We start from the raw sequence: 55,815 nt of genomic DNA, 5'->3' as shown, positions 1-55,815 counted from the left end.
AACCAGACCTCGTTTAAGGCGACCCGCGCCAAGAACGACGCCCACCAGATCGAAGAGGTCGGCGCCAAGCTCCGCGGCATGATGCCGTGGATCCAGGCCAAGGCGATGGTCGACAAGACCAAGAACTGAGGCGACGACCCTCAGGACTCACGGAAGGGGCGGCTCCGGCCGCCCCTTTGCGTTTCACGCGCAATCTGTTGATCGCATTCGGTCTGCGCGCCGTTGAAAGGGCGCGCCGAAGACGGGACAAGCGGTCGGCCGCTCAAGCTTCCGTCCTCGCGGCTCTCCGGGGCCTTCATGACCTTCGACAGCGTGATCCAGCCGATCCTCAACTTCGTGCGCGACCATCAGGCCTGGGCGCCGGTCATCGTCTTCGTCATGGCCTTTCTGGAATCGATCGTCGGGCTGTCGCTCGCCATCCCATCGACGCCTCTGTTCGTCGGCGTTGGCGCGTTGATCGGGGCGAGCAATATCGCGTTCTGGCCGATCTTCGCGGGTGTTGCGCTGGGCGGGTTCATCGGCGACTGGGTCTCATACTGGCTCGGCCTGCGCTTCAAGGACACGGTGATATCCTGGGAGGCGGTGAAGAAGCGACCGCAAGTCATCGATCGCGCGCATCGCTTCCTGGAACGATACGGGGTGCTGGCTGTCTTCATCGGACGCTTCATCAGTCCGATCCGCTCCTTCGTGCCGTTCGCGGCGGGCATGTTCCGCATGCCGTGGGTCCCCTTCCAGGCGGCGAACGCCGCGTCCGCGGGGGTCTGGGCCTACGTTCTGCTCGCGCCGGGGGCGGCGCTGCTCAGGAGCTACGTCTGAGCGGCCGCAAGGACGGCATTCCTGAAAGCCGCTCGACGGCTTAGGCGGCAGGGGACTAGAACGCTGGCGAGACCATCGGCGCTCTGACCCGCGGCGGCCCCATGAACATCCTCTCGATCCAGAGCCACGTCGCCTACGGCCATGTCGGCAACGCGTCCGCCGTTTTCCCGATGCAGCGCCTCGGCCATGAGGTCTGGGCCGTCAACACCGTCCAGTTCTCCAACCACACCGGCTATGGCGCGTGGCGCGGGCCGGTGTTCCCAGCGGACGCGATCTGCGACGTCGTGACAGGCGTCGAGGAACGGGGCGTCCTGGCATCCTGCGACGGCGTTCTTTCCGGTTACATGGGTGATGCTCAGACTGGAGAGGCGATCCTCGACGCCGTGGGGCGCGTGAAGGCGGCGAACCCGCAAGCGCTTTACTGCTGCGACCCCGTAATCGGCGACGTCGGCCGCGGAATCTTCGTGCGCCCGGGCATCCCGGAGTTCATGCGCGACCGCGCCGTTCCGGCGTCGGACATCGCGACGCCGAACCAGTTTGAGCTCGAGTGGATGACCGGCGTCGAGATCGAGGGTTTCGGCGCCGCTAAAGCGGCCGTCGCCGCCCTGCAGGCGCTCGGGCCCCGCGTCGTGATGGTGACGAGCCTCAGGACGCCGGAGACGCCGCAGGATTCGATCGACATGCTGGCTGCGGACGGGGAGGGCGCCTGGGTTCTTCGCACGCCGCTGCTGCCCGTCTCCGTCAACGGCGCAGGCGACGCGATCGCGGCGCTGTTCTTCGTGCATCTGCTGGAGAGCGGCTCAGCGGCGGAGGCGCTGTCGAAGGCCGCATCTTCGGTCTACGGCCTGCTGAAGCGGACGTCGGAGGCCGGCTCGCGAGAGATCCTGACGGTCGCCGCGCAGAACGAGTTCGTGACGCCCAACCGCGTGTTCTCCGCGGAGCGGGTCTGACGCCGCCGACACTGGCGTCAAACCGGACGAATGTGATATTGCCAGACGATGCGCGCGAGCGGCGATTTCTTCGCTGACCTGACCCGGACCCCTGCGGCCGGTTTCCGCGCGCGTTCTCTCCGCCTTCGGCTGCTTCTCCTTAGCCGCCCCTGAGGGCCGGCCGGGCTTGTCGCCTGGGCGCTCAGGGGTGTGAGGAGCAAACAAATTTCCGAAGACATCCGCTCGATGGCTGCGCGAACTGCGCCCGGCGGACACGACCGAAGGACCAGAACCCAATGACCGCTTCCAACGACCGCGTGGTCATCTTCGACACGACTTTGCGCGACGGCGAACAGTGCCCCGGCGCGACCATGACCTTCGACGAGAAGCTCGAAGTCGCTGGTCTGCTCGACAAGATGGGCGTCGACGTCATCGAGGCCGGCTTCCCGATCGCCTCGAACGGCGACTTCGAGGCGGTGGCCGAGATCGCGCGCCGCTCTGAAAACGCGATCATCGCCGGCCTCGCCCGCGCGATTCCCGCCGACATCGCTCGCTGCGGCGAGGCCGTGCGCAACGCGCGCCGGCCACGCATCCACACCTTCGTCTCCACGTCGCCAATCCATCTCGCGCATCAGATGCGCAAGACGGAAGAGCAGGTGCTGGAGATTATCGCCGCCACCGTGGCTCAGGCGCGGAACCTCGTCGACGACGTCGAGTGGTCGGCGATGGACGCGACGCGCACGGGGCACGAATACCTCGCCCGCGCGGTCGAGGCCGCGATCAAGGCGGGCGCGACCACGATCAACCTGCCGGACACGGTCGGCTACGCCACGCCCGACGAGTATCGCGCGATGTTCGTCGCCATGCGCGAGCGCGTGCCCGGCGCGGACAAGGTGATCTTCTCGACCCATTGCCATGACGACCTGGGCCTGGCGGTCGCGAACTCGCTGGCCGGCCTCGCCGGCGGCGCGCGGCAGATCGAGTGCACCATCAACGGAATCGGCGAGCGGGCAGGCAATGCGGCGCTCGAGGAGGTCGTGATGGCGCTGCGGACGCGCCGCGATGTGATGCCCTACGAGACCGGCGTCGAGGCGACGATGCTCACCCGCGTCTCGCGTTTGGTATCGGCCGCGACGTCGTTTCCGGTGCAGTACAACAAGGCGATCGTCGGCAAGAACGCCTTTGCGCATGAGAGCGGCATCCACCAGGACGGCATGCTGAAGCATTCCGAGACCTACGAGATCATGACGCCGGCCTCCGTCGGGGTGACCAAGACCTCGCTGGTGATGGGCAAGCATTCCGGCCGCGCCGCGTTCAAGGACAAGCTGAAGGCGCTCGGCTACGAGCTCGGCGATAACCAGTTGCAAGACGCGTTCGTCCGCTTCAAAGAGCTCGCGGACCGCAAGAAGCACGTCTACGACGAGGATATCGAGGCGCTGGTCGACAACCAGATCGCCATCGGCCAGGACCGCGTAAAGGTGCTGTCGCTGACGGTGATCGCCGGCACGATGGGCCCGCAGCAGGCCACGCTGACGCTCGACATCGAAGGCGTCCACACCACCGTGCAGTCTTCCGGGAATGGTCCGGTCGATGCGATCTTCAACGCGATCCGCCGCGTCGTGCCGCACGAGGCGAACCTGTCGCTCTACCAGGTGCACGCGGTCACCGAAGGCACCGACGCGCAGGCCGAGGTCTCGGTCCGGCTCGAGGAGGGGGACAAGTCGGTCAGCGCCAAGGTCGCGGACCCGGACACGCTCGTCGCCTCGGCCCGCGCCTATGTGGCGGCGCTGAACAAGCTCTCGGTGAAGCGCGGCCAGATCAACGCGCAGGCCGCGATCAGCGCCTGAGCCTGCGCCCGCGCGGGGCAGGCTTGCGGCGGCGCGGCTGGCGAAGCCTGCTGGCGGAGGGCATGTGAGGCGCTCCGTTCGCCGAAAGGCCGCGACATGCCTCCCGACGCTTCACCGTCCAACACCGAGTTCCGCCGCGCGTTCGTCGCCGTGGCGGCGCTCGCCATGGCCCCGGCGATCGGCCTCGGCATCGCGCGTTTCGGCTACGCCCTTGTGCTGCCGGACATGCGGGCGGGCTTCGGATGGAGCTTCAGCGAGGCGGGAACGCCGAACGCGCTGAACGCCGCCGGATATCTGTTCGGCGCGATCGTCGCCGGGCGGCTCGCCGCGCTCGTCGGCGGGGCGCGGCTCGTCCTGCTCAGCGCGATCGTCGCGGCGGTGTCGACTGCCGCGAGCGCTCTCGCGATCGGTCTGTGGTCGCTTTCCGCCCTCCGCTTCGTCGCGGGGGCCTCGGCCGCCTGCGGCGTGGTGGCCGGCGGCGCGGTGGCGATCGCGATTTCGGAGCGGCTGGGCCGAAGCGGCCCCATGGTGGTCTCGCTGTTCTACGCTGGTCCGCCGCTCGGCATCGCCGTCTCAGCTCTGGTGACGCCGTTCGCGCTGGAGGCCGGTTGGCGAGAAGCGTGGGCGTGGCTCGGCGTCGCCTCTTTCATCCTGCTGACTCCGCTGATGATCCCTTCGTTCCGAGCGGCCCGCGGCGAGAAGAGCCCGGTCGGCGCCTCTCGCGCGCCTCTCGCGCCGATGATGCCGGCGCTAATTGGCTACGGCCTCTTCGGCGCCGGCTACATCGCCTACATGACCTTCATGATCGCCTTCCTGCGCGACGGCGGCGCCGATCCCGTTCGGGAGAGCGCGTTCTGGTGCGTGATCGGCGTCGCCGGCGTCGCGGCGCCCTTTGTATGGGGGAGGGCGCTCGCGGCGCTCCACAATGGCTGGGGCATGGCGGTGACGATGACCGTGACGTGCCTTGGCGCGGCGGCGCCGCTGATTTCGCGCAGCTTCGCGGCCGAACTCGCTTCAGGCGTCGTGTTCGGCCTCGGCATGTTCACGGTCGTCGCTACGACGACGATCTTCGTCAGGCGGAGCCTGCCGCCGGAATCTTGGGCTTCCGGCGTGGGCGCCCTCACGGTGGCGTTCAGCCTCGGCCAGACAGTCGGTCCGGTCCTGACCGGCGTCGTGACGGACTTCACCGGAGGGCTCGACGCCGGTCTTGCGCTCGGCGCCGCGCTGCTGGCCCTCGGGGCGCTTGTCGCCGCCTTCCAGCGCGACTGCGCCCGGGCGACGACCATCGCCTTCAGCCGATATCCGTCCGCGCGGCGGAAAGCAGGCTAACCTCTTCTTCCGCTGTCGGTATTCGGCCGCGCGTCCATTCACGTTTACTTGATCTCGCCTTCCTATCAGGCGATCTGCTCAGCTTTCTTTGCCGCTTTTTCGCCACAACATCTGTTGCCTCAGCTCTCCTGATGAAACATAAGCGATAACCCCGACACGAGGCCGAAGGCCCTGCGGGGAGTGTGGGTCGGCGGAAAGTCATACCGCCCGGGCGCGGGTCAACCGCCTCGCCGGCCTTGTGCCTTGGGAGGAATGAGCATGCTGAAGTCGATGTTCGCCGCGGCGGTCGCGTCCGTGTTTGCGATGGGCGCGGCTTCAGCCGCGGATTATCCCACCCGCCCGATCACCATGGTGGTGCCCTTCTCCGCCGGCGGTCCCACCGACACGGTGACGCGCCTCATCGCGGAGGCGATGGGCAAGGACCTCGGCCAGCAGATCCTTGTCGAGAACGTCGGCGGCGCCGGCGGCACGCTCGGCGCGGGCCGCGTCGCGAAGTCCGATCCGGACGGCTACACGCTGCTGCTGCATCACATCGGCATGGCGACGAGCGCCACGCTCTATCGCAAGCTGCCCTACGACACGCTGAATTCGTTCGATTATGTCGGCCTCGTCACCGACGTGCCGATGACGATCGTCGGGCGCTCGGGCCTGGAGCCGACCGACCTCAAGGGCCTGATCGACTATGTGAAGGCCAACAAGGACAAGGTCACCTACGCCAACGCCGGCGTCGGCGCAGCGTCGCACCTTTGCGGCATGCTGTTCATGAGCCGGATCGAGACTGCGCTGACGACCGTTCCCTACAAGGGGGCGGGCCCCGCGATGACGGACCTGATCGGCGGCCAGGTTGATTTCATGTGCGACCAGACCACCAACACCACCAACCAGATCCGCTCCGGCAAGGTGAAGGCCTACGCTACGACGACGAAGGCGCGTCTTTCTTCACTGCCTGACGTGCCGACTGCGGCGGAAGCGGGCTTGCAGGACTTCGAACTCGGGATATGGCATGGCGTCTACGCGCCCAAGGGCACGCCGCCGGAGGCCCTCGCCAAGCTCACAGCCTCGTTGCAGAAAGCGTTGAAGGACCCGACCGTCATCAAGCGCTTCGCGGACCTTGGCACCGCGCCGTCGACGGACGCCGAGGCGACCTCGGAAGGCCTCAAGGCAAAGCTGACTTCGGAGATTGAGCGCTGGGCGCCCGTCATCAAGGCGGCCGGCGTCTACGCCGACTGATCGCAGACCGGCGGGGCGCTCGCGGACATGCAAATCGACGCTCGTGAGGTCATCTGCGGCGGCGTGTTCGTCGTGGTCGCGGCCTTGTTCGCCTACGGCACGATCGATCTGCCGATGGGCACGGCGATCCGGATGGGGCCAGGCTATTTCCCTCTGATGCTCGCCATCATTCTGGGCGCGCTCGGATTGCTGATCGTCGTGAAGGGCCTTGGCCGCGCGACGTCGCCAATCGGCAGCGTTCCTTGGCGGGGCGTGGTCTTCATCCTTCTGGGGCCGATCCTGTTCGGCCTCACTGTGCGCGGCCTTGGCATCGTCCCGGCGATCGCGCTCGTCGCACTAATTGCGGCGCTCGCGAGCGCGAAGGCAGGCTGGCGGACCATTGTCCTGCTCCCGATCGCGCTCACCGCCTTCTGCGTCATCGTATTCAGCTACGGCCTCGGACTGCCCTATGCCATGTTCGGCCCGTGGGTCGCGCCGCTGCTGCCTGGCGTCTGAGGAGAGTCCGTTGGAACTGCTCTCCAATCTGGCGCTTGGCTTCGGCGCCTCGCTCGAGCCGGTCAACCTGCTCTACTGCTTCATCGGCGTGCTGCTCGGCACGCTGATCGGCGTTCTGCCCGGCATCGGGCCGACGGCGACGATCGCGATGCTTCTTCCGATCACCTTTGGACTGAAGCCCGAGACCTCGCTGATCATGCTCGCCGGCATCTATTATGGGGCGCAATACGGCGGCTCGACGACGGCGATCCTGATCAACCTGCCGGGCGAGAGCTCCTCCGCGGTCACCGCAATCGACGGCTACCAGATGGCCCGCAAGGGCAAGGCTGGGCCGGCGCTCGCGATCGCCGCGCTCGGATCATTCTTCGCCGGCACGGTTGCAACCGTGCTCGTCGCGGTGTTCGCGACGCCGCTTACCGAACTGGCGCTCCAGTTCGGGCCGGCGGAGTACTTCTCGCTAATCTTCCTCGGCCTCGTCTCCTCGGTCGCGCTTGCGCACGGCTCGATCCTGAAGGCGCTGGCGATGATCGTGCTCGGCCTGCTGTTCGGCCTCGTCGGCTCCGACGTCACGTCCGGCGCGCAGCGCTTCACGATGGGAATTCCCGAGATTTCCGACAAGCTCGAGTTTGTCGCTGTCGCAATCGGCGTCTTCGGTCTCGCGGAGATTCTCAAGAACCTCGAGAACGAGAGCGACCGCGAGGTCGTCGCGACGAAGATCAGCCGATTGCTTCCGAACCGCGAGGAGTTCAGGGAGATGGTCGGCCCGGTGCTGCGCGGAACCGCGCTCGGCTCGATCCTCGGCATCCTCCCGGGCGGCGGCGCGATCCTGTCGTCGTTTGCGGCCTATACCGTCGAGAAGAAGATCTCGAAGACGCCGTGGGAGTTCGGCAAGGGCGCGATCGCCGGCGTCGCGGCGCCGGAATCCGCGAACAACGCCGGCGCGCAGACCTCGTTCATCCCGATGCTGACGCTCGGCATCCCAGCGAACGCGGTGATGGCGCTGATGGTCGGCGCGATGATCATCCAGGGCATCCAGCCGGGCCCGAACGTCGCGATCGAGCAGCCCGAGCTGTTCTGGGGCGTCATCACCTCGATGTGGATCGGCAACCTCATGCTGGTCCTGCTCAACCTGCCGCTGATCGGGCTGTGGGTGAAGCTTCTGACGATCCCCTACACCGTGCTGTTCCCCGCGATCCTCGTGTTCTGCTCGATCGGCGTGTTCAGCGTGAACTCCAACGTGTTCGACCTCTACACAGTCGCGTTCTTCGGGCTGCTCGGCTACTTCCTCGTGAAGCTCGGCTGCGAGCCGGCCCCGCTGCTGCTCGGCTTCGTGCTCGGACCGATGATCGAGGAGAATCTCCGCCGGGCGATGACCATATCGCGCGGCGATTGGACGGTGTTTTTCACGCGCCCCTTGAGCGCCGGACTGCTGATCGCGGCGGCGCTGGTGCTGGCGGTCGTCTTCCTGCCGTCCGTGAAGGCGAAGCGCGAAGAAGTTTTCCAGGAAGAGGGCTGATCGGCGCTGGACAGCCGCTCCGGCCTTTGTTACATCCCCGGCCCTGCGGCGCGCTGCCGAAGCTTCGGTCTTCGGGCGCATAGCTCAGTTGGTAGAGCAGCTGACTCTTAATCAGCGGGTCCTAGGTTCGAGCCCTAGTGCGCCCACCAAGATCTTCTTGGTGTTCCTTCCGCGCCGCAGAGAGCATTCCGACGAACAGTCGGATGCTCGCCCCAATCAGCCAGCTTTGTTCGTTCTGCTTGCAAGTCGCCTTCGGACGACCTTAGCTGCGCGCGCTCGGTTCGCGGCGGGGAGCCTATTCGTATGAACATGCTGCGGTCGCATCCGTTGATCGTCGGCGTCGTCGTCGTGCTGTTGGTGGTCTTGATCTACGTCGCCTACAGCCTGCTAGCGGCCGGCGGGACGGACTTCGACCCGGTCATGCGATGAGTTTCAAGCGTCGCCACGCCCTGGCGCCGCGCAGGTCCAGTTGCTTCGCACAAATATCCAGCTAAGACGTCGCCATTCGCTCGGACCCCGGTGCAAGCCCGGGTGGCTCTTCCGGCCGCCGATCCGCCGGACCACGCAATCGACCCTCCCAGCGTACGACGCCCGTAAGCCGGGCGGCGGGCGCTCGCGTCTTGCGGATAATCCATGACCAATCCCGTTCCCGCCCCAGCGCTTCTGTCGCGCTTTCGTTCCGATGTCCTGTCTGGGATCGTCGTCGCGATCGCCTTAATCCCCGAGGCGATCGGCTTCTCGGTGATCGCCGGCGTCGACCCGAGGGTCGGCCTCTACGCCTCGGTCGTGATCGCGATCGTCATCTCCTTCGCCGGCGGCCGACCCGCCATGATCTCCGCGGCCACGGCGGCCACGGCGGTGGTCATGACCCCGCTGGTCCGTGATCACGGCGTCGAATACCTGTTCGCCGCCACGATCCTGATGGGCGTATTCCAGATCGTCGCGGGCCTGTTGAAGCTCGGGCGCCTGATGCGGTTCGTCTCGCAATCGGTGATGACCGGCTTCGTCAACGCGCTCGCGATCCTCATCCTCGCCGCCCAGGCGCCTGAGCTCCTCGATGTGGCTCCCGCGACCTATGTGCTGATCGCCCTGGGGCTCGCCATCATCTATCTGCTGCCGCGCCTCACGACAGCGGTCCCGTCGCCCCTCGTCGCGATCGTCGTGCTGACCGTACTGACCGCCTGGCTCCGACTCGACGTACGGACGGTATCGGACCTCGGCCATCTGCCCACCAGCCTGCCGGCGCTGGTCCTGCCGAGCGTGCCGTATACCCTGGAGACCCTCCGGATCATCGCGCCGGTCGCCCTGACGCTCGCGGCCGTCGGGCTCCTGGAATCGCTGCTTACGGCGCAGATCGTCGACGACATGACGGAGACGCCGTCTTCGAAGAACCGTGAGTGCCTTGGGCAGGGCGCCGCCAACATGGCGTCAGCGCTGTTCGGAGGCATGGGCGGCTGCGCGATGATCGGCCAATCCGTGATCAATGTGTCGTCTGGCGCGCGTGGGAGGCTTTCGACCTTCACGGCTGGCGCGTTCCTGCTGATCCTTCTGGTTCTGCTGCAGGACCTGCTGAAGATCGTGCCGGTCGCTGCGCTGACGGCAGTCATGATCATGGTGTCGCTCAACACCTTCTCGTGGGGTTCGCTGAAGCGGCTCCGCACAAATCCGTGGCCATCGTCGGTCGTCATGCTGGCGACGGTCGCGACGGTGGTCGCGACCCATGACCTCGCCAAGGGCGTTCTGGTCGGCGTCCTACTGTCGGGCGTGTTCTTCGCCGGCAAGGTCTCGCGACTGAGCCACGTGACGTCCTCGCTCTCGGAAGACGGTCGCTCCCGCACCTATAGAGTCCAGGGGCAGGTGTTCTTTGCCTCCGCCGGCGCGTTCTCGGAACAGATCGATCTGCTTGAGGACGTCGACCGTCTCGTGATCGATGTCGCCGCGGCTCACTTCTGGGACATCTCGGCGGTCGCCGCTCTCGACCGCATCGTCTTGAAGGCGCGCGGGCATGGGCGCGAGGTCGCAGTCGTCGGATTGAACGAGGCGAGCGCCACCATGGTCGAGCGCTTCGGCATGTACGAGAAGGAGCCTGCAGTCTCCAAAGCCGGCCATTGACCTCGATCGCGTTGGCGCGGGCGAGCGCGGGTTTCCCAACCGCTCGCCCTGAGCCTTCCCGGCGCGCTCTCGGACGTTAGTTCGAGCGGAGGAAGCTGGGAGAAGAACGATGAAGAGGACCTTCCTTTTGACGCTTGCCTGCGCCGTCGGGATCGCCGCGTTTGGCGAGGCGTCACCGTCCTCGGCTGCGCCGATGACGCCGTCTCGAGCCGGAATTCGCGCCGATGCGATGGCGAGCCTCAACAGCGGCGACATTCAGGAAGTCGCCAATCACCGCGTCCAGCGCAAACGCTACCGGACAAGCCGGCCATACTCCCTGCGGTCCGTGCACAGCCGCGGGCGTTGGTGCGGTAAGGGTCGCTGGTACGGCAAGCGTTGCTACTACACGCCCAGCGGCTTGCGCCCATTTCGGCAGCACTGAAAAGCCAAGTCTGGGCTTCGCTTAACAAGAAAAAGGCCGCGTCCCTGGACGCGGCCTTTCCATCTACAGAGTCTACCAAGCCCTACTGCGGCTGGCGAACCGTGCCCGAAGTCTGGCCGCCGACTTCCGCCTGCGGGTTGACCGGCTGAACGGTGGTCGTGCCAGCGGGCATGCTGCTGGTGGACGTTTGAGGGCTGACGCCAGCGCCTGTCACAGTCTCCGTCGAAACGGCGCCGCCGCCGCTCGAACCGATCTGGCCCTGCGTCGAAGAGCCGGTGACGCCCATCGGCGCGCCCTGACCCTTGCCGCCAACAGGCGGCGACTGCGCCGCTGCGCCGGTCACGCCGAGAGCGATGACGCCGACGACCGCCGCTGAGCGAATGATGTTGTTCAGCATTGTGTTTTCCTCACTTGTCGTGTTGTGCACGCCAGCCCGGGTCGAGCCGGGAGTCTCGTAATTCAAACCCCTCGCGGTTCGGATCGTTCCGGCCGCATTCTGCTTGCAGCGGCGATCTATGCGCCGCGGAGAGGATCGCGAGGCCGTTGCGCCGCGGTCGAACCGCTGCCGCAAATGTCCATCCTGTGGCAGCCGATCGCGAGGACCGCTTTTGAAATCGGGCGTACGCTTTCGCAGCTTCGCCTTTGAGCATTCGTGGCGTCGCTTATTAGGCGAATGTCGCGAATGCCGCACGCAAAACGAACTATTTGTGCTGTGAGCGCGCCGATTTGTGCGCGAATCGGCTTGAACTCAATAGTCGTTACCGGCACATACTGTGCAAACGAATATTGGCGAGGTAAAAATGACTGAGAGCACCGATCACACGGGCCTTGTGATGCTGACGGCGGACGTTGTCGGCTCCTATGTCAGCAACAACTCGGTGGCGGCGGCGGATCTTCCGGCCCTGATCCAGAGCATCTACTCGACGCTGAGCTCCGTCGGCGCAGCGCCCGCAGCGCCTGTCGAAGAGCTGAAGCCCGCCGTCTCGGTAAAGAAGTCGGTGACGCCCGACTACATCGTCTGCCTCGAGGACGGGAAGCAGTTCAAGTCTCTGAAGCGGCACCTGCGGACCGCCTATGACATGACGCCGGAAGAGTACCGGACGAAGTGGGGCCTTCCGAACGATTATCCGATGGTCGCTCCGTCCTACGCTCAGGCGCGCTCAGCTCTCGCGAAGAAGATGGGCCTTGGCCAGCAGCGCAGCGCCGCGAAGAAGACCGAAGCTCCGGCTCCGGCGAAGCGCGGGCGCAAGGCCGCCGCCGCCTAAACGGCGCTTTGTATCTGCCGCGCGCAGATCAGTGTTCCTCGACAATGACGGCCGCCCGGGCCTTCTGGGCGGCCGTCATTGATTCGGCCTCCGTCGCGTCGCATACGCTCCCGGCGAACTCCAGGTCGCGCTAAGCTCCTGGCGAGGCCCGAACCCGCGGAGGCGGAGCCAATGCTGCAACCGCGCGCTCTCCCCCCATTCCGCTATCTCTTGGCGGCCGGCGCCGTTCTGATCGCAGCCGCGATCGCCTGCTGGGCCTTAGCGTCGAGCGAGGATGCGAGCTTCGGCGCGCTTGCGGCCGGCGGTGTGCTCGCGGCCTGCGCGTCATGGTTCCTGCTACACGCCCGGCCCCGCGGCTGGCGAACGCTGGGTGTCGGGCTGGCGGCCAGCGTCGGCCTCCTAGCCGTGGCGGGACTGGTCGCGGTTCGGCCGCCGCTTGGCGCGAGCGCAGCAGAGTGGGCGTCTCTGCTGCTCGCGGCGATCGCTTTGGCGCTGACTGGCGCCCGTTTTCCGAGAGCGGGGGATTTACGGCAGTTCGCCCGCCTTGTCGGCATCGCCGTCCCGCTCTTCATCCTCGCCTTGACGATCTACGATGCGCCGACGCTCAAGATCGTCGCTGGTTTCCGCGACGCGTCCGTCGCCATGGCGATCGCGCTTGGCCTTTTGCTCGTGGCGATCGGAGTCGACAGACCTGCGACGAGCCTGCGCTGGCAGATCGCCTATATCGGGGTCGCCGTCGTGTCGCCGCTCGCGGCGCTGATGCTGCATTTCGCGAGCTCGGAACGCGAAATCTCGCTCGACCACGCCGCCGAGCGCCTCAGGGCCTCCGCGCAGATCGTCGCCGAGCGGCAGGAGGCGCTGATCGAGCAGGCCCGCCAGACGCTGGCGTTTGTAGCGCGGTCGTCGCAGGTCAGGACGTCCGCGCCGAGCTGCGCGCAGGAGATGGCCGAATTCCTGCCCGTGGTCGCGTCGCTGAAATCGATCTACTCGATCCGCCGCGACGGCTCGGTCGCGTGCGCCAGCACGCCGCGCATTCTGTCGCTCAACCTCGGCGACCGGGATTATGTGCAGGAGGCCTTCGCTCGACGCATTTTTACGGTGTCGGGCGTCTTCCTGACGCGGAACATGGGCGAGCCGCGGATCGCGCTTACCAATCCAGTGGCCGGCTCCGACGACCTGATCCTCGCCGCGACGCTTGATCTGTCGTCGTTCGGGCCGCCGCTCGAACGCGCGCTCGCCGAAGGGGCTTCCGCGACGCTGGTCGACAAGAATGGCGTCGTGATCGCCCGCCGGCCCGATATGCCGCAACTGATCGGATCCGATCTTCGCTCGCGAGACTTCGTCAGCCGTGCGCTCTCAAGCTTCGGCAGGCCGTTTATCGCCCCTGAGCTTGACGGCGCGGCATCCGTTTTCATTTCCCGGCCGGTGCTGAACGAACAGAGCACGCTCATTATCGGGTTGCCGAGGGAGCAGGTTGTCGGTCCGGTGGACCGCCGCCTGAATGACCGCCTGCTCCTGATCTCGGCGATCCTCGCCGCGTCATTGGCGCTTGGCGTCATCGGCAGCGAAATCGCCTTCCTGCGGCCCCTGCGGAGACTGATCGCCTACGCCGGCGAACTCGAGGCCGGCGATCTCTCGGCCCGACCACAGGTGGGCTCCTCCGGCGAGGTGCGGGCGCTCGGACGCGCGCTCGCTCTGTCGGCCACAGCGATTGAGGACCGCGAGCGGCGGCTCGCCGAGGCCGAGGCGCTGTTCCGGCGGCTGTTCGAGCATTCGCCCGACGCCAAGATCATCGTGCGGGTCGATGAGCGCCACGATCTCTGGATCGAGACCTGGAACGCGGCCGCCGCCCAGATGTCGGGCCTGGAGGCTTCGGCAGTGATAGGCAAGCGGCTGCGCGACGTGCTGCCGAAGGGGATCGGAGCGGCGCTCGAGCGCGAACTCCTCGGCACGATCGATCCGCTTGGGCTCATGACCATTGAGCGTGAGCTGGTGGTGAACGGCGTCTCGACCGCCGTGGAATTGCTGCAGATGCCGCTGTACGGCCCCGATGGCGCGGTGGAGCGCATCTTCGTCAGCGCCCGAGACATCAGCGAGCGCAAGCGCGTCGAGCGCCTCAAGAACGAGTTCGTCTCGACGGTCAGCCACGAGCTTCGCACGCCGCTCACCTCGATCGCGGGCTCTCTCGGTCTGCTCGTAGGAGGGGCCGCGGGTCCTCTCGGGGAGAAGGTGGCGGGGCTGATCGCAATCGCGCACTCGAATAGCTTGAGGCTCGTGCGGCTCATCAACGACATTCTGGACATCGAGAAGATCGAAGCCGGACGGATGACGTTCGAGGTTCAGACTCTCGTGATGGCCGACATAGTCAATCACGCGATCCAGGGTCTCGACGGCTATGCCAACGAATTCGACGTGACCGTCGCCTTCGACGGCTCGATGCGCGATCTGCTCGTGCGCGGCGATGCGGATCGGCTCAACCAGGTGGTGACCAACCTGCTGTCGAACGCGATCAAGTTCTCACCGGCCGGGGAGACGGTTTCCGTCAGTCTGAGAGCCGAGGGGGAAATCGTGGTGGTCTCGGTCCGGGACCGCGGGCTCGGGGTGCCCGAAGCGTTCCGGTCCCGCATCTTCACAAAGTTCGCGCAGGCGGACGGTTCCGACAGCCGGCGGAAGGGCGGCACCGGGCTTGGCCTCGCCATCGCCCGCGAGATCGTGGAGCGCCATGCCGGCGCAGTGTCCTACCGTGACGCGGAAGGCGGCGGCGCGGAGTTCGAGGTTCGTCTGCCGCGACACACGGTCTCGGAGCGAGGAGTGCGGGTGTCGTCGGCTCAGGCCGCGCGCGTCCTTATCTGCGAGGACGACCCGCTGATCGCGACGATCCTCGCTGAGCAGATGCGAGACGCGGGCTTCGAGGCGCGAACCGCAGGGGGAGTTCAGGAGGCGTTGCGTATTGTTGCGGAGGAAAGGATCGACGCCATGCTGGTCGATCTCCGTCTGCCGGATGGCGACGGCGTCTCGCTGATTCGCACATTGCGGTCCCGGCCAGCGAGCTCGCGAATTCCGATTGTTGTGGTGTCGGCCGACGCCGCGCTGCGCGGGGGCGATCCGCAGTCTGCTTCGCTCGAGGTCGCCGCGTGGCTGGAGAAGCCGGTCGACACGCGGCGGATCGCGGAACTCCTCAGCGTTTCGCTTGGGCGCGCGTCCTCACGGTCTCGGATCCTGCACGTCGAGGACGATCTCGATCTCTGCAAGGTCGTATCGGCCTCGCTGGCGCCCCTCGCGGACGTGGTGTCCGTCGGCACCTTGTCAGGCGCAATCGGTCAACTTCGCTCGGGACGCTTTGATCTGGCGATCGTTGACGTGGCGCTCGAGGATGGGTCAGGGCTCGATCTGTTGGCGGCTCTAAGGGAGCTTAGCCCTCAGCCGGTGCCCGCCATCATCTTCTCGGCTCGCGACGTCGATCTCAACCCGACGCTTCACGCGGAAGCAACAATGACGAAATCGCGGACATCGCTTTCCCATCTCGTCGAAACGGTAAGAAAGCTGATCGACAAGAAGGAAGCGGCTTAGGCGAAGCGCGTCGCCCGATCAGTTCGCGCGGCGGACGACGGCCTGACCGGCGTCCGCTTCGACGCCGCCCATAGTGTTGGAGCACGCGGCCAGCGCGACCGTCGAAGCGAGAGCGCCGATAAACACGAAGATACGCGCGTACATAGTCATCATCCCCCGGCCGCCCTTCACTTAAGGGCGGATTTAACTGCCGTCTTAGCCTTGCCGGCCGTCTTCTGAACTTTGCCTTCGGCCTCTTCGGCCCGGCCCTTGCCCTCGAGCTTGGGATTGTCCGTCGCCTTGCCAGCCGCAGTCTTCACTTTGCCGGCGGCTTCCTTGGCCGCACCCTTAACCGTGGTCGAGTTCACCATAGCGATGTCCACCTTGTTTGGACGTGCCGATAAGACACGCGAAAAAGTTAAATCAACTTTTCAAAGCACGAACCGGCCCAGAAAAATTCCGACGACAAGCGCGGCGCCGGCCGCCGCGAGAGGGTTTTGACGAATGGTGTCCTCAATCGAGCTCACGCGCCCGTCGAGGTCGGCTGCTGCATCGTCATAAGCCGCAGAACCGCTCCGGCCGCCGCGACGGATGGCCGATGCGCCCTTCTCGGACGCGCTTTCGACGCCGGACGCCACTTTGTCGCCCGCGTTGCGCGCACTGGACGCTGCGCTGCGGCCTGCGTCGGCCACGCCGCTTGCGAGATCGTTCGCGCGGTCTGTGATCGGATCGGCCATGTCTGAAATCCTCCCGGTTCGCGTCGCGTAGAAGCGCCGCGCGTTCAACAAACGCGCCGACGCGAAGGTGGTTCCGTCATGACATGGACGCTGCGTCTCCAGGCCGCTTGCAGAGCGCCCGCGACCCCCCTATAAGCCCGCCATCGGCGAGACGGAGTGTGGCGCAGCCTGGTAGCGCACCTCGTTCGGGACGAGGGGGTCGCAGGTTCGAATCCTGCCACTCCGACCAGCCGATTTGATCGAAGGGCGTCCCGAAGCCCGCATCGCTTACTTGGCGCATCGTCGTCAGAGGCGGCTGAGCAGCTCGGTCTTCTTTACTGAGAATTCGCTTTCGCTCAGCAAGCCGGCATCACGCAGCTCCGCGAGCCTGCGGATCAGTTCGATAGGGTCGCCGGACGCAGGCGACGAAAGTGTGGCCGCGGCAGGCGCAGGGCGAGGCTGTTTGGCCTGCTCGGACGGAGGGAACGACGGCTGCGCCGCTGTTTCGAAGGACGCGGACGGCTTCTCGCGCGCATCCGGCGAGCGCCTGATTTCCGGCAAATCCGAGAGGTTCACCGAACCCAGATCGCCGTTAAAGGCGAGGTTGGAATTCGATCCCTGCTGCTGCGAGGCGCCGTGGATGCGGTGATCTCCCGTGTCATGAATCGTGACCCGCCCATCACGTTCGATCGCGAGCCGCCGCTTGTCGGGGAAGACCGCATAGCGCTGGCCGTTCTGGGAGCCGCTGGACGAAGGCTGGCCAAGCTCTTCCGGCCACCACCGGCTGCTGCCCCAGCTTTCGGAAGCCTTCGGGGCGGAGATGCGGCCATCGCGCATCGCGGAGGCGAGCTCGTCGGCGAGACCACGGACGCGATGCTTGAGACCGTCGTTGAACATGTCGCCGATCATCAGCATGCCTCCCTGCGACCACTGCCCCATCCCGCCGAGCTCAGGATGGCCGAACTGCGCCATCGCGCCGCCGCCGGCCGCAAGCGCGACGGCCATCGCAACTCCTGCGTCTTCGCTGAACCCGTGTTGGCCGGCGATTGCGCCAATCGCCTTACGGTCGTCCTCGCTCCAAGGCGATTGCATCGTTTGCTCCCCACACCGTCGACTGAGGAGGAATATAGGGCGCTCGGCTGCGGCCTGCGGCGCCCACACCCCTTCTCCAACGGCTTTGGCCTCGCCATCTTCACCTGAGATGATGACACGTATCCTTCTCGGGCTTCTCTCCGGCTTCGTCCTTTTCTTTTTGATCCCTCTGGCGATCTCCGCCTTGCTCTACGCCGTGGGCGACAGCCCGCGGAATTGGAGCACGGCCGATCGGTCGAGCGCCGGCCTGCTGCGTCCCGCGAACGAGCAGAGGGACGCCGTCGTGCGCGTCTTCGCTGCGCGGACGGTGCGTTGGCGCGGGATCTTCGCGACGCATTGTTGGATCGTCGTGAAGCGGGCAGGGGCGAACGCCTATACCCGCTACGATTATACGGCGTGGGGCGAGCCGGTCCGCGTCAACGGCTTCATCGCCGATGGCAGATGGTTCGGCCGCGCGCCGGACGTCGTATTCTCCGCCGATGGCGAGAAGGCCGAGCGCGCCATCCCGCAGATCGAAGCCGCGATCGAATCCTACAAGTTCAAGGAGTATGGCGACTACCACGCCTGGCCAGGGCCGAACTCGAACACCTTCGTGGCGGCCGTGATGGCGGCGGCTCCCGAACTCGACGCCAAATTGCCGACGACAGCGATCGGCAAGGACTATCCCTATGGTGGCAAATGGCTCTCTCTGACGCCGTCCAAGACCGGCTTCCGCTTCACGCTCGGCGGCTATGGCGGCGTGACGATCGGCTGGCTGGAGGGCATTGAGATCAACGTGCTGGGCGCGATCGTCGGGTTCGAGCTTCGGCGGCCTGCGATCAATCTACCCGGGCTTGGCCGCTTCGGAGTGGGCCAGGGCGCCTGAAGTCAAAGAAAAAAGGCGCCGCCGAATGCCGGCGACGCCTTTCGTGGTTTGTGTCAAAGCTCGACGATCAGTTCAGGAGCCGCGCGCCGTCTGGCATGATGAGCTCGCCATCCGCGTGATGGTTCTTGCCGTTGACCGGCGACGTCCACAGCGGAACCGTCTCCTGGATGCGGCGGAACTCCGCCAGCGCCTGACCGACCACCTGATCCATATTGTAGTAGCGGTAGGTCGCAAGCCGCCCGACGAAGTGCACGTTCTCGGTCTCGTTCGCGAGCGCCTGGTAACGCTTGTAGAGCGTCTGGTTCTCCGGACGCGGGATTGGGTAGTACGGGTCTCCCGTCGCCGAGGGATACTCGTAGGTGATCGTCGTCGCGTGGTGCTTCTGTCCGGTGATGTGCTTGTACTCGCTGATGCGGGTGTAGGCCTCGGTCATCGGGTAGTTCACCGTTCCAACGGCCTGATACTGTTCCTGCTCGTGCGTCACGTGCTCGAAGCGCAGCGAGCGGTAGGGCAGGCGGCCGTACCTGAAGTCGAAGAACTCGTCGATCGGGCCGGTGAAGATCAGCCGCCGATGCGGGATTACATCCTTCACCTCGCGATAGTCGGCGTTCAGCATCACCTTGATATTGGGATGCTTCAGGATGTTCTCGAACATCCTCGTGTAGCCGTGCTTCGGCATCACTTGGTGCTCATCGGTGAAGTAGCGATCATCCGTGTTGGTGCGGGTCGGCACCCTGGACGTCACGGACTTATCGAGCTCGGACGGGTCGAGCCCCCACTGCTTCGTCGTGTAGCCCTTGAAGAACTTCTCGTAGAGCTCACGGCCGACCTTGGAGACCACGACGTCCTCGGACGTTTTGATCTCCTCCACGGGCTCGGCCCGCGAGTCGAGGAAGGTCTGCGCCTCCTCGTCGGACTTCAAGTCGAGGCCGTAGAGGGCGTTGATCGTGGTGCGGTTGATCGGGATCGGGACAATCTTGTCGTCGATCCGACCGAGAACGCGGTGCTCGTATTTCCGCCACTCGGTGAACTGCGACAGGTAGTCGACGATCGCGTCGGAGTTGGTGTGGAAGATATGCGGGCCGTACTGATGCATCAGGACGCCGGCGTCGTCGTGCCGATCGTATGCGTTGCCAGCGATATGCGGACGACGATCTATGATCAGGACGGACTGGTCGCGTTGAGAAGCGATGCGCTCGGCTAGTACGCTGCCGGCGAAACCCGCGCCGACGATGAGCCAATCATACACGGAAGCTATCCTTTCCAGCGTGCGCCCCTTCATTCAGCCCGCCGCGACGCGCATTCGCCGCTGCGACCCGCTCATAGATTCTCTCGAATGTCTGATCCCAGGATGACTGCGCGAGCTTCTGATCGACTCTCCTGAGCCAAGGCTCCCGATCCGCCGCCATCAACTCTTCGGCCGCTTGGACGACGGAGGCGGCGTCTTGGGCGATAGCGACGTAGTTCTCGCCTCCATAGGAGCGGATCACGTCGACGATCGGCGTCGAGACGACCGGCACGCCAGCGGCCAGGAATTCGGGCGTCTTGGTCGGGCTGATGAACCGGGTGGATTCATTCAGCGCGAACGGCATGAAGCCGACGTCCCACCCGCCAATATAGTCGGGCAGCTGTTTGTAGTCGCGGCCGCCGAGCCAGTGGATGTTATCCGCCCTCGGCAGGTCGGCAGGATCGATCTTCACCACCGGTCCGATCATGACGAACGACCAGTCCGGTCGAAGCTTCGCGACCTCGCCGAGCAGATCGATGTCCATGCGCTCGTCGACGACGCCGAAGAAGCCGAGCCGCGGGCCCTTGATAGAGGCCTGATCTTCCGGATCCTTTCGCTCGGGGGAGCGGGCGCGCGCGAAATGCCGCGTATCGATGCTGCTGGGGAAGGCGTGAATGTCACGATGGCGATGCTTCTTCGCCTCGAACAGGCTGTGACCGCCGGTGAACACAACGTCGGCGCGGCCCATCAGCTCCTCTTCGAGAGCGATCAACTCCGGGGGCGCGCCCTTGAACGCCGAGAGCTCGTCCATGCTGTCGAAGACGACGACGTCACCCTGAAGGTGGCGCGTGAAAAGCAACGCCATCGGCGTGTAGTACCAGAAGATCCGGCGAGCTTGCGGCAGGCCTTCAAGCTCACGATCAATCAGCTGTCGCTGCGCGTGGACCTTGGCACTTTCGCTCAGGCCGTGTGGAAGAACAGGGACTGCGATACGAACATTCTCACCTCGAGGGGAAAGTCGCATCTCAGGAACGGCAACGTCTTCGAACACCGGCTCTTCGATGAAGAGTACATCATGTCGCTTCGCGAAACGACTAAGTAGATGCTGTGGACGCTGATAGACGAAATCCCAGCGTAAATGTGAGAAGCAGACGACGGCGGCGTCATCAATTTCCGTCGGAATTGCTTCGACCGCAGGCGACCCATATTCGGCCGTCGTTTGCATAATCTCTCCCGCATGAGTGGGTCGATGCGACCTATTCAGACAATTCTGTCATGAACGCGCGGTGAACAGGAGAGAGCAGCTTCGGAGTAGAGGCGGCGTTCACCCCGCAGAACGTCCATGGAAAAACACCTGCGCCATCCGAGGGTTCCCACGCTCTCTGAAATTGTACGGAAGCGTACATAAAAGTCGTTCATGCAGGCTTCAGGTGCGGACGCCCCACATAGTCGCTGCCCGCGAGCGGGAGCGGGCGCAGTCACAGGAGCACCCTTTGACCAGTTCAGCCTTGTCCGCATCCAGCGGGCTTCGCAGCTTCTTCATGGCCGGCTTCGAGTGCGCCTCCCAGCGCCGAGCCGACAAGAAACGCCTCGACCTGATCGCCTCGACAGGGCACGGGCAGCATGTCGCCGCCGATTATTCTGCGGTCGCCGGGCAGGGTCTCCGCGCCGCGCGCGACGGCATGCGCTGGCATCTGATCGAAAGAATGCCCGGCCACTATGACTGGTCGAGCGTCGAGCCCATGGCGCGCGCGGCGGCCCGGTCCGGCGTCCAGGTCATCTGGGATCTCTGCCACTACGGCTATCCGGACGGCCTCGACATCTGGTCGCCGGCCTTCCCTGAGCGGTTCGCGCGCTTCGCCAAAGCGGCGGCCGCCTTCGTGCGCGAGCAGAGCGACGACGTTTCCTATTTCTGCCCGGTCAACGAAATCTCGTACTGGGCTTGGGCCGGCGGCGACATGGGCCGGTTCAACCCGTCGGCGCGCAGACGCAGCGGCGAACTGAAGCGCCAGCTCGCCCGCGCCGCCATCGCCGGCACCCACGCGGTCCGCGAGGCCGATCCCCGCGCTCGCTTCATCTGCGCAGAGCCCGCAATCCATGTCGCGCCGCCATCTTCTCGTCCAAAGGACGTGGCTGCGGCGGAAGCCTACCGGCTGTCCCAGTTCGAGGCGCACGACATGCTGGTCGGCCGCCTGATGCCGGAGCTCGGCGGCTCCCCCGACGTGCTCGATATCGTGGGGCTGAACTATTACCCCGACAACCAGTGGGTGCTCGGCGCCGGGGCGATCCCGATGGGGCACCACGATTATCGGCCTTTCCGGGAAATCCTGACTGAGACCGCCGAGCGCTACGGGCGCCCCGTCATCGTCTCCGAGTTCGGGGCCGAGCACACGGCGAGGCCTGCTTGGCTGAACTATGTCGCGGGCGAGGTGGACGCCGCGCGGAAAGCCGGGGTCCCCGTCGAGGGCATGTGTCTTTACCCCGTGCTCGACTACCATGGCTGGGACAACGACCGCGTCTGCGACGTCGGCCTGTTCGGATTCGCCGGTCCCGACGGACGCCGGCCAGTCTATGAGCCACTTGCCGCGGAGCTCGCCCGCCAGCGTCCCCGCTTCGAAACCGCGCCCGACGCGGACGATCACCGCGTCGTCCAGCTTCGCCGGGAGGCGTGATGAGCCACGTCGCGCCAGGCGCGCAACTGCCGTACGAGCCGGAGCGCGCGCGAGAGGACGACGATTTCGCGGCTTCGCTGAAGGGGCCCGGCGCCTTTTTGTGGCGTTATGTCAAGATATGGCCGGGCCACTTCATCTCGCTGACGCTGGTCGTTGTCTCCGCCTCGCTTGCAGGCATCGCCTCGCAATACGGCATGAAGCTTCTCGTCGACGCGATGGAGAAGCCGCCGGCGCAGAACACGGCCGTGTGGTTCGCGCTGGCCTTCTTCGTCGGCCTGTTTGCGATTGAAGCGGCGCTGTGGCGCGTCAGCGGCTGGCTCGGCTGCCGCACGTCGGTTGGCGTCGGCGTCGATATCCGGCTCGACCTGCTGAACTACGCGGCCGGCCACCCCATGCGCTACTTCCAGGAACAGCGCGCGGGCTCGCTTGGCCACCGCATCACGTCAACCGCTGGCGACTTCAGCGCCATGGTCAATAAGCTGACGTGGAACGTCGCTCCTCCGATCGTCAATTTTCTCGGGGCGTGTGCGATCTTCTTCACGATCAATATCGGGATGGCGGCCGCGCTCGCCTTCTTCGCGGTGGCGATCACGCTTGGGCTCGTCGCCTTCAGCGTGAAGGGCCGTAGGCTGCACCGGACCTATGCCGAACAGGCCGGCTATGTCGGCGGCGAGCTGATCGACGTCCTCACCAATATCTGGTCGGTCAAGGCCTTTGCCGCCGGCGCCCGCGAGCGCGCGCGTCTGCGCTACATCTTCGACGGCGAGGCGAAGGCCCAGCGCAGCAGCTGGATGTTCACCGAGAAGGCGCGGGTCCTCCACGACGTTCTGCTGTGGACGATGGCGGGCTCAATGCTCGTCTGGGCGCTCCTGCTATGGTCACGGGGCGAGGTGACTGCCGGTGACGTGGTCGTCGTATCCACGCTTGTCTTCCGCATCCTGCATGGCTCGCGCGACCTTGCGATCGCCCTCGTCGAGATCGAGCAGCACGTCAACTTCCTAGGCGAGACGCTGCGGGTGATCGGCGCTCCCCACGAGGTGACGGATCGCGAGGATGCGAGGCCATTCGCTCGCAAGGGTGGCGCGATCCGCTTCGACAACGTCTCCTTCGGCTATGGCGTCGTTGGGAGGCCGGTGCTCCGCGGCTTCACGCTCGACATCCCGGCCGGGCAGAAGGTCGGCGTCGTCGGCCCCTCCGGGGCCGGCAAATCGACGATCATCCACCTGGTCCAGCGCCTGCACGACGTTCAGGCGGGCCGGGTGCTGATCGATGGTCAGGACGCTGCGAGCCTCACCCAGGAGTCGCTGCGCTACGCCATCGCCGTCGTGCCGCAGGAGATTTCCCTGTTCCATCGCACGGTGATGGAGAACATTCGCTTCGGCCGTCCGGAAGCGACGGACGATGAGGTCCGCGCAGCCGCGCAGGCCGCGCACTGCCACTTCATCGACGATCTGCCGCATGGCTATGACACGGTAGTCGGTGATCGCGGCGCAAAGCTCTCCGGCGGCCAGCGCCAGCGCGTCGGTATCGCCCGGGCCATGATCAAGAACGCCCCGATCGTGATCTTGGACGAGGCGACTTCGGCGCTCGACACAGAGTCCGAGATCGAGGTACAGCGCGCGCTCGATCGGCTGACGAAGGACCGCACGGTCATCGCCGTCGCCCATCGTCTCTCGACGCTATCGAGCTTCGACAGGATCGTCGTGCTGATGGACGGCAGGATCGCCGAGGACGGCCCGATCGAGGAACTGCTTGAGAAAAACGGCGTCTTCGCGCGGATGTGGCGCCTTCAGGTCCGCGGGATCTCGGTCGATCTCGCGCTCGACCAGGCGGGCTGAACTCACCTCCGGCAGCCGCAGGCGAGCGCCTCGAGGCGGCTTGCGTTGCGGATATCGATCCGTCCGCGTCGGCAGCTCACCGCCCGCTCGCCTTCGAGCATATGGAGCGCGACAGTGACGCTCGCCCGGCGGACGCCGAGCACGATGGCGAGGCGTTCATGGGTCACTTCCACGGGCAGTCCGCCCGTCAGCGCCACAGCGCGCATCAGCCAGTTCGCCAGCCGGCGCTCGACGGAGTGCAGCGCCGCGCAGGCGCAGATGCGCTCGGTGTCCTCAAGGCGCTTCAGGAGATGCGCCGTCAACGCGACGCGCAATTGCGGGGACGCCTCGGCGGCGCTCCGTAGATCGGCCGCCTTTACGGAGAGGCCGCGCACCTTGGTGAGGGCGATCGCGTCGAGCCGCGCCGTCTTGGCGCCGAGCCAGGCGGCTTGCCCGATCAAAGCGTCCCGGCCTAGCAGCGCCGTCTCCGCCCGTTCGCCGTCCGCGGTTCTCGCAAGCATGGCCACGAGGCCCGACTCGATCACGAAGACAGACGCGATGCGCTCGCCAGCCACCTTCAACGTGGCGCCGGCTGCGGCTTCAAACGGTTGCGCCTCGGAGGCCGCCGCTTTTAGCAGGTTCAGGAGGCGGTTCGCAGGGGGCGAGGTTTCTCCCCGTGCGGCCGTCATCGGGGCGTCAGATCTGGTAGGTGAACGCGGACATCGCGTTGTCGCTGAGGTCGCGCATCTCCGCGAGGCTGCGCTCGTCGAGCACCTCGGAAATTGCGTCCCGGACCTCCACCATCATCAGGCGGACCTGGCAGGCCTCGACGTCCTTGCAATCGTCGCAGGGCGTGTAGGCGCTGCGGCTCGCGCAGGTGATGGGCGCGAGCGGCCCGTCCAGCGCTCGGATGATCGCGCCGACCATGATCGTGTCGGCGGAGCGCGCCAGCATGTAGCCGCCGGCTTTGCCCTTCTTGCTCGTCAGCATACCGGCGTTCCTGAGTTCGCCCAGGATGGCGTCGAGAAACTTCTTCGGGATCGCGTTCCGCTCTGCGACCTCAGCCACGAAGGTGGATCTGCCGGGATCGAGCCGGGCAAGGTCGACCATGGCCTTGAGGCCGTATTTGGCCTTCTTCGTCAGCATCGCGGGAGCATCCGGGGAAAAGCGACTCTTTACAGGCTCTAGATAATAGCTCGAATCAGCGCCGCCAACGAGCGCCCTAGCGCTTCAGGATCTTCCACACGCCTGTCGCCACCGCCACGGTTCTCTCGTCTACCGTAAGATCCCCGCGCGTGAAGACGAGGGATGACGACAGCCGCACGATCTCCGGTTGCAGCGCCACGAACTCGCCGATCTTGGCGGACGACACGAACTGCATGTCGAACTGGATGGTGACGCAGGACGCCTCGGCCGCGTCCCACGAGGCGACGCCTAGCGCGCGGTCTGCGAGCGTCATCAGCATGCCGCCATGGACGAGACCGAGCAGGTTCGCGTGTTTCTGCCCGGCGCGGAAGCCGAAAGCGCGGGGCTTGCCCTCCGTCCACCGTTCGCAAAGCGGGCCGACAAGGTCGATGAAGCCTTCGTCGTGGAACGTCGACCATCCTTCGGGAGGGTCGGTGGGCCCGTTCGTCATCGTGCTCTCCGAAGATACCGGCGTCTGTTCGCCCGCCTTCCTTTCCAGCCCTCCGCTCAAATCGCAATGTCGGCGTCTTCGTGCGAGCGCTCAAGGACGATCGAGCGGTCTGGGACGCCGGGTCTATGGCGGCGTTGGCTTGGCTTGGGGGCCGTATCGAGCTTCAGCGGCCGAGCGCCGACCGGGCCGACAGTCTGATCCGACGCCCGAACTCTGCGGCGGCGCGCCAGACGGCTGTCGAGCGCAGCCATAGGAGCGCGCGGTCGCGGAGATCCGCCACGAACCTATACCCGAGCGCGAACCAGCCGATCTGGAGCAGCTTCGGCTTCCCGACATGGAAGATGCGCTCGCAGATCAGCAGCGACGAGAGATGCGAGAGCACGAGCGCAATCAGGCCGAGCACGGCGTGGCCGGACGCCAGCCAATAGAGCGCGATGAACTTGAAGGGCTCGATCACCGCGAAGGGAACGGCCAGCGTCACGAGCACTGCGTAAGGCGGCAGGGCCGCAATGCCCGCGCCGATCCGCGTGAACAGCCGGAGCGAGGACGTCCACGCGATCGCGGGCCGCACGAGCGGGCCGAACAGCGCGTTGAGAGCCTCGTAGCCGACGAGGACGATCGCGAGAGGAAACGAGACGGCGCGTCTGAACGTAGCGAGCATGGAGCCGATCATGCGTGAGGCCTCGACCGGCGTCGCGCAGAATCTCGGCGGGTTGCGGGCGGGCGAGCGCCGTTGGCTCCCGGCCGCTTAGAGGATCTGGCCCAGAAACGTTTTCGTCCGCTCGTCCTTTGCGTTTTCAAAGAACTCGGCCGGCGGCGCGTGCTCGACGATCACGCCCTTGTCGGTGAAGTAGATGTGGTCGGCGACGTCCCGGGCGAACTTCATCTCGTGGGTCACGAGCAGGCAGGTCATACCCTCCTCGGCGAGTTCGCGGATGGTGACGAGCACCTCCTTGACCGTCTCCGGATCGAGCGCCGCCGTCACCTCGTCGAACAGCATGATGTCCGGCCGCATGGCGAGCGACCGCGCGATGGCGACGCGCTGCTGCTGGCCGCCGGAAAGCTCGCCGGGATAGTTGTTCTCCTTGCCCGTCAACCGGACCTTGGCGAGCAGCTTCCGGGCCCGCTCCTCGACCTCCTTCTTATCCTGCTTCAGCACGTTGATCGGCGCCATCATAACGTTCTGCAGCGCCGTCTTGTGCGGGAACAGATTATATTGCTGGAACACCATGCCGACCTTGCGGCGCAGCTTCAGCTTGTCGAGGCGTTCGTCGTTGACCTCCTGATTCTCCACGAGGATAGAGCCGGAATCGATCTCCACCAGCGCATTGATGCAGCGGATCAGCGTCGACTTGCCGGAACCAGACGGGCCGATGATGCAGATCGCCTCGCCCTTCTTCACGTCGAGGGAGACGCCTTTCAGCACCTCGAATGCGCCGAAAGACTTGCGGACGTCGACCACCGAGATGATCGGCTGTTCCGGGGTCCAGAGCACGCCGGCGGGCGTTCCGATTGGCTGTTTCAAAACGCGTCTCCGAGGATCAGGTCTTGACGTTGTATCGGCGCTCGAGGCGCTGGGTTAGCTTCGAGATCGGCCAGCAATAGGCGAAGAAACAGAGGCCCGCGAAGCCGTAGAGCGGCGCGAACAACTCGGCCCGGCCGCCCTCGGCCGCATGGACCTGGGCGGTGAGCGTCAGCATCTCGCCGACCCCGACGATCGAGGCCAGCACGGTCGCCATGGTGATCAGCGAATAGAGGTTCATCCACGGCGGCAGCATGCGCTTCACGCATTGGGGGAGGATGATCTGCCGGATCGTCTTGCCGCGGGGGAAGGCGAGCGATTCCGCCGCGTCCCACTGGCCGCTCGGCAGCGAACGGATGGCGCCGCGCAGCAACTCCGACACGTTCGCCATCACCGGCAGCGCAAAACCGATGATCGCCTTGAACCAGTCCGGCAGCGGGATCGTGACCCCGAAGACCGTGAACTGGAACGGGATCATGAACATCGCGAAGAACAGCAGCACGAGCCACGGCGCGTTGCGAAAGAACTGCGTGACGAACCAGGAGGACTTGCGGATCCACCCCTTCAGGCTGATCTGGCCGAGGCCGAGCAGTACGCCGAAGAACGTTCCGAGCGCCATCGCCGCGATCGAGATCACGATGTTGAAGATGAAGCCCTTGAGTAGGAAAGGCGCCCATTTGATGATGACCGAGAGCGGCGTCGCAGGCGCAGCGATCAAAGCTTCGGTCGCAGCCGCCGGCGGCGCGTCCGGCGCCTGGGCTACGGCGGATCCCGCGACCACCAGCGCGACCGCCACGAAGAAGACGACATGCCGCGTATTCAGCCGAGGCAGTTCGAGAGGTCGACGCTCGCGAGGGGGCAGCAGAACAGCGAACGGCCGGTGAGCAGGATGCTCGCGATCAAGCATGGCGTCGCTCATCGGCCGCGCCCCTGTCCGTAGCCGGGAACCGCCATAGAGCGCTCCCACGCATTCATCGCCCAGACCAGCACCCCGACCAGCGCGACATAGGTCAGCAACAGCACCACCATCATGGTCGGCACGTTCTGCGCGTCGGTCCAGATCTGCTTCGAGGCATAGAGTAGCTCAGGCACGGCGATGGCGTAGGCGAGCGAGGTGGTCTTGAGCAGGTTGACGAGGTTGTTGTTCAGCGCTGGCAGGCACACGCGTATCGCGAGCGGCAGGACGATGTGCCGATAAGCGCCGAGTCTCGTGTAGCCCAGCGCTTCGGCCGCCTCGAGCGTCGACTTCGGCACCGCCTCGATGCCGGACCGGAAGATCTCGATGTTGAACGCGCCAGCGAACAGCGAAAGCGAGATGATCGCCCACTGGATGTTCGTGAAAAGCGGCGCCCGCATGCCGTCAGCGTCCTCGACGTAAGGCAGCAGGTTCGAGATGCCGAAATAGAAGAAGAAGATCTGGACCAGCGGCGGCGTGTTGCGGAACAGCACGATGAAGCCGTTGATCGCCCACCGCACGGCTTTGATCGGCGAGCCCTGAGCCCATGCGCCGACGACGCCGATGATCACGCTGAAGAACAGGCTGATGATGCTGAGATAGATCGTCATCCAGATGCCGGAGATGAACCGGCTCTGGTCGAACTGATCGTAAAGGATCGTAAGATTGATCCCGGTCGCCTCGTAGAGGGCGCGACCCCATTCAGCCAAGGCTTCCATCGATCCCCGAACTCGTCAGACCATTAAGCAAGGCTTTGAACCGGCCTTGGCCGGAGAGGAAGAAGCGAAACCGGCGCCAACCCCGCGCCGGCTTCGCCCGAAGACCGGATCAGCTACCGTTCGCCTTGTCGTGCATGCGCTTGGAGTAGTCGGTGGGCTGGATGCCCCACTTCTTTTCGAGATCGACAACCGTGCCCTTCTTGAACCAGTCCTGCGTGGTCTCAGACAGGTACTTGCCGAAGGCGTCCTCGCCGGTCTTCACGGCCATGATCCACGGCGTCTCGAGGATGCCGGGCAGCGGCATGTAGAAGCCGGACTTCCACTCCTCGTCGAGCAGCTTCCCCTGCACAAAGGTCTGGTCGTAGAGGTAACCGATGCACTCGCCCTGCTTCAGCGCGAACAGCGGCTTCTCGGAGCCATCGAACGCCTTGATCGTAGCGCCGTATTTGGCCTCGACTTCCTTGTTGTAGAACGAGCCCGAGGTCGCGCAGATGGTCTTGCCCTTCAGCGCTTCCCAGTCGGTGTACTTGGCCTTCTGCGTCATCAGGATGTTGACCGAGTCCGAATAGTACTGCGGGTCGATCGCGAGCACCGACTTCCGGCGTTCCGGCTTGTCCGACATCGTGGCGAGGACGATGTCGATCTTGCCCTGGTTCAGGAACTCGATGCGGTTCGAGGCGACGACCGGCACAAGTTCGAGCTTCACGCCCAGACGTTGGGCGAGATCCGCTGCGAGATCGGGCTCGATGCCGACGATCTGGCCGGACGGGTCACGAAAACCGAACGGCTTGTAGTCGGCCTTTACGCCGACGATGAGCGTGCCGCGATCCTTGATGGTCTGCATCACGTCGGCGGCCGCAGGAGCGACGCCGGCGGCGAGCGCGAGCGCGGCGATGAGAAGTTTTTTCATCGTGGATGCTGTCCTTGTCGCTGCCCACCGCGCATCGAGGAACGTCTGAACATGCGCGCCATGGAGCTACTTAGATTGGCCTAGGATGATCCTAGACCGCGGCCGACGCAGGTCGCAACGAGAGTCCGCCGTATGGCGCCTAATTTTTCGTCCGGCCTCGTAGTTGTGCGTTGCGGTAAGATAAATGCGGAAGACAGCGCCCACAGCGCGCGGGCGGGCGACGACGGATCGCTAGCCGTCGGGCGGTCTCGGCATCCACGTATCTGAGAAAGAAAACTTGGCTGGGGGACCTGGATTCGAACCAGGACTAGCGGAGTCAGAGTCCGCGGTTCTACCGTTAAACTATCCCCCAGCAGGGGATCGGTCAGCCTCGTGGGCCGCCCGTTGCGCCATTCGGCCTGCAGGAGCATGGCGAGATGTCACGACGGCGTCTCCTTACCGATTTGAGGCGCCGAGGGCAAGACCGAAGAGCGTCGCCCAAAGCAAAAGGGCCGGCTTGCGCCGGCCCTTCGCAGAAGGCGGGTCGACCGGCCCGTCAGGGCGTCGGCGCGATGGCCGGGGCCGCCAGCACCATCTCGGTGAACGGCCAGACATAGGCCTGCGCCATGATCAGCATTCCCATTAACGCGGCAAGCGCAAGGGAGTGGAAGAACACGTAACGCAGGATGTCGCCTTCGTGGCCGTACCAGCGGGTCGCAGTCGACGCCACGACGATCGACTGGGCGTCGATCATCTTGCCCATCACGCCGCCGGACGAGTTCGCCGCCGCCATGAGTGTCGGGGACAGGCCGAGCTGTTCGGCGGAGATCTTCTGCAACGAGCCGAACAGCACATTTGACGAGGTGTCGGAGCCGGTCAGCGCGACGCCGAGCCAGCCAAGCATCGCTCCGAAGAACGGGTACAGCCAGCCGGTCTTCGCGAAGGCGAGGCCGAGCGTGGCGTCGACGCCTGAGTAGCGGGTGACGAAGCCGAGCGCGAGCATCGCGGAGATGGTCAGTAGCGAGTAGCGCACGAGGTAGAGCGTGCGGCCGTAGACCTTCAGCATGCCGAGCGGCGAGAAGCCCATCACGAAGCCGGCGATGATGGCCGAGACCAGAATGCCGCTGCCCGTCGCCGACAGCCAGTTCAGATTGTAGACGGCGGCCTCCGCCTTTGCCGCGGTGACGACCGGCGGCACGCGTTCGATCAGCTTGTCGACATGCGCGACCGGGAACTTCACCAGCGCAAAGGAGTCGAGGAACGCCTTGAACTGTGGAATGCCCCAGCAGACCACCACGACCGACAGGATCAGCCATGGCACCCAGGCGCGGATGACGACCGACGACGCATGCTTGTCGAAGACATGCCGCCCCCCTCCGGCTGCGACCTCGCCGGATACGGACGGAGCGGAGCCGTCAGCGGAGGTCCAGACCTCTCTGGGCTTCCACGACTTCAGGAAGAAGGTGAGCGCGGCGATTGAAACCACCGAGGCGATGACGTCCACCAGCCAAGGGCCGTGGTAGTTCGAGATGATGAATTGCGGGATCGCAAAGGCGACGCCGGCCACCAGGATCGCCGGGAAAATCTGCATCATGCCGCGGAAGCCCGCAAAGGCCACGATCAGCCAGAACGGCACCAGCACGGAGAAGAACGGCAGTTGGCGGCCAACCATGGCGGAGAGATCGAGCAGCGGAAGGCCGGTGACGCCGGCGAGCGCGATGATCGGCGTGCCGAGCGCGCCATAGGCCACCGGCGCGGTGTTCGCGATCAGCGACAGGCCGGAGGCCGCGAGCGGCGAGAAGCCGAGGCCGATCAGTATTGCGCCAGTCACCGCCACCGGCGTGCCGAAGCCGCCTGCGCCCTCGAAGAACGCGCCGAAGCAGAAGGCGATCAGCAGAAGCTGAAGGCGGCGATCGTCCGTGACCCCGGCGATCGAATCCTGCAGGACCTTGAAATAGCCTTTCTCGAGCGTGAGTTGGTAGAGGAAGATGATGTTGAGGATGATCCAGCCGATCGGCAGCAGGCCATAGGCGGCGCCGTAGAGCGCGGTCATCCCGGCCTTGTCGGCCGGCATGCCGTGCGCGAACACCGCGATCGCCAACGCGGCCACGAGGCCTGCCAGCGCCGCGACGTGCGCCTTCATGTGGAACAGTCCGATGCCCGCCAGAAGCACGACAATGGGGATCGCCGCGACCAGTGTCGAGATCACGGCGTTCCCGAATGGATCGTAAACCTGTTGCCACATCATGCGCTTGACCCTCCCTAAGGCCCCGTTTGTCGTCCCGGAGCTCCTGGCGGCAGCTTATCTCAGGAAGCGGCGGCGTCTTCCCCTCCTCGCGTAGGGTGCCGCGCCAGTTCACAGAAAAGGATCAGTCGATCACCGGGCCCGTTCTTGCGGGCATGGGCGCGGCTGTTATGCTCTCACACAAACGTCACAGGCCGTGCGGCGCGGGGGCCGACGCGGAGAGCTTGCGAGGACGGAGAGGATTTGACCTATACGACCGTCTCGATCGGCGGCGCGGAGCTTGAGCCCGCGTCGATGCCGGTCGCCCCGGGCGCCGGGGCGGGACGAGGCGGAACGACGGTTCGTCCTCAATCGCCCACCTATGCCGCGCTCGATCTGGGGACCAACAACTGCCGCCTGCTGGTGGCGCGGCCTGATCGCGACGGCGGCTTCCGGGTCGTCGACTCGTTCTCGCGCATCGTGCGCCTCGGTGAGGGCCTTGCCCATAGCGGCCGGCTGTCGTCCGAAGCGATCTCGCGGGCGGTGGCGGCGCTGAAGATCTGCCGCGACAAGATGGAGGCGAGGGGCGTCACCCGCGCCCGGCTGATCGCCACCGAGGCTTGCCGACAGGCCGAGAACGGCTCCGACTTTCTCGAGCAGGTGTTCGACGAGGCCGGCCTCAGGCTGGAGATCATCGACCGCGCGACGGAGGCTCGGCTCGCGGCCGCCGGCTGCGCGTCGCTGGCCGACCCCGCAGCGGGGGGCGTCATCCTGTTCGACATCGGCGGCGGCTCATCCGAGGTCGTCTGGCTTGAGCGCAAGGGCGGCGGCGGGGCGAACCTCACCATGAGGGCGTGGGTCTCTCTCCCCGTCGGCGTCGTGACGCTCGCCGAGCGCTATGGCGGCGAGAGAGTCACGACCGAGGTGTTCGAGAGCATGGTCGCGGAAGTCGAACGCATGCTCGAATCTTTCCCCGAGCGCGAGACTTTGTCGGCCTCGCTCAGCGACATCCATCTGCTCGGCACGTCGGGCACGGTGACGACCATCGCGGGCGTCCATCTCGGCCTTCCCCGCTACGAGCGCCGGCTGGTCGACGGGCAGTGGATGGCCTCGACCGACGTCACGCGCGTCGTCGAGTCGCTGAAGGAGATGTCCTACGACCAGCGTTGCCAGAACCCGTGCATCGGCCCCGACCGCGCCGATCTCGTGCTCGCCGGCTGCGCCGTGCTCGAGGCGATCCGCCGGACGTTTCCGGTCGCGCGGCTGCGCGTCGCCGACCGCGGCCTGCGCGAAGGCATTCTGGTCGAGATGATGCGCGCCGACGGTGTCTGGCGCCGCAGGGGCCCGCGACGGCGCGGGAAGCGTTCGTGAGCGGCAAAGGCGACGACAAGGTCGGCGGCGGCGCCAACCGCGGCCTCGAGGTGCGGGTCCGCACCGCGAAGAAGCGCACCCACGCCTCGACGCTCTGGCTCAGCCGCCAGCTCAACGATCCTTACGTGCAGGCCGCCAAACGCGAAGGCTACCGCTCGCGCGCCGCCTTCAAGCTCACCGAGATCGACGACCGCTACAAGGTCCTGCGCAAGGGCCAGCGCGTGGTCGACCTAGGCGCGGCGCCGGGCGGCTGGAGCCAGATCGCGGCCCAGCGCGTCGGCTCGACCGACGGCCACGGCAAGGTCGTCGCGATCGACCTCCTGGAGATGGAGCCGGCGCCCGGCGTCGATTTTTTCGTGCTCGACTTTCTCGCCGACGAGGCGCCGGGCCTGCTGAAGACGCGCATGGGCGGCCAGGCCGATGTCGTGCTCTCCGACATGGCGGCCAACACGACCGGCCACCGCAAAACCGACCATTTGCGGATCGTCAATCTCGTCGAGGCCGCGGCTTTGTTCGCCTCCGAGGTGCTGGCCCCCGGCGGCGCCTTCCTCGCCAAGGTCTTCCAGGGCGGCACCGAGGGTGACCTGCTTGCGAGCCTGAAGCGGGACTACGTCAAGGTCTTCCACGTGAAGCCGCCCGCGAGCCGCAAGGACAGCGCGGAGCTCTACGTGCTGGCGACGGGATTCCGGGGCGGGGCGGGGTAGGGCGGCGCTTTCGGCTTCAAGAGCGGATCGACGGCGTCCGCCGACCGCGTATGCCTATTCCGGATCGGATCGTCCGCCCAAGGCGTTCTGGAAGCTGGACCTCTTTCGCGCTGGCAAGCGCCGAAGGCGGGTCTACGTTCCAATGGAGCCTGGAGGAAACCATGCGCCTTGCTATCGCCGCCGTAATCATGCTCACGCCTGCATTCGCCTTGGCCGCGCCTCCCGCCTCGGAGAGCGACTCTATCGCGATTGGTCCCTGGCAGATCGAGGCGAACTATCGCGCCGAGACGTTCAAGAGCTGCGTCATGAGCCGTACGACGGAAGACGGCGTCGAGGTCCGTTTCGTGCGCGACGCCGATGGCCTCCTGATGACGCTGCACTCACCGCGCTGGCAGCTTGGCAAGGGCAAATCCTATCCCGTCCAACTGGTCGCCGGTTCGAGCACGCTCGATGCGGAAGCGGCCGCGACGGCTAACTCGGTCTCGACCCCGATCGGCGACGACAAGTTCCTGAAGTCGCTCGGGCTCGCCGACCAGCTCGAGATCAAGGGCGCAGGCTCGACGATCGTCGTCGCGCTCGACCGTAGCGCGGCCGGCCTGGAGCGATTGGAGACCTGCTTCGCCAACAATGGCTCGGCGACCGAATCGAATCCGTTCGTGGCGCCGCCCAAGCAACCTTAAGCCCTCACTCCGCCGCGATCTTCGCCTGCCGGTTCGGGTCATAGTTCAGCACCGGCGCGAGCCACTTCTCCATCTGGTCGGTGCTCATGCCCTTGCGACCGGCGTAGTCGACCGTCTGGTCGCGGTCGATCTTGCCGAGCCCGAAATAGCGGCTCTGCGGGTGGCTGAAATAGAGGCCAGAGACCGCCGAGCCCGGCCACATCGCGTAGGACTCCGTCAGCGTCAGGCCGATCGCCTCAGGCGCGTCGAGCAGCTCGAATAGCGTCGCCTTTTCAGTGTGGTCGGGCTGCGCGGGATAGCCCGGCGCAGGGCGGATGCCCTGATACTCCTCGGCGATGATCTGCTCGTTCGAGAGCGTTTCATCAGCGGCGTAGCCCCAGTGTGTGCGGCGGACCTCGGCGTGCATCCACTCGGCAGCGGCCTCGGCGAGGCGGTCGGCGAGGGCTTTAGCGAGGATCCCGCCGTAATCGTCATTGGCGCGGGCGAAGCGCTGGGCGACCGCCTCCTCGCCGATGCCCGCGGTCACCGCGAAGCCGCCGATATAGTCCGCGACGTCTGACTCCTCCGGCGCGATGAAGTCGGAAAGCGCGAGGTTCGGCTTGTCCTTGGTGCGCGCCATCTGCTGGCGGAGCGTGTGGAGCGTGGCGAGCTCTTGGCTGCGGTCGTCGTCAGTGAACAGGACGATGTCGTCGCCGCGCGCGGTCGCGGGCCAGAAGCCGATGACGGCGCGCGCCTCAAGCCACTTCTCTTCCGCCATCTGGCGAAGCATAGCGGTCGCGTCCTCGAACAGGTTGCGCGCGGCCTCGCCGTATTTCTCGTCAGTCAGGATTTCCGGATAGCGGCCCTTTAGTTCCCAGGTCTGGAAGAACGGCGTCCAGTCGATAAAGGGAATCAGCGTGTCGAGCGGAATCTCCTTGAACACCTTCGTCCCGAGGAACGTCGGCTTCGACGCCACCTTGTCGAGGTCGATCTGCAGACGGTTCGCGCGCGCAGCCGCGATCGGGCTGCGGACCTTGTCCTCCTGCGTACGGGCGTGGCGTTCGGCGAGCTCGAGATAGTCGGCGCGGATGCCGGAGGCGTACGCCTCCCTGTTCTCCTTCGAGAGCAACTGCGAGACGACGCCGACGGCGCGGCTGGCGTCGATCACGTGCACAGCCTGGCCGCGGTCGTAGGCCGGATTGATTTTCACAGCGGTGTGGATCTTCGACGTGGTCGCGCCGCCGATCAGCAGGGGCACGTCGAAGCCTTCGCGCTCCAGCTCGGAGGCGACCGTCACCATCTCGTCGAGCGAGGGCGTAATCAGGCCGGAAAGGCCGATAACGTCGACCTCGTGCTCCTTCGCCGCGGCGAGGATCTTCGTCACCGGCACCATGACGCCGAGGTCGATGACCTCGTAATTGTTACACTGGAGCACGACGCCGACGATATTCTTGCCGATGTCGTGGACGTCGCCCTTGACCGTCGCCATCAGGATCTTGCCCGCGGCGGAACGCTGCGAGCCGCCATTGAGGCGCTTCTCCTCCTCCATATACGGCATGAGGTAGGCCACTGCCTGCTTCATCACGCGCGCCGATTTCACCACCTGCGGCAGGAACATCTTGCCTGACCCGAACAGGTCGCCGACGACGTTCATGCCATCCATCAGCGGGCCTTCGATCACGTGCAGCGGCCGCTCCGCCTGCGCGCGGGCCTCTTCGGTGTCGGCGTCGATGAACTCGGTGATCCCGTGGACAAGCGCGTGCTCCAGCCGCTTGGAGACCGGCTGCTCCCGCCACTTGGTGTCGACCACGCGGGCTTCCTGCTTGCCGCCCTTGAACTTGTCGGCGACGGCGAGCAGCCGGTCGGTCGAATCCGCGCGGCGGTTCAGCACCACGTCTTCGGCGAGCTCGCGCAGCTCCGGGTCGATGTCGTCATAGACGGGTAAGGCGCCCGCATTGACGATGCCCATATCCATGCCGACGCGGATCGCGTGGTAGAGGAAGACCGAGTGCATCGCCGCGCGCACCGGTTCGTTGCCGCGGAAGGCGAAGCTGAGGTTGGAGACGCCGCCCGAGATGTGGGCGTGGGGCAGGTTTTCACGGATCCACTTCGTCGCCTCGATGAAGTCGACGCCGTAATTCGAATGCTCCTCGATCCCTGTGGCGACCGCGAACACGTTGGGGTCGAACACGATGTCCTGCGGGGGGAAACCGACCTGCTCGACGAGGATCTTGTAGGCGCGCGCGCAGATCTCGGTCTTGCGCTTGAAGGTGTCCGCCTGGCCCTGCTCATCAAACGCCATGACGACGACGGCCGCGCCGTAAGCCCGCACCTTCTTCGCGTAATGGATAAAGCTCTCCTCGCCCTCCTTGAGCGAGATCGAGTTCACAATCGACTTGCCCTGCACGCATTTCAGGCCCGCCTCGATCACCGTCCACTTGGACGAGTCGATCATGACGGGGACGCGCGCGATGTCCGGCTCGGCCGCGATGAGGTTGAGGAATTCGGTCATCGCCTTCTCGGAGTCGAGAAGGCCTTCGTCCATGTTCACGTCGAGGATCTGCGCGCCGTTCTCGACCTGCTCGCGCGCCACGTCGAGCGCGGCCGCGTAGTCGCCCGCTGTGATGAGCTTGCGGAACTTGGCCGAGCCCGTGACGTTCGTGCGCTCGCCGACATTGACGAAGCTTGAGGCGGCGGAGGTCATGAGCGTTCCGTCGTGAGAGAAGGGGTAGTCAGGCGGGGCGCGTGCTTCGATCTCACGCCACGAGCTCGAACGGCTCGAGCCCCGACAGCCGCATCTTGGGCGCGATCTCGGGGATCTGGCGCGGCGCCTTGCCCTTCACGGCCTCCGCGATCGCCGCGATATGCGCCGGCGTCGTGCCGCAGCAGCCGCCCACGATGTTGACGAGCCCGGAGGAGGCGAACTCGCCGACGAGCTCGGCCATCGCCTCCGGGCTCTCGTCATAGAGACCGAATTCGTTCGGAAGGCCGGCGTTCGGATAGGCGCAGATCAGCGTGTCGGCGACGCGGCTAAGCTCGGCGACGTGGCCGCGCATTTCCTTCGCGCCGAGCGCGCAGTTCAACCCGAACGAGATCGGCCGCGCATGGTTGAGCGCGTTCCAGAACGCGGTCGGGGTCTGGCCGGAAAGCGTGCGTCCGGAGAGGTCGGTGATCGTGCCGGAGATCATCACCGGAACACGGGAGCCGCGCTCGGCGAAGATCTCCTCAATCGCGAAGATCGCGGCCTTGGCGTTGAGCGTATCGAAGATCGTCTCGACCAGCAGAATGTCGGCGCCGCCCTCGAGCAGGCCCCGCGCGGCCTCGCCATAGGCCGTCGCGAGTTCGTCGAAGGTGACGGCGCGAAAGCCCGGATTGTTGACGTCCGGCGAGATCGACGCCGTGCGGTTCGTTGGCCCGAGCGTGCCCGCGACGAAACGCGGCCGGCCGTCTTCCTTCTCCGCGATATCGCCGGCCTGCCGCGCGAGCCGCGCGCCCTCGACGTTCAACTCGTGAGCGAGCGCCTCCATGCCGTAATCGGCCTGCGCGATCGTGGTCGAGGAGAAGGTGTTGGTCTCGACGATATCGGCGCCGGCGCGGAAATATTCGAGATGGATGTCGCGGATGCAGTCCGGCTGCGTCAGGATCAGCAGGTCGTTGTTGCCCTTGACGTCGCGGTTCCACTCCGTGAACCGCTGCGCCCGGAAATCCTCTTCCGAGAACTTCCGCTGCTGGATCATCGTGCCCATCGCGCCGTCGAGCACGAGGATGCGCTCGGATGCGAGCTTGCGGATCTTGGCTTCGACGTCGGTCATGGTCTCTGTCCTTCGTCCCTGATCACTCAAGCCGCCGCCGCCTTCGCCGCGGCGCCGACCTCCGGCCGCACGCCCAGGAGGTGGCAGACGGCGTAGACGAGGTCGGCCTTGTTCATGGTGTAGAAGTGAAAATCCTTCACGCCATGGTCGACGAGGTCGAGCACCTGTTCGGCTGCGACCGCCGCCGCCACAAGCTGGCGGGTGGAGGGGTCGTTCTCAAGCCCTTCGAACCGCGCGGCGAACCAGTCCGGAACGCTCGCGCCGGCCTTCGTCGCGAAATTCGCGGTCTGCTTGAAGTTCGACACCGCGACGATGCCGGGAATGATCGGGATGTGGATGCCGCGCTTTCGCGCTTCGTCGACGTAGCGGAGATAGTGGTTGTTGTCGAAGAAGAACTGGGTGATGGCGCGTGTCGCGCCGGCGTCGACCTTGGCCTTCAGCACGTCGAAGTCGGCATCGACGCTGGGACTCTCCGGATGCTTCTCGGGATAAGCCGAGACCGACATCTCGATCTCCGGCGCGCGACGACGAATGCCCGCGACGAGATCGGCAGTCGAGGCGTAGCCGCCGGGATGCGGCTCGAACGCCGCACCCACGCCGCCCGCAGGATCGCCGCGCAGCGCCACGATGTGGCGCACGCCCGCCTCCCGATAGCTGTCGACGACCGCGTCCACCTCTTCCCTGGTCGCCGATACGCAGGTGAGGTGGGCGGCCGGCTGGATGTCTGTTTCCTTCACCATGCGCGCGACGGTGGAATGGGTGCGCTCGCGCGTCGAGCCGCCGGCGCCGTAGGTCACCGACATGAAGGTGGGCTGAAGCGGGGACAGACGCTCGATCGAACGCCACAGCGTCTCCTCCATCTCCGGCGTCTTCGGCGGGAAGAACTCGAAGGAGACGCGGATCGGGCGCCGGCTCGTACGGGAAAGACGATCGTTCGGCATCATGCGACCTCGAAGTCCGAGGGAGTGGGAAGCGCGTCCGACACGAAGCGCGGGTCGCGCGCCAGCCAGAGCGAAACGGTGAGCTTGTCGTCCGCCCCGTCGGGCGGCGGAAGGGTGGAATGCGCGACGAGGTCGAGCCCGACCGCGGCGAGCCAGCCCGACATCGTCTCATGCGCGAAGCCGAGACGGCGGTGCGCGTGCGCTTCGCGCAAATGCTCGATGCCATGCGGCGCGAAATCAACGATCAGCATGCGCCCCGCAGGACGCAGCGTGCGCGCCGCCTCGCGCAGAGCCCGCGGCGCGTCGTCGAGGAAGTGCAGCACTTGATGGATGACGACAAGGTCGAACGATTCGGCCGGGACGGGGAGGGCGAAAATGTCCCCTTGGCGGACCTGCACGTTGGTCACGCTGGCGCGCGAAAGGTTCGCGCGGGCGAGCGCCAGCATGTCGCGGTTCGAGTCGACTCCGACCGCGCGCCCGACATGAGGGCTCAGCAGTTCGAGCATCCGTCCCGTGCCGGTGCCGAGATCGAGCGCGGCTTCGATACGCGCGGTTCCGACTGCATCAAGGATCGCGCGCTCGACATCCGTTTCCGAGACGTGGAGCCCGCGCACGCCGTCCCATGACGCCGCGTTCGCCGAGAAGTATTGCGCCGCGGTCTCATGGTGTCCGGCTCTTACCGAGTCGAGCCGTTCGCGATCGCGCAGGAGCGCCGGGTCGTCGCGGTCGAGGAAAGCAAGCGCGGCGGCGAGACCGACGCCTTCGGCAGAACCGTCGGCGAGCCGGAAGAACGCCCAGGCGCCTTCGCGGTGACGCTCGATCAGCCCGGCCTCGACGAGCAGCTTCAGGTGCCTCGAGATGCGTGGCTGGCTCTGGCCCAGAATATCGGTGAGGTCGCTGACGGAGAGTTCGCCTTCCGTCAGAAGAGCGAGGATGCGCAGCCGCGTCGGCTCGCCCGCCGCGCGCAAGGCGGCGAGGGCGGAGTCGAGCGACAAAGCAGGCGCGCGCAGCGTCGAAAAAGACATAAAGATGTCTTTATGTGATTTCTCATCGCGGCGCAACACGCGACGCGTCGATCAGTAGATCCACTGTTCGGGAAGGCGGACCTTCATGTCCGTGCCCGCCATGGCAACGCCTGGCCTCTCCACGGAGGCGACGAGGCCACGCAGACGCTTCGCGGCCTTCGGGAAGCCGAGGTCGTCGCCCGGTCGCCCGGTGTGGCGCGCGACGGCGCGTCCGGCGTCGCGGCATGGCGCGTTCTGCGCCTCGACGACGAGCGAGGCTCCGCCATCAAGGAAGAGCCGCGTCCCCGCAGGCAGGAAAGACAGGCGCGGGAGGCCCTCAAGCACGAGATCGGCGCCGATCCAGCCCGGCTCCAGCGCCGGTAGGTCCATCGCGGCCGCGATCTCGGCCAGATCCTCGACCGAGATGACCGTGACCTGCCGGCCCGAACGCATCTCGGCGCCGCGCGGATACCAGGGCTCGCGGCCGCCGGCGCGCCTGACGAACCCGACATGGCCGCCGCCCGCGATCCCATCGAGCCGTAGTTCGATAGAGGCGACCGGCATCGTCTCGAAGCCTTCGCCGGAAGCCCCAAGCGTCATCGCAAGCCGCGCGGGAAGGGTGCGGGCGCGATGGATCTTCGGCGGCTCGACAGCGAGCGGGAGCTCGTTCATTTGCGCGTCGCGACCACAAAGATCCGGGGGAAGCGCAGCAGCGCCTTGCCGCCGGCACGCTCGGGATAATAGGCGCGCAGACGCTCGACATAGAGCGCGAGGAAGCGTTCGCGCTCCGCCTCGTCGAGCGGATCGAGAAAGGGTCTCAGGCCCGTGGAACGACACCAGTCGGCGATCGCGTCCGCGCCGTCGAGCGGGTGCACATAGGTCGTCCGCCACACGTCGACCGCGGAGGAATGTGGCATGAGGAGGTCGTAATAGCCCTCCGCCGAGAGGATGTCGGTCCGCGCGGCGCCGGCATGCGCGATGCGCGCCGCCCATGCCGGATTCCTCGCCACCTCAGCCATCGCGACATGCGACGGCTCCGAGCGGTTGTCCGGCATCTGGACGGCGAGGACGCCGTTGAAGGCGAGCGATTTCACGAGGCGCGGCAGCAGCGTCTCGTGGTCCGGCAGCCACTGCAGGACGGCGTTCGCGAAGATCAGGTCGGCGGGCGCCTCGGGCTTCCACGTCGCGACGTCGGCCTCAACGAAACGCGCTTCTGGCAAGCGTTCGCAGGCGGCCGCGAGCATGTCGGGCGAGGAATCGACGCCGACGACCTCCGCGTCGGGAAAGCGCCGGGCGAGCAGTTCGGTCGAATTGCCCGGCCCGCAGCCGATGTCGAAGATTTTTCGCGGGCGCTCCAGGGCGACCCGCGCCAGCAGATCCGCCGCCGGTCGCGTCCGCTCGTCCTCGAAGCGGAGATAGGTCGAGGCGGACCAGTCCTCGCGGAGCGTCATTCGGCGGGCCCATCCGCCAGCCGGGCCCGCTCCGCTGCAAGAGCGACGAGGCTAACGCGGCGGCCGGATGAGCGCAGGATGCCGACCGTCTCGCCTTTTTCGCTGCGATCGATCAGGTCGTCGAGCTCTTCCTGAGCGGCATGCAGGGAATAGGTCGCCATCCGAGTCCTCCCGAACGGCATCCTAACCCATCCTATCACCGCGCGAACTGACGGTATTTGATGCGCTTGGGCTCGACCGCGTCCGGGCCGAGGCGGCGCTTCTTGTCTTCCTCGTAATCGTGGAAGTTGCCCTCGAACCATTCGACGTGGCTCTCGCCCTCGAAGGACAGCATGTGCGTCGCGATGCGGTCGAGGAACATGCGGTCATGGCTGATGATGACCGCGCAGCCCGCGTATTCCTCGAGCGCCTCTTCGAGCGCCCGCAGGGTCTCGACGTCGAGATCGTTCGTCGGCTCGTCGAGCAGCAGCACGTTTGCGCCTGATTTCAGCATCTTCGCGAGATGCACTCGGTTGCGCTCGCCGCCGGAGAGGTCACCCACCTTCTTCTGCTGGGCCGCGCCCTTGAAGTTGAAGGCGGCGACATAGGCCCGCGAGTTCACCTCGCGCTTGCCGAGATGGATCACCTCGGTGCCCCCGGAGATCTCCTCCCAAACGTTCTTGCTGGCGTCGAGCGCGTCACGGGACTGGTCGACATAGCCGAGATGAACGGTCTCGCCGACCTTGATCGAGCCGCCGTCCGGCTTGTCCTGCCCCGTGATCATGCGGAACAGCGTTGTCTTGCCGGCGCCGTTCGGGCCGATGACGCCGACGATGCCGCCGGGCGGCAGCTTGAAGGTGAGGTCCTCGATGAGGAGCTTGTCGCCAAAGCCCTTCGAGAGCCCGTCGAACTCGACCACGTTCTGGCCGAGGCGCTCGGAAATCGGGATGACGATCTGCGCCGTCGTCGGGCCGCCTTCGGAGGCCTTCGCGACCAGGTCGTCGTAGCGCTGGATGCGCGCCTTGTTCTTGGCCTGCCGGGCGCTCGGGCTGCGACCCATCCACTCCTGCTCGCGCTGGAGGGTGCGCTGCAGCGCCTCCTCCACGCGGTTCTCTTGGATCATGCGCTTCTGCTTCTGCACCAGCCAGGAGGAATAGTTCCCCTCGTAGGGAATGCCCTTGCCGCGGTCGATCTCGAGGATCCAGCCCGTGACGTTGTCGAGGAAATAGCGGTCGTGGGTGACGATCAGGATCGCGCCGGGGAAATTGCGGAGGTGGTTCTCCAGCCAGGACACGGTCTCGGCGTCGAGATGGTTGGTCGGCTCGTCGAGCAGCAACAGATCTGGCTCGGAGAGCAGCAGCTGGCAAAGCGCGACGCGGCGCTTCTCGCCGCCCGAAAGCTTGTCGATGCTCCAGTCGTCCGGCGGGCAGCCGAGCGCGGTCATCGCCTGCTCCACCTTGCTGTCCAGGTCCCAGAGGCCGAGCGCCTCGATGCGGTCCTGGAGCTCCGTCATCTCGTCGGCGGTCTCTTCGGAGTAGTTCATCGCGAGCTCGTTATATTTTTCGAGGATCGCGGTCTTCTCCTTGACGCCGTCCATGACGTTCTCGCGGACGTTCTTCGTCTGGTCGAGCTGCGGCTCCTGCTCGAGGTAACCGATGCGCGCGCCCTTCGCGGCCCAAGCCTCGCCGGTGTATTCCTTGTCGATCCCGGCCATGATCTTCAGCAGCGTCGACTTGCCCGCGCCGTTAGGACCGAGGATGCCGATCTTGGCGTCCGGGTAGAAGGACAGGTGGACGTTATCGAGCGTCTTCTTGCCGGCGCCGAACTGCTTCGACACGCCGGACATGTGATAGATGAATTCGCGCTGGGCCATGGCGTCCGGGGGCTCGCTTCGACTGTCGGCGCGAGGCGTGGCGCCCGCGCGGGAAATGGGATTGGCGCGTCTTCTAGCGCGGCGCTTGAGCGAGCGGCAAGGGCGACGGATGCAAAGCTCGTTAAGGACGACGCCCCGCGCCGATCACGATGCCGCAGCCCGCTTCCGTCGCGGTCGTCCGCGCGCTAAAGCCTCGCGATGATTTCAAACATCACCCTTCCGGCCGTGTTCGGCGCCGGGGCGCTGAGCTTTCTCAGCCCCTGCGTGCTGCCGCTGGTGCCGCCTTATCTCTGCTTTCTCGCGGGCGCCTCGCTCGACGCGCTGACGGCGAGCGACAGGCCGCGCGCCGTGGCCGCCCGCACGATCGCCGCGGCGCTGCTGTTCGTCTTCGGCTTCGCGACCGTCTTCATCGCCTTCGGCGCAACGGCGTCGGCGCTCGGCGGGCTGCTGCTCAGCCACGCCCCGCTGCTCGCGACCGTGGCGGGGATCGCGATCATCGTGATGGGGCTGCACTTCCTCGGCGCCTTCAAGATCCCGTTTTTGATGCGCGACACCAGGATCGACGTCGAGAAGCCCGTCGGACTTTGGGGCGCCTATGTGATGGGCCTCGCGTTCGCCTTCGGCTGGACGCCCTGCATCGGCCCGGTGCTCGCGGCCGTGCTCGCGGTGGCGGCCTCCGAAGCGACGGTCGCCAAGGGGGCAGGGCTGCTCGCGATCTACGCGGCAGGCCTCGGCGTGCCGTTCCTGATCGCGGCCTTTGCGATGGGCCCCTTCGTTCGCTTTATGAAGCGCTTCCGCAGCCATCTCGGTGCGGTGGAGAAGGTGATGGGCGGCCTGCTAGTGCTGACCGGGATCGCCTTCCTCGCAGGCTGGACGACAACCGCGTCGTTCTGGCTGCTGGAGACGTTCCCGGGGCTGGCGCGGCTGGGGTGAGAACGAGGCCTGAAGCCGGTGACGTGCCTGTCACGCCTTCTTCAAAAACTCCGTCCGCAGCACGAGGCCCTTCACCTGCTTGGTGTTGCACTCGATTTCGTCGAGCTTAGCGGTGAGGCGGATGTTCTTCACCAGCGTGCCCCGCTTGATGGTCTCCGAAGAGCCTTTGACCTTGAGGTCCTTGATCAGCGTGACGCTGTCGCCGTCGTTGAGCTCTGCGCCGTTGCTGTCGCGGGTGATGTCTTCGTCGCTCACAAGTAGTCCCTTTGAGAAATGCGCTGCGGGCAATGAAAAAGGCCCGCCTGACTGGCGGGCCTCCTTCGTTCGTCACGGTAAGCCTCACATCTGGGTGTAGGCGCCGTCCTTGAACTCGTAGAACACGAAGCCGGCCACCGTCGGGTCGCCCTTGGCGTCGAACTTGATGTCGCCGACGATCGTGTTGAACGATTGCTTGTTCATCTCGGCGGAGACGGCCTCGCCCTCGGTCGACTTCGCGTCCGTCGCGGCCTTGGCCCAGATCTGGACCGCGGCGTAGCTGTAGAGCGTGAAGCCTTCCGGCGCGATCTTCTTGGTCTTGAACTTCTCCACGACGGCGGCGGCGGAGGAGAGCTTGGTCTGGTCCGGCGGGAAGGTGAACATCACGCCTTCGCCGCCCTTGCCGGTGATGCCGAGGAACTCGTTCGACTGCAGCGCGTCGCCGCCAAGCAGCTTGGCCTGCAGGCCCTGATCGCGCATCTGGCGCACGAGGAGAGCGGCCTGCTGGTAGTAGCCGCCGAAATAGACGGCGTCGACGTTGGCCTGCTTCAGCTTGGAGACGAGCGCCGAATAGTCCTTCTCGCTCGGCGTGATGGTCTCGTAGAGCGCTTCCTTGGCTCCGCCGGCCTGGAAAGCCTTCAGCGTCTCGTCCGCAAGACCCTTGCCGTAGGACGACTTGTCGTGAACCACCGCGACCTTCTTGTCCTTGTACTGGTCGAGGAGGTACTTGCCGGCGATCGCGCCCTGCTGGTCGTCGCGGCCGCAGACGCGATAGATCGTCGGGCCAGGCCGCTTGTCGGTGAACACGGGGTTGGTCGAGGCGGGAGAGATCTCGATGATGCCTTCCTCGGCGTAGACCGCGGAAGCGGGGATCGACGAGCCCGAGCAATAGTGCCCGACCACGAACTTGGCGCCGTCGCCGGCGAGCTGGTTCGCGACGTTGACCGCCTGCTTCGGGTCGCATGCGTCGTCGCCGATCTTGGCGACCAGCTTCTCGCCGTTGACGCCGCCCGCGGCGTTGATGTCCTCGATGGCCTGCTCGGCGCCGTTGCGGATCTGGCCGCCGAACACGGCGTTCTCGCCGCTCATCGGGCCTGCGATGCCGACGATGATGTCTGCGTAGGCGGGGCCTGAGAGGACGAGGCCGAGCGCCGCGCCGATCGCGGCCGCGAGATGTCTCTTCATGTCCGAACGTCCCTTCAGATTGCTGTTCTGGAAAAGTCTTCGGCAGTCGCTTCCGCAGCCCTTTGGCGTTGGTCCTTAGTCATTGTTCCGCGTCGCGTCCCGAAGTTCAACTTTTGGGGCGCCAGCTGAACGGGCCGGCCCGGTCGTAGAGCCAGTCATATTGCCGGGTCATCTGGCTCGTGCGTGTGACGCGCCAGCCGGCGACCGCCATCGCGATCAGAACGACGAGGTCGACGATGAAGAAATGGAGCGTCAGCAGGTTTCCGCTGAACAGCGCGTAATGGATGAAGCGGACGACGGCTGCGAGCGGCAGCATCCAGACCGCGGCCTTCGACATCGAATCCCAGGACAGAGCGACGCCGCGCCCCGCCAGCCAGGCCGCGCCGCCGCCGAGGATCAGCGTGACGAAGACGAACTCGCCGAGCGAGACCTCCCAGATCACGCCCATCTAGCGGCCCCCTTCGAGATAGGCGGCGCGCACCTCCGGCCGCTCCAGCAGCTCGCGGCCGCCGCCCGACATCGTGATGCGGCCATTGACCATGACGTAGCCGCGATGGGCGAGCCTCAGCGCGTGATAGGCGTTCTGCTCCACCAGAAAGACGGTCAGCCGCTCCGTCCGGTTGAGCTCCTCGACGACCGAGAAGATCTGCTTGGCGATCAGCGGCGCGAGGCCGAGCGACGGCTCGTCGAGCATCAAGAGGCGCGGACGGCTCATCAGCGCGCGGCCGATCGCGAGCATCTGCTGCTCGCCGCCCGAGAGCGTGCCGCCGCGCTGACCGGCGCGCTCCTTCAACCGGGGGAAGATCGCGAAGATGCGGGCGAGGTCCTCGTCGTAATGCGCGAATTTGGTGACCGCCGCGCCCATCTGCAGGTTCTCGACCACCGTCATGCGGCCGAAGATGCGCCGTCCCTCTGGCGACTGCGCGATCTTCAGCCGCGCGATCTCGTGCGTCGGCGTGCGCGTGATGTCGTGTCCGTCGAAGGTGATCAAGCCGTCGCGAGCCCGGGGCTGGCCGAAGATCGTCATCATCAGCGTCGACTTGCCGGCGCCGTTCGCGCCGATCAGCGTCACGATCTCGCCTTCGGCGACATCGACGTCGACGCCCTTCAGCGCCGCGATCGCGCCGTAATAGGCGGTGACGCCCTTGATGGAGAGCAGAGCGCTCAAGACGCACGCTCCTCGATCTCGCGCTCGACCTGCTCGACCTCCTCGTCGTCGACGCCGAGATAGGCGGCGATCACCTTGGGATCCTCGCGCACCAGGGCCGGCGTCCCGTCGCAGATCAGCCGGCCGTAATCGAGCACGACCACATGGTCGGAGATCTCCATCACCACGCTCATGTCGTGCTCGATCAGCAGCACCGCGACGCCGTCTTCGGCGCGGATCGAGCGCAGCAGCGCGTTGAGGTCGGCGCTCTCGCTCGGATTGAGGCCGGCCGCCGGCTCGTCGAGGCAGAGCACGACCGGATCGGTGCACATCGCGCGCGCGATCTCCAGCCGGCGCTGGTCGCCGTAAGGCAGGTCCGCGGCGGGGTCGTCGGCGCGGTCGATCAGACCGATGCGCTCCAGCCAGCCTTTGGCCTTCTCGATCGCTGCTCGCTCGGCCTTGGCGAAGCCCGGAAAACGCAGCACGCCAAGCACGGTCATGCCCGATGCCTTCATCAGCGGCGCGTGCTGGGCGACCAGCAGGTTTTCGAGCACCGTCATGCCGCCGAACAGGCGGATGTTCTGGAAGGTGCGGGCGATGCCGGCGCGGCGCGAGATCTCGTGGTCGCGCAGCCGCTCCAGGAGAAAGCTCTGGTCGCCGCGGTTCAGCGTCAGGCGGCCGACGGTCGGTTTGTAGAAGCCGGTGATGCAGTTGAAGACGGTGGTCTTGCCGGCCCCGTTCGGGCCGATCAGCGCAGTAATCTCGCCGCGGCGGACGTCGAACGACACTGCATTCACCGCAACCAGCCCGCCGAAGCGCATGGTGAGCCGCTCAACGCGCAACAGGACGTCATCGGGTAGCGTCGGCGCGTCCGGATGCCCGCGGCTCAACCCTGGCCCTCCTGCACGAGGGAGCCTGAGATCGCTTTCTTTTCCTTGAGGAACACGGTCGGCGAGCGCGTCGAGACGAGCCCGCGCGGCCGCCACACCATGATCAGCACCATGACGGCGCCGAACACGATCAGCCGGTAGTCCTTGAACTCGCGGAACAGCTCGAAGCCGCCGATCATCACCAGCGCCGCGACGGCCACGCCGAACTGCGAGCCCATGCCACCGAGCACGACGATCGCGAGGATCAGCGCGCTTTCCATGAAGACGAAGCTTTCGGGACTGATGAAGCCCTGCCGCGTCGCGAAGAACGAGCCCGCGAAGCCCGCGAACATCGCGCCGAGAGCGAACGCCGTCAGCTTGGTGTTGACAGTGTTGATGCCGAGCGAGCGGCAGGCGATCTCGTCCTCGCGCAGCGCCTCCCACGCCCGGCCGATCGGCAACCGTCGCAGGCGGATCACGACGTAGTTGGTGATCAGCGCGAGCGCGAGGATCAGGTAATAGAGGAAGATGATGCGGTGCAGCCCTGAGAAGGGCAGCCCAAAGGTCGCCGCGAAGCCGTCGGGTCCGGCTTTAAATTCGAGCCCGAAGAAGCTCGGCCGGGGGATGCCGGTGATGCCGTTTGGTCCGCCCGTGACCCAGTACCAGTTGAGCAGCACGAGGCGGATGATCTCGCCGAAGGCGAGCGTGACGATCGCGAGGTAGTCGCCGCGCAGGCGCAGCACGGGGAAGCCGAGCAGCACGCCCCAGAAGGCGGCGAGGATGCCCGCGAGCGGAAGGCAGGCCCAGAAGCCGAGCCCGAAATGCTGCGCGAGCAGCGCGTAGGAATACGCGCCGACCGCATAGAAGGCGACGTAGCCGAGGTCGAGCAGCCCCGCCAGGCCGACCACGATGTTCAGCCCCCAGCCGAGCATGACATAGGTGAGCACCAGGATGCCGAGATCGACGGCATAGCGCTCGACGCCGGGCAAGAAGGGCAGGGCGATCGCAAACAGGATGGCGGCCGGCGCGAGGAGCTTGGCCAGCTTCGACAGCCGCGCTTCGAGCTTTGGCTTCACAAGTGTCTTTGGCGGGCGACCCGGCTTCCAGATCGTGAGGTTGAGGATCAGCCGTCCGACGAAGACGATCGCGACCGCGACCGCGACGCGCGGCCAGTGCGGATCGAGCTTCAAGCCTTCGGGCTTCGTGACGGTGACGAGGCCAAGCATCGGGGCGGCGAGCCCGAGCGTGATCAGCCCCGCGACGCCTGCATCGCGCAGCGCCTCGGCGAAGGCGGCTCCGCCTGCTGCGCGCGCGCTCAAACCTTTTCCACCTCGGGACGGCCGAGCAGGCCGGAGGGCATGAAGATGAGCACCACGATCAGGATCGAGAACGCCGCGACGTCCTTGTACTCGGCCGAGAAATAGGCAGACCAGAAGGTCTCGATCAGGCCGATCAGCAGGCCGCCGATCATCGCCCCGGGGAGCGAGCCGATGCCGCCGAGCACGGCCGCGGTGAACGCTTTCACGCCCGCGACGAAGCCGATGTAGAAATCCACGACGCCGTAATAGAGCAGGTACATGAGCCCCGCGACGGAGGCGAGCGCCGCCCCCATTACGAAGGTCAGCGAGATCGTCCGGTCGACGTCGATTCCGAGCAGCGAGGCCATCTTGCGGTCCTGCTCGCAGGCGCGCTGGGCGCGGCCGAGCGGGGTCTTCGCGACGAGCAGCGAGAACGCCACCATCAGCACGAGCGTGGTGGCGACGATGATGACCTGGACATTCGAGATCGCCACGACGAAGCCGCCTGCGCCCTCGCTCTGGAAGAAATTGCCCGGCACGACCGGCGGCAGCGGTTTGACGCGGGGGCCTTGAGCCACCTGCACGGCGTTCTGCAGCAGGATCGACATGCCGATCGCCGAGATGAGCGGCGCCAGCCGAAAGGAGCCACGCAAGGGACGGTAGGCGAGCCGCTCCACCGTCCAGCCGTAGAGCGCGGTGAACGCCATCGCGAGCACCAGGACGAGGGCGAGCGCGACCGGGACGGCGGTGACGCCCATCGCGGTCAGCGCGAGCCAGGCGATCAGCGCGAGGAAGCCGCCGACCATGAACACGTCGCCATGGGCGAAATTGATCATGCCGACGATCCCGTAGACCATCGTGTAGCCGATCGCGATCAGGCCGTAGATCGAGCCGAGCGTCACCCCGTTGATCAGCTGCTGGGCGAAATATTCCACTGCTGGTCCGAACGCCCCCTGTCCGCTGAAAGCCGCCGGCGCCTGTTCGGCGGGCGAGCCTGCATCGCAGGCAGTCTTAGCAAGCGAGTTCGGCTCCGACAACGCGTCACGGCTACCCGAGCATCCCCCGAGATCACGGTTTTGCGCGCACTTTCCGCCTCGCTGGGATAGACTAGTTAGATCGCAAATGCGTTCGGGTCCGCGGGGGCGGTCGGAATTCGAACACGGACAGCAAACATCAGGGGAAACGCGATCCGCGCCGGCGTTCTTGCCACTTCGATAATGATGGCCCTGTCGTTCGCCGCCGCTCCTGCCGGGGCGCAGGGTCCTGCCGATTTGCCGACCGCGTTCGCCGCCGCCTTTGCAGGCGTCGAGGCATGCGCGGCGTTGCGCGACGTCGCGCCCGGCGCGGAAACCGCGACCTCGGACCGGATGGACTGTGCGCGTCGTCTGCCGCCCTGCGCGACGCTCGACATCGCGACCAACGTCGTGGCGCTGGATCGAGGCGTCGCGCCGGACACGAACGCGCCGGTGCGTCGTCAGCCGCCGGTCGCGGGCGATCCGCCGGAGGGCGTGACTCTGAAGGACGCGTTCCGGCGTCCCGTACCGTGGGTCTATGAGGAAATCGCGCGTCGCGTCGGGCCGGACAATTTCGTGAAGGCGCTCGGCGCGATGCGCTATGGCGACGCCGAGCAGATCGCCAATCGGCCGCATCCAACGGGGTTGCAACCCCAGCCCCAGCTGACGTTGAGCCCCGTCGAGCAGGTGGAGTTCCTGGCGCGGCTGAAGCGCGGCGAATTGCCGACGACGGCGGAATCGCAGGCCCGCACCGCGGAGCTCTTGGCGGCCGAGCGGATCGGCGACGCGAACTTCGTGGTCAAAACCGGCGCCTGCCCTGACGTCGCCTGGGCTGTCGGATGGGTCGATCGCGGCCCGCGAAGCATGATCTTCGCGATCATCGAGACCGGCGGTCAAGGCGCGTCGGCCGAGGACACGGTCGCACGCGCCAAGCGTCTGATGGCCAATCTCGGACTGATGCCGCCTCTCGAACCGCGGTAGGCGGCTGGGGTCGCCAGCCGCTTCGGCCGATTACTTCGAGAACACCGCCACCGCCTCGATATGGGCCGAGTGGCGGAACTGGTCGACCGGCGTGACGCGCTCGAGTCGATAGCCGCCGCCGATCAGGATCCCGGAGTCGCGCGCGAGTGTCGCAGCGCTGCACGAGACGGCGACGACCCGCTTTACCTTCGAGGCCGCAAGCGCCCGCGCCTGCGCCTCGGCGCCTGCGCGCGGCGGGTCAAAGGTCACGGCGTCGAAGCGGGCGAGCTCTGCCGACGTCAGCGGGCGGCGGAACAGGTCGCGCGCTTCCGCCGTCACCCGCTTCAGCCCCTGCGCTCCCTTCGCGGCCTGTGCGAGCGCCGCGACGGCGGGCTTGTCGGCGTCCGCCGCGAACGTCTCGGCGGCCTCCGCGAGCCGCAACGCGAAGGCGCCCGAGCCGCAGAACAGGTCGGCGACCCGCTTCGCCTTGGCCATGGCCCCGACGACAAGCCGCGCCAGCGTATCCTCTCCGAACGCCGTCGCCTGCAGGAAGCCGCCGGGCGGCGGGTTCAGCGTCGCCCGCCCGACGAACAGGACTGGTTTGCGCCGCTCGACGACGACCTCCCCATGGATCGAAAGCCGCGCGAGGTCGAAGCGCTCGGCGAGCAAGACGAGCTTCAGCCGCAGGGCCTCGGGCAGCGGGCCCAAGCCGCGCACGTCGAGATCCATCCCCGAGTCGGTCGCGGTGACAGCAAGATCGAGCGGCTTCCCCTTGCCCCTCAACGCCTCAGCCACGGCGCGGGCGGCCGACAACGCGCCGCGCAGGCCCGGCGCGAACAGCGGACAGCCCGCAATTTCCGCGATCGCGTGGCTGCGCGCCTCCGCGAAGCCGATGGCCAGCTTGCCGTCCGCTCCGGCGCGGGCATGGAACGTCGCGCGCCGTCGCCCGGCGCCATGGGCGTCGATGGTTGCGCCGATCCGGTCGGCGGCGTCGATCCCTTCGCGCCGGAAGGCGTCCACGAGCAGGTCGCGCTTCCAGTCCAGCGCCGGACCCTGCGCCAGCTCCTGCGTCGCGCAGCCGCCGCAATAACCGACATGCGGACAGTAGGCCTCGACGCGGTTGGGCGAGGGCTCGACGACGCGAAGGAGGCGCGCGCGCTGGCCGTCGCGCTCGACCTCGACCAGTTCGCCCGCAAGCGCCCGCGCTACGAACGCCTGACCGGAACCGGTGAACGCCACACCGTCGCCGCGGTGGCCGAGATGGTCGATCCGGAGAGTCTCAGCCAATGCGCCTCTCCGCCGCGATGAGGTATTCGACATTGCCGTCGCCGCCGGCGATCGGCGACGTCGCGGTCCCGAGATGCGCGAAGCCGAGCGAAGCGATCAGCGCCTCCGCGGCCTCGACCACCCGCACGCGGACAGCCTCGTCCTTCACCACGCCGTTCTTGCCGATGTCCTTTCGGCCCGCCTCGAACTGGGGCTTCACCAGCGCGATCAGGGTCGCCTGCGGCGCGGCGAGAGCAAGCGCCGGCGGCAGCACGACGGCGAGCGGCGCAAAGCTGACATCGATCGTCACGATGGACGGCGGCTCCGGGAGGGTGTTCGGCGACAGCTCCCTTACGTCGGTCGCCTCGAGAGAGAGGATGCGGCGGTCCCCCTTCAGCCGCTCATGCAACTGGCCGCGGCCGACGTCGACGGCGGTCACATGCGCCGCGCCCCGCGCGAGCAGCGCCTCGGTGAAGCCGCCGGTCGAAGCGCCGACGTCGAGCGCATGGGCGTCCGTGACGTCGATCGCGAAATGATCGAGCGCGTAAGCGAGCTTCACGCCGCCGCGCGAGACGTAAGGGTGCTCCAGGCTGGCCTCGATCAGCGCGTGGGGCGCAAGCCCGTCCGAGGCGCGGCGCACAGCCACGCCGTCGGCGAAGACGAGACCCGCGGCGATCGCGGCCTGCGCGCGGGCGCGGCTCTCGAAGAAGCCGCGCTCGACCAGCAGCAGGTCCGCGCGACGGCGTTGAGGGGCGGAAGTCATGTCGATCCCATGGCCCTAGGCCTGAGCCTGTTCGCGAAACCGTATCCGAACGCGCGGCGCCGGGCATACTCCCCGTCAGAGCCCGAAGCCTCTAGGGTCGCTTTCTGCGCCGGCGGTGTTGAGGACCGTGCGCGCGCATGAATTGGCTCAGGCGGGGCCGGGAGCGCAAGTCCTTGCAGTCCATGATCGACGATCTCAGCGCGCCGACGCGGCGGCGGTTTCTTGCGGTGAGCGCCGCGTTCGCAGGTCTCGCTGCGGCGCCGGCATGGGGCCAGGCGAGCCCCGGAGCGCTTGATGCCGGGGCTTTGGGCGTGAAGCCCGGCGAGAGCGACCAGAGCCGCGCGTTCGCAAAAGCGCTGGAACGCGCGGCGCGGGAGGGGCGGCCGCTCGCGCTTGGCCCCGGTCTCTATCGTCTGGCGGGGGTGACCCTACCGGACGGCGCAGTCCTGATCGGCGTCGGCGAAACGACACGGATCGAGCTCGTAGGCTCATCGCCGCTGTTCTTCGCCAAAGGCGCGAAGCGCGTCGCCCTGCGCGGCCTGACGCTCCATGGGTCGAACATCCCAGCCGATCAGAATTCGGGGCTGATCGAAGCCGACGGGGTGGCGGCGCTGACGCTCGACGATGTCGTCGTCTCCGGGGCCGGCGCGAGTGCGCTGGTGATGCGTCGCTCCGGAGGCGCCCTTCGCGGCTCGCGGTTCGAGGGCGCGCGCCAAGCGGCGCTGTTTTCGATGGACGGGCTCGGCGTCTCGGTTACCGATTGCGCGATCCTCAGCTGCCGCAACAACGGCGTCCTGATCCGCCGCACGACGAAAGGGGACGACCCATCGGTCGTCTCGCGCAACCGCATCGAGGACACAGGCGCGCTCGATGGCGGCCTCGGATGGAACGGCAACGCGGTCAACGTCTCCAAGGCGTCGGGGGTGATGATCTCCGGCAACGCCATCCGTCGTTCCGCGTTCACCGCCGTACGGGCGCACGAATCCGACGACGTGATGATCTCGAACAACCTCTGCCTCGATAGCGGCGAGACGTGCCTCTATTCGGAATTCGGCTTCTCCGGCGCGGTGATATCGGGAAACCTGATCGACGGCGCGGCGGCGGGGATTTCTGTCGCAAACTTCAACGAGGGCGGCCGAATGGGAACGGTCGTCGGCAATGTCGTGCGCAACCTGTTCCGGCGCCCGAAGCTCGACGGCCCCGGCGACAGCTACGGGCAGGGCATCGGCGTCGAGGCGGACGTCGCCGTGACCGGAAACGTCGTCGAGAACGCAGCGGCCGCAGGCGTCAGCGCGGGGTGGGGGCCGTACCTTCGGGACGTCACGATATCCGGCAACGTGATCCGCTCATGCGACGTGGGAATCAGCGTCTCGGTGGTCGAAGGAGTCGGGCCGACGACGATCGTCGGCAATACCGTGACGGGATCACGACGCGGCGCGGTTCTGGGATACCGCTGGGATGAGGTCGCGACGCCCGACTTGGCGATCGGAGGCGTCGCGGGCATGGCGGGGTTGACGGTCGCTCAGAACACCTTGCGATGAAGGCTTGGGCGCCCACGCTGCTTTTAGCAACTCATTGTAACGCTTATAATTTGCTCAGAACCTTCGTGGCTCAACGGGCGTCGAAAAGCGGCTCAACCGCCTCATTTTGGCCGCCCCAACGCTGCGACATTTTGGCGACAGTTTGGCTGCAACAGCACAGCCCGATCCCGTTTGGGCTAGCGAGACCCGCCTAAAAAATGTCCTCTCCTTTCAGCAGCGCCGAGTCGGGGGCGCTTGTTGAGCCATCGGTTCTGTAACCGAATGCTTCGCTCGGGGACGGAACGCGCCGAACCGACTGGCGAAAGAACTCGGAGAGGCGGCGTCCCGGGAGGGCGCCGATCGGAGGAAAACAAGATGCTGAAGAATGCAATCAAGATCGCGGCGATCGGCGCGGTCGCTTGGGGCGCAACGACAGTGGGCGCGAGCGCCGGCCTTACGAAGCAGCCGGGTGAGACCAGCGGTCTTGCTCGCGGCGCGCCTCTTCCCGAGGGCGTTTACTTCGTCAACACCATCAGCTGGGGCGAGCGTAGCGTTCCCGGCCGTGACACGGGCGTCCTCGTCGACGTGCCGGTCATCGCTTGGTCGACGCCCTGGACCGTCCTCGGCGCGAACGTTCAGGTCCTCGGCGCTCTGCCGAACATCTACATCGACCCGCCCGGCAACAACAATTCCGACTACGGCCTCTACAATCCCTTCCTGGCCGGCGCGCTGGCCTGGGATCTGGGTAACGGCATCGGCGTCAGCTACACCTCCGGCTTCTACTTCAACGTCGGTGAGAAGGACATCCGCGTCCGCGCCACCACGTGGCGTCAGGACTTCGCGGCGAGCTATACGGCTGACGGCTGGAACCTCACGGCGAACGTCACCTGGAGCATCACCTTCGACACCGATCGTATCGCGGGTGGCAAGACCTCGAACGGCCTCGGCATCGACCTGACCGCGACCAA

Annotated in this window: 53 protein-coding genes, 3 tRNA genes, 1 pseudogene and 1 other annotated feature (2 of these 58 only partly in view); of the genes and pseudogenes, 24 read left to right on the top strand and 33 right to left on the bottom strand. The window is 66.2% G+C overall.

What is annotated here, in order from left to right; translation table 11 throughout:
• The 11 genes from ilvC to EYR15_RS01815 all read left to right on the top strand — a co-directional run.
• Positions 1-129, top strand: the 3' end of a protein-coding gene (gene ilvC / locus EYR15_RS01860; RefSeq protein ID WP_131001176.1) for a ketol-acid reductoisomerase. The gene continues 891 nt to the left of window position 1, outside the view; 129 of the gene's 1,020 nt are visible here — the last part of the coding sequence; the start codon falls outside the window, past its left edge; it ends in the stop codon at positions 127-129.
• Positions 130-297: 168 nt separating this feature from the next.
• Positions 298-816: a DedA family protein gene (locus EYR15_RS01855; RefSeq protein WP_131001175.1), complete on the top strand. Its 519-nt coding sequence runs from the start codon at positions 298-300 to the stop codon at positions 814-816.
• 101 nt (positions 817-917) lie between these two features.
• Positions 918-1,766: a pyridoxal kinase PdxY gene (pdxY, locus tag EYR15_RS01850; RefSeq protein ID WP_131001174.1), complete on the top strand. Its 849-nt coding sequence runs from the start codon at positions 918-920 to the stop codon at positions 1,764-1,766.
• A 275-nt stretch (positions 1,767-2,041) separates the two neighbouring features.
• Positions 2,042-3,592, top strand: coding sequence for a 2-isopropylmalate synthase (locus EYR15_RS01845; RefSeq protein ID WP_131001173.1), 1,551 nt, complete (start codon positions 2,042-2,044; stop codon positions 3,590-3,592).
• Between the two features lie 96 nt (positions 3,593-3,688).
• Positions 3,689-4,921 (top strand): YbfB/YjiJ family MFS transporter, encoded by a 1,233-nt coding sequence (locus tag EYR15_RS01840; RefSeq protein ID WP_131001172.1) that lies wholly within the window; start codon positions 3,689-3,691, stop codon positions 4,919-4,921.
• Between the two features lie 252 nt (positions 4,922-5,173).
• Positions 5,174-6,151 (top strand): tripartite tricarboxylate transporter substrate binding protein BugD, encoded by a 978-nt coding sequence (locus EYR15_RS01835; protein ID WP_131001171.1) that lies wholly within the window; start codon positions 5,174-5,176, stop codon positions 6,149-6,151.
• A gap of 27 nt (positions 6,152-6,178) precedes the next feature.
• On the top strand, positions 6,179-6,646 hold the full coding sequence (locus tag EYR15_RS01830; protein ID WP_131001170.1) for a tripartite tricarboxylate transporter TctB family protein: 468 nt from the start codon (positions 6,179-6,181) through the stop codon (positions 6,644-6,646).
• Between the two features lie 10 nt (positions 6,647-6,656).
• Positions 6,657-8,162, top strand: a complete 1,506-nt coding sequence (locus EYR15_RS01825) for a tripartite tricarboxylate transporter permease (RefSeq protein ID WP_131001169.1) — start codon at positions 6,657-6,659, stop codon at positions 8,160-8,162.
• A 73-nt stretch (positions 8,163-8,235) separates the two neighbouring features.
• A tRNA-Lys gene (locus tag EYR15_RS01820) sits at positions 8,236-8,311 on the top strand.
• A 154-nt stretch (positions 8,312-8,465) separates the two neighbouring features.
• On the top strand, positions 8,466-8,591 hold the full coding sequence (locus EYR15_RS17255) for a hypothetical protein (protein ID WP_280986909.1): 126 nt from the start codon (positions 8,466-8,468) through the stop codon (positions 8,589-8,591).
• A gap of 79 nt (positions 8,592-8,670) precedes the next feature.
• Positions 8,671-8,727: a sequence feature (sul1 is cis-regulatory element that is thought to sense ions involved in sulfur or methionine metabolism; They are found in Alphaproteobacteria), on the top strand.
• Between the two features lie 68 nt (positions 8,728-8,795).
• Positions 8,796-10,274 (top strand): SulP family inorganic anion transporter, encoded by a 1,479-nt coding sequence (locus tag EYR15_RS01815; protein ID WP_131001168.1) that lies wholly within the window; start codon positions 8,796-8,798, stop codon positions 10,272-10,274.
• 503 nt (positions 10,275-10,777) lie between these two features.
• Here EYR15_RS01815 and EYR15_RS01810 read toward each other — a convergent pair.
• Positions 10,778-11,092: a hypothetical protein gene (locus tag EYR15_RS01810; RefSeq protein WP_131001167.1), complete on the bottom strand. Its 315-nt coding sequence runs from the start codon at positions 11,090-11,092 to the stop codon at positions 10,778-10,780.
• A 403-nt stretch (positions 11,093-11,495) separates the two neighbouring features.
• Here EYR15_RS01810 and EYR15_RS01805 point away from each other — a divergent pair, with 403 nt between their 5' ends.
• Both EYR15_RS01805 and EYR15_RS01800 read left to right on the top strand, forming a co-directional pair.
• On the top strand, positions 11,496-11,960 hold the full coding sequence (locus tag EYR15_RS01805; protein ID WP_131001166.1) for a Ros/MucR family transcriptional regulator: 465 nt from the start codon (positions 11,496-11,498) through the stop codon (positions 11,958-11,960).
• Positions 11,961-12,131: 171 nt separating this feature from the next.
• On the top strand, positions 12,132-15,530 hold the full coding sequence (locus EYR15_RS01800) for an ATP-binding protein (protein ID WP_131001165.1): 3,399 nt from the start codon (positions 12,132-12,134) through the stop codon (positions 15,528-15,530).
• A gap of 18 nt (positions 15,531-15,548) precedes the next feature.
• On the opposite strand, the gene EYR15_RS17250 is transcribed toward EYR15_RS01800, so the two are convergent.
• Genes EYR15_RS17250 through EYR15_RS01790 form a run of 3 tightly spaced genes read right to left on the bottom strand, consistent with a single transcriptional unit; the run spans position 15,549 to position 16,246 of the window.
• On the bottom strand, positions 15,549-15,674 hold the full coding sequence (locus EYR15_RS17250; protein WP_280986908.1) for a hypothetical protein: 126 nt from the start codon (positions 15,672-15,674) through the stop codon (positions 15,549-15,551).
• Positions 15,675-15,697: 23 nt separating this feature from the next.
• Positions 15,698-15,880 carry a CsbD family protein gene (locus tag EYR15_RS01795; RefSeq protein WP_382238079.1) on the bottom strand — a complete coding sequence of 61 codons (183 nt, stop codon included), beginning with the start codon at positions 15,878-15,880 and terminating at the stop codon, positions 15,698-15,700.
• A gap of 60 nt (positions 15,881-15,940) precedes the next feature.
• Positions 15,941-16,246, bottom strand: a complete 306-nt coding sequence (locus EYR15_RS01790; protein ID WP_131001164.1) for a hypothetical protein — start codon at positions 16,244-16,246, stop codon at positions 15,941-15,943.
• Positions 16,247-16,398: 152 nt separating this feature from the next.
• Here EYR15_RS01790 and EYR15_RS01785 point away from each other — a divergent pair.
• Positions 16,399-16,475 (top strand) — tRNA-Pro (locus EYR15_RS01785).
• A gap of 56 nt (positions 16,476-16,531) precedes the next feature.
• Here the strand turns inward: EYR15_RS01785 and EYR15_RS01780 are convergent.
• Positions 16,532-17,230, bottom strand: coding sequence for an SHOCT domain-containing protein (locus EYR15_RS01780; RefSeq protein ID WP_245498097.1), 699 nt, complete (start codon positions 17,228-17,230; stop codon positions 16,532-16,534).
• Between the two features lie 199 nt (positions 17,231-17,429).
• On the opposite strand from EYR15_RS01780, the gene EYR15_RS01775 reads away from it, so the two are divergent.
• Entirely contained in the window at positions 17,430-18,182 is a 753-nt protein-coding gene (locus tag EYR15_RS01775; protein ID WP_131001162.1) for a DUF3750 domain-containing protein, read from the top strand.
• Positions 18,183-18,249: 67 nt separating this feature from the next.
• Here the strand turns inward: EYR15_RS01775 and glf are convergent, their stop codons facing one another.
• Complete coding sequence (glf, locus tag EYR15_RS01770; RefSeq protein ID WP_165455395.1) at positions 18,250-19,431, bottom strand: UDP-galactopyranose mutase; 1,182 nt, start codon at positions 19,429-19,431, stop codon at positions 18,250-18,252.
• Entirely contained in the window at positions 19,424-20,635 is a 1,212-nt protein-coding gene (locus EYR15_RS01765) for a glycosyltransferase family 1 protein (protein WP_131001160.1), read from the bottom strand. Before EYR15_RS01765 ends, glf begins: the two co-directional genes overlap by 8 nt.
• A 268-nt stretch (positions 20,636-20,903) precedes the next feature.
• On the opposite strand from EYR15_RS01765, the gene EYR15_RS01760 reads away from it, so the two are divergent.
• Both EYR15_RS01760 and EYR15_RS01755 read left to right on the top strand, forming a co-directional pair.
• Complete coding sequence (locus EYR15_RS01760) at positions 20,904-22,082, top strand: glycoside hydrolase family 1 protein (protein ID WP_245498096.1); 1,179 nt, start codon at positions 20,904-20,906, stop codon at positions 22,080-22,082.
• On the top strand, positions 22,082-23,920 hold the full coding sequence (locus EYR15_RS01755; RefSeq protein WP_131001159.1) for an ABC transporter ATP-binding protein: 1,839 nt from the start codon (positions 22,082-22,084) through the stop codon (positions 23,918-23,920). The genes EYR15_RS01760 and EYR15_RS01755 overlap by 1 nt, the downstream gene beginning before the upstream one ends.
• 2 nt (positions 23,921-23,922) lie before the next feature.
• Here EYR15_RS01755 and EYR15_RS01750 read toward each other — a convergent pair whose 3' ends face one another.
• The 10 genes from EYR15_RS01750 to EYR15_RS01705 form a co-directional block, all read right to left on the bottom strand.
• Entirely contained in the window at positions 23,923-24,588 is a 666-nt protein-coding gene (locus tag EYR15_RS01750) for a Crp/Fnr family transcriptional regulator (RefSeq protein WP_131001158.1), read from the bottom strand.
• A 7-nt stretch (positions 24,589-24,595) separates the two neighbouring features.
• Positions 24,596-25,045 carry an RrF2 family transcriptional regulator gene (locus EYR15_RS01745; protein WP_131001157.1) on the bottom strand — a complete coding sequence of 150 codons (450 nt, stop codon included), beginning with the start codon at positions 25,043-25,045 and terminating at the stop codon, positions 24,596-24,598.
• Between the two features lie 76 nt (positions 25,046-25,121).
• On the bottom strand, positions 25,122-25,535 hold the full coding sequence (locus EYR15_RS01740; protein WP_131001156.1) for a PaaI family thioesterase: 414 nt from the start codon (positions 25,533-25,535) through the stop codon (positions 25,122-25,124).
• A 163-nt stretch (positions 25,536-25,698) separates the two neighbouring features.
• Positions 25,699-26,208: a hypothetical protein gene (locus tag EYR15_RS01735; RefSeq protein WP_245498095.1), complete on the bottom strand. Its 510-nt coding sequence runs from the start codon at positions 26,206-26,208 to the stop codon at positions 25,699-25,701.
• A 75-nt stretch (positions 26,209-26,283) separates the two neighbouring features.
• Positions 26,284-27,060, bottom strand: coding sequence for an amino acid ABC transporter ATP-binding protein (locus EYR15_RS01730; RefSeq protein ID WP_280986907.1), 777 nt, complete (start codon positions 27,058-27,060; stop codon positions 26,284-26,286).
• A gap of 16 nt (positions 27,061-27,076) precedes the next feature.
• Positions 27,077-27,976 (bottom strand): amino acid ABC transporter permease, encoded by a 900-nt coding sequence (locus EYR15_RS01725; protein WP_245498094.1) that lies wholly within the window; start codon positions 27,974-27,976, stop codon positions 27,077-27,079.
• Positions 27,973-28,731, bottom strand: coding sequence for an amino acid ABC transporter permease (locus EYR15_RS01720; protein ID WP_131001155.1), 759 nt, complete (start codon positions 28,729-28,731; stop codon positions 27,973-27,975). The genes EYR15_RS01725 and EYR15_RS01720 overlap by 4 nt, the downstream gene beginning before the upstream one ends.
• 109 nt (positions 28,732-28,840) lie before the next feature.
• Complete coding sequence (locus EYR15_RS01715) at positions 28,841-29,641, bottom strand: transporter substrate-binding domain-containing protein (RefSeq protein ID WP_131001154.1); 801 nt, start codon at positions 29,639-29,641, stop codon at positions 28,841-28,843.
• A 278-nt stretch (positions 29,642-29,919) separates the two neighbouring features.
• Positions 29,920-29,993, bottom strand: a tRNA-Gln gene (locus EYR15_RS01710).
• 183 nt (positions 29,994-30,176) lie between these two features.
• Complete coding sequence (locus EYR15_RS01705) at positions 30,177-31,868, bottom strand: L-lactate permease (RefSeq protein WP_131001153.1); 1,692 nt, start codon at positions 31,866-31,868, stop codon at positions 30,177-30,179.
• A 240-nt stretch (positions 31,869-32,108) separates the two neighbouring features.
• On the opposite strand from EYR15_RS01705, the gene EYR15_RS01700 reads away from it, so the two are divergent.
• From EYR15_RS01700 to EYR15_RS01690, 3 genes are all read left to right on the top strand, one after another.
• Positions 32,109-33,215 carry a Ppx/GppA phosphatase family protein gene (locus EYR15_RS01700; RefSeq protein ID WP_245498093.1) on the top strand — a complete coding sequence of 369 codons (1,107 nt, stop codon included), beginning with the start codon at positions 32,109-32,111 and terminating at the stop codon, positions 33,213-33,215.
• Positions 33,212-33,919, top strand: coding sequence for an RlmE family RNA methyltransferase (locus EYR15_RS01695; RefSeq protein WP_131001152.1), 708 nt, complete (start codon positions 33,212-33,214; stop codon positions 33,917-33,919). The genes EYR15_RS01700 and EYR15_RS01695 overlap by 4 nt, the downstream gene beginning before the upstream one ends.
• A 161-nt stretch (positions 33,920-34,080) precedes the next feature.
• On the top strand, positions 34,081-34,599 hold the full coding sequence (locus EYR15_RS01690) for a hypothetical protein (RefSeq protein ID WP_131001151.1): 519 nt from the start codon (positions 34,081-34,083) through the stop codon (positions 34,597-34,599).
• Positions 34,600-34,603: 4 nt separating this feature from the next.
• On the opposite strand, the pseudogene metH reads toward EYR15_RS01690, so the two are convergent.
• From metH to ettA, 7 genes and pseudogenes are all read right to left on the bottom strand, one after another.
• Positions 34,604-38,390: pseudogene (metH, locus tag EYR15_RS01685) on the bottom strand (methionine synthase).
• 26 nt (positions 38,391-38,416) lie between these two features.
• Positions 38,417-39,331, bottom strand: coding sequence for a methylenetetrahydrofolate reductase [NAD(P)H] (gene metF / locus EYR15_RS01680; protein WP_131001150.1), 915 nt, complete (start codon positions 39,329-39,331; stop codon positions 38,417-38,419).
• Positions 39,331-40,356 carry an ArsR/SmtB family transcription factor gene (locus EYR15_RS01675; RefSeq protein WP_131001149.1) on the bottom strand — a complete coding sequence of 342 codons (1,026 nt, stop codon included), beginning with the start codon at positions 40,354-40,356 and terminating at the stop codon, positions 39,331-39,333. The genes metF and EYR15_RS01675 overlap by 1 nt, the downstream gene beginning before the upstream one ends.
• Before the next feature lie 51 nt (positions 40,357-40,407).
• A complete protein-coding gene (locus EYR15_RS01670) occupies positions 40,408-41,007 on the bottom strand; it encodes an MOSC domain-containing protein (protein WP_131001148.1) in 600 nt (199 codons plus the stop codon).
• On the bottom strand, positions 41,004-41,786 hold the full coding sequence (gene tam / locus EYR15_RS01665; RefSeq protein ID WP_131001147.1) for a trans-aconitate 2-methyltransferase: 783 nt from the start codon (positions 41,784-41,786) through the stop codon (positions 41,004-41,006). Before tam ends, EYR15_RS01670 begins: the two co-directional genes overlap by 4 nt.
• Positions 41,783-41,947 carry a hypothetical protein gene (locus EYR15_RS16925; protein WP_165455394.1) on the bottom strand — a complete coding sequence of 55 codons (165 nt, stop codon included), beginning with the start codon at positions 41,945-41,947 and terminating at the stop codon, positions 41,783-41,785. Before EYR15_RS16925 ends, tam begins: the two co-directional genes overlap by 4 nt.
• A gap of 35 nt (positions 41,948-41,982) precedes the next feature.
• Positions 41,983-43,638 carry an energy-dependent translational throttle protein EttA gene (gene ettA, locus EYR15_RS01660; protein ID WP_131001146.1) on the bottom strand — a complete coding sequence of 552 codons (1,656 nt, stop codon included), beginning with the start codon at positions 43,636-43,638 and terminating at the stop codon, positions 41,983-41,985.
• A 198-nt stretch (positions 43,639-43,836) separates the two neighbouring features.
• Here ettA and EYR15_RS01655 point away from each other — a divergent pair, with 198 nt between their 5' ends.
• On the top strand, positions 43,837-44,571 hold the full coding sequence (locus EYR15_RS01655; RefSeq protein WP_131001145.1) for a cytochrome c biogenesis CcdA family protein: 735 nt from the start codon (positions 43,837-43,839) through the stop codon (positions 44,569-44,571).
• A gap of 30 nt (positions 44,572-44,601) precedes the next feature.
• Here EYR15_RS01655 and EYR15_RS01650 read toward each other — a convergent pair whose 3' ends face one another.
• The 7 genes from EYR15_RS01650 to EYR15_RS01620 form a co-directional block, all read right to left on the bottom strand.
• Positions 44,602-44,826, bottom strand: coding sequence for an alkylphosphonate utilization protein (locus EYR15_RS01650; RefSeq protein WP_131001144.1), 225 nt, complete (start codon positions 44,824-44,826; stop codon positions 44,602-44,604).
• 84 nt (positions 44,827-44,910) lie between these two features.
• A complete protein-coding gene (locus EYR15_RS01645) occupies positions 44,911-46,011 on the bottom strand; it encodes a branched-chain amino acid ABC transporter substrate-binding protein (RefSeq protein WP_131001143.1) in 1,101 nt (366 codons plus the stop codon).
• Positions 46,012-46,117: 106 nt separating this feature from the next.
• Entirely contained in the window at positions 46,118-46,459 is a 342-nt protein-coding gene (locus tag EYR15_RS01640) for a DUF6867 family protein (protein ID WP_131001142.1), read from the bottom strand.
• The gene (locus EYR15_RS01635; RefSeq protein WP_131001141.1) at positions 46,460-47,179 is read right to left on the bottom strand and encodes an ABC transporter ATP-binding protein; all 720 of its coding nucleotides are present in this window, start codon (positions 47,177-47,179) and stop codon (positions 46,460-46,462) included.
• Positions 47,176-48,048, bottom strand: a complete 873-nt coding sequence (locus EYR15_RS01630; RefSeq protein ID WP_280986906.1) for an ABC transporter ATP-binding protein — start codon at positions 48,046-48,048, stop codon at positions 47,176-47,178. The genes EYR15_RS01635 and EYR15_RS01630 overlap by 4 nt, the downstream gene beginning before the upstream one ends.
• Positions 48,045-49,346, bottom strand: coding sequence for a high-affinity branched-chain amino acid ABC transporter permease LivM (gene livM / locus EYR15_RS01625; RefSeq protein WP_131001140.1), 1,302 nt, complete (start codon positions 49,344-49,346; stop codon positions 48,045-48,047). The genes EYR15_RS01630 and livM overlap by 4 nt, the downstream gene beginning before the upstream one ends.
• A complete protein-coding gene (locus EYR15_RS01620) occupies positions 49,343-50,260 on the bottom strand; it encodes an ABC transporter permease subunit (protein ID WP_131001139.1) in 918 nt (305 codons plus the stop codon). The genes livM and EYR15_RS01620 overlap by 4 nt, the downstream gene beginning before the upstream one ends.
• A gap of 285 nt (positions 50,261-50,545) precedes the next feature.
• On the opposite strand from EYR15_RS01620, the gene EYR15_RS01615 reads away from it, so the two are divergent.
• On the top strand, positions 50,546-51,319 hold the full coding sequence (locus EYR15_RS01615) for a penicillin-binding transpeptidase domain-containing protein (protein ID WP_165455393.1): 774 nt from the start codon (positions 50,546-50,548) through the stop codon (positions 51,317-51,319).
• 30 nt (positions 51,320-51,349) lie between these two features.
• Here EYR15_RS01615 and EYR15_RS01610 read toward each other — a convergent pair whose 3' ends face one another.
• Both EYR15_RS01610 and EYR15_RS01605 read right to left on the bottom strand, forming a co-directional pair.
• Positions 51,350-52,585 carry a class I SAM-dependent RNA methyltransferase gene (locus EYR15_RS01610; RefSeq protein WP_245498092.1) on the bottom strand — a complete coding sequence of 412 codons (1,236 nt, stop codon included), beginning with the start codon at positions 52,583-52,585 and terminating at the stop codon, positions 51,350-51,352.
• Positions 52,578-53,327 carry a TlyA family RNA methyltransferase gene (locus EYR15_RS01605; RefSeq protein ID WP_131001136.1) on the bottom strand — a complete coding sequence of 250 codons (750 nt, stop codon included), beginning with the start codon at positions 53,325-53,327 and terminating at the stop codon, positions 52,578-52,580. The genes EYR15_RS01610 and EYR15_RS01605 overlap by 8 nt, the downstream gene beginning before the upstream one ends.
• Before the next feature lie 182 nt (positions 53,328-53,509).
• Between EYR15_RS01605 and EYR15_RS01600 the strand changes: the two genes are divergently transcribed.
• Both EYR15_RS01600 and EYR15_RS01595 read left to right on the top strand, forming a co-directional pair.
• Positions 53,510-54,868 carry a TIGR03808 family TAT-translocated repetitive protein gene (locus EYR15_RS01600; protein ID WP_131001576.1) on the top strand — a complete coding sequence of 453 codons (1,359 nt, stop codon included), beginning with the start codon at positions 53,510-53,512 and terminating at the stop codon, positions 54,866-54,868.
• A 354-nt stretch (positions 54,869-55,222) separates the two neighbouring features.
• On the top strand, positions 55,223-55,815 hold the 5' portion of the coding sequence (locus tag EYR15_RS01595) for a transporter family protein (RefSeq protein WP_131001135.1). The gene runs 265 nt beyond the window's last position; 593 of the gene's 858 nt are visible here — the first part of the coding sequence; its start codon is at positions 55,223-55,225; its stop codon lies beyond the right edge, outside the window.

Source organism: Hansschlegelia quercus, from assembly GCF_004310425.1.
Taxonomy (GTDB): Bacteria; Pseudomonadota; Alphaproteobacteria; order Rhizobiales; family Methylopilaceae; genus Methylopila; species Methylopila quercus.
This window is presented reverse-complemented; position numbering and strand designations above follow the sequence as displayed.

Bases quoted from the DNA above. Each gene is read 5' to 3' on its own strand.
- EYR15_RS01855 (WP_131001175.1), top strand. From the start codon at position 298: ATGACCTTCGACAGCGTGATCCAGCCGATCCTCAACTTCGTGCGCGAC.
- pdxY (WP_131001174.1), top strand. From the start codon at position 918: ATGAACATCCTCTCGATCCAGAGCCACGTCGCCTACGGCCATGTCGGC.
- EYR15_RS01845 (WP_131001173.1), top strand. From the start codon at position 2,042: ATGACCGCTTCCAACGACCGCGTGGTCATCTTCGACACGACTTTGCGC.
- EYR15_RS01840 (WP_131001172.1), top strand. From the start codon at position 3,689: ATGCCTCCCGACGCTTCACCGTCCAACACCGAGTTCCGCCGCGCGTTC.
- EYR15_RS01835 (WP_131001171.1), top strand. From the start codon at position 5,174: ATGAGCATGCTGAAGTCGATGTTCGCCGCGGCGGTCGCGTCCGTGTTT.
- EYR15_RS01830 (WP_131001170.1), top strand. From the start codon at position 6,179: ATGCAAATCGACGCTCGTGAGGTCATCTGCGGCGGCGTGTTCGTCGTG.
- EYR15_RS17255 (WP_280986909.1), top strand. From the start codon at position 8,466: ATGAACATGCTGCGGTCGCATCCGTTGATCGTCGGCGTCGTCGTCGTG.
- EYR15_RS01815 (WP_131001168.1), top strand. From the start codon at position 8,796: ATGACCAATCCCGTTCCCGCCCCAGCGCTTCTGTCGCGCTTTCGTTCC.
- EYR15_RS01810 (WP_131001167.1), bottom strand. From the start codon at position 11,092: ATGCTGAACAACATCATTCGCTCAGCGGCGGTCGTCGGCGTCATCGCT.
- EYR15_RS01805 (WP_131001166.1), top strand. From the start codon at position 11,496: ATGACTGAGAGCACCGATCACACGGGCCTTGTGATGCTGACGGCGGAC.
- EYR15_RS01800 (WP_131001165.1), top strand. From the start codon at position 12,132: ATGCTGCAACCGCGCGCTCTCCCCCCATTCCGCTATCTCTTGGCGGCC.
- EYR15_RS17250 (WP_280986908.1), bottom strand. From the start codon at position 15,674: ATGTACGCGCGTATCTTCGTGTTTATCGGCGCTCTCGCTTCGACGGTC.
- EYR15_RS01795 (WP_382238079.1), bottom strand. From the start codon at position 15,880: ATGGTGAACTCGACCACGGTTAAGGGTGCGGCCAAGGAAGCCGCCGGC.
- EYR15_RS01790 (WP_131001164.1), bottom strand. From the start codon at position 16,246: ATGGCCGATCCGATCACAGACCGCGCGAACGATCTCGCAAGCGGCGTG.
- EYR15_RS01780 (WP_245498097.1), bottom strand. From the start codon at position 17,230: ATGGCCGTCGCGCTTGCGGCCGGCGGCGGCGCGATGGCGCAGTTCGGC.
- EYR15_RS01775 (WP_131001162.1), top strand. From the start codon at position 17,430: ATGACACGTATCCTTCTCGGGCTTCTCTCCGGCTTCGTCCTTTTCTTT.
- EYR15_RS01765 (WP_131001160.1), bottom strand. From the start codon at position 20,635: ATGCAAACGACGGCCGAATATGGGTCGCCTGCGGTCGAAGCAATTCCG.
- EYR15_RS01755 (WP_131001159.1), top strand. From the start codon at position 22,082: ATGAGCCACGTCGCGCCAGGCGCGCAACTGCCGTACGAGCCGGAGCGC.
- EYR15_RS01750 (WP_131001158.1), bottom strand. From the start codon at position 24,588: ATGACGGCCGCACGGGGAGAAACCTCGCCCCCTGCGAACCGCCTCCTG.
- EYR15_RS01745 (WP_131001157.1), bottom strand. From the start codon at position 25,045: ATGCTGACGAAGAAGGCCAAATACGGCCTCAAGGCCATGGTCGACCTT.
- EYR15_RS01740 (WP_131001156.1), bottom strand. From the start codon at position 25,535: ATGACGAACGGGCCCACCGACCCTCCCGAAGGATGGTCGACGTTCCAC.
- EYR15_RS01735 (WP_245498095.1), bottom strand. From the start codon at position 26,208: ATGATCGGCTCCATGCTCGCTACGTTCAGACGCGCCGTCTCGTTTCCT.
- EYR15_RS01725 (WP_245498094.1), bottom strand. From the start codon at position 27,976: ATGAGCGACGCCATGCTTGATCGCGAGCATCCTGCTCACCGGCCGTTC.
- EYR15_RS01720 (WP_131001155.1), bottom strand. From the start codon at position 28,731: ATGGAAGCCTTGGCTGAATGGGGTCGCGCCCTCTACGAGGCGACCGGG.
- EYR15_RS01715 (WP_131001154.1), bottom strand. From the start codon at position 29,641: ATGAAAAAACTTCTCATCGCCGCGCTCGCGCTCGCCGCCGGCGTCGCT.
- EYR15_RS01705 (WP_131001153.1), bottom strand. From the start codon at position 31,868: ATGATGTGGCAACAGGTTTACGATCCATTCGGGAACGCCGTGATCTCG.
- EYR15_RS01690 (WP_131001151.1), top strand. From the start codon at position 34,081: ATGCGCCTTGCTATCGCCGCCGTAATCATGCTCACGCCTGCATTCGCC.
- metF (WP_131001150.1), bottom strand. From the start codon at position 39,331: ATGCCGAACGATCGTCTTTCCCGTACGAGCCGGCGCCCGATCCGCGTC.
- EYR15_RS01675 (WP_131001149.1), bottom strand. From the start codon at position 40,356: ATGTCTTTTTCGACGCTGCGCGCGCCTGCTTTGTCGCTCGACTCCGCC.
- EYR15_RS01670 (WP_131001148.1), bottom strand. From the start codon at position 41,007: ATGAACGAGCTCCCGCTCGCTGTCGAGCCGCCGAAGATCCATCGCGCC.
- tam (WP_131001147.1), bottom strand. From the start codon at position 41,786: ATGACGCTCCGCGAGGACTGGTCCGCCTCGACCTATCTCCGCTTCGAG.
- EYR15_RS16925 (WP_165455394.1), bottom strand. From the start codon at position 41,947: ATGGCGACCTATTCCCTGCATGCCGCTCAGGAAGAGCTCGACGACCTG.
- ettA (WP_131001146.1), bottom strand. From the start codon at position 43,638: ATGGCCCAGCGCGAATTCATCTATCACATGTCCGGCGTGTCGAAGCAG.
- EYR15_RS01655 (WP_131001145.1), top strand. From the start codon at position 43,837: ATGATTTCAAACATCACCCTTCCGGCCGTGTTCGGCGCCGGGGCGCTG.
- EYR15_RS01645 (WP_131001143.1), bottom strand. From the start codon at position 46,011: ATGAAGAGACATCTCGCGGCCGCGATCGGCGCGGCGCTCGGCCTCGTC.
- EYR15_RS01640 (WP_131001142.1), bottom strand. From the start codon at position 46,459: ATGGGCGTGATCTGGGAGGTCTCGCTCGGCGAGTTCGTCTTCGTCACG.
- EYR15_RS01615 (WP_165455393.1), top strand. From the start codon at position 50,546: ATGGCCCTGTCGTTCGCCGCCGCTCCTGCCGGGGCGCAGGGTCCTGCC.
- EYR15_RS01605 (WP_131001136.1), bottom strand. From the start codon at position 53,327: ATGACTTCCGCCCCTCAACGCCGTCGCGCGGACCTGCTGCTGGTCGAG.
- EYR15_RS01600 (WP_131001576.1), top strand. From the start codon at position 53,510: ATGATCGACGATCTCAGCGCGCCGACGCGGCGGCGGTTTCTTGCGGTG.